Source organism: Chitinophaga varians (assembly GCF_012641275.1).
GTDB lineage: Bacteria > Bacteroidota > Bacteroidia > Chitinophagales > Chitinophagaceae > Chitinophaga > Chitinophaga varians_A.
Genome location: NZ_JABAIA010000001.1, coordinates 2,940,755 through 2,998,425, shown reverse-complemented (window position 1 = coordinate 2,998,425; position 57,671 = coordinate 2,940,755). Strand labels below are relative to the sequence as shown.

The following is a 57,671-nucleotide window of genomic DNA, read 5'->3' as shown; positions in this document are numbered from 1 at the left end:
TTTATCATAGTTATATTGCTGATCATAGAGGAAGTTGGTCATATCGCGGCCGTACCACACGTCAGTATTGATCGGGTTGATTGGTCTGCCTTGTGCGTCATAGGGTTTGTCCCATGGCAGGTTGGTGTAATACTGGTACAATGACCCGCCGGAGTTGTCCTGGTCGCGCTGCTGTACCGCTGCGAAGTTGGCGCTCACACGGAGTTTTTCAGTGATGTTATGATCGAGGTTGAGGCGGGCGCTGAAGCGCTCTACGCCGGTACCTTTGAGGATACCATCTTCTTTATAGTAGTTTCCGCCCAGGTAGAACTTGGTTTTTTCGTTACCGCCGCGGGCAGACAGTTCATAGTTCTGGTTAGAAGCGTTCTGGAAGGCGAGTTTCTGCCAGTTGGTGTTGATGTCTCTGATGGAAGGGTCCAGTTTTCTGCCGGCAGCTGTTTGCAGGTCGTAAAGCTGTGTTCCGTTCATGAGATGGAAACGTCCGGTATTGAGTTGTGCGGAGCCAACGTTGGTGCGGAAGTTCACCTGTGTTTTACCTGCCTTGCCGCGTTTGGTGGTGATGACCATTACACCGTTGGCAGCACGGGCGCCGTACAGGGTGGTGGCGGCAGCATCTTTCAGCACCGTTACCGTTTCTATATCGCTGGGATTGGGCAGACCGCCAATGATACCGTCTACCACCACCAGCGGAGCGTTGCCGGCAGTAAGCGTACCATTGCCCCTGATACGGATGGTAGGGGTGGCAGCGGGGTCGCCGGAGCTGTTGCCTACGAATACACCGCTGACTTTACCCTGCAGCATTTTATCCACGCTGGTGGCCTGTACGTCCTTCAGTTTGGCGCCACCTACGGATTGTGCCGCGCCGGTGAGGTTTTTCACGGTGGTGGTAGTATAGCCCATCACCACTACTTCTTCCAGCTTTTTGGTGTCTGCGTCCAGTTTTACGTTGATTTCTGTGCGGTTATTTACCGGTACTTTCTGTTGTACATACCCTACAAAGGAGAACACCAATGTGGCGCTACCGGAAGGTACCTGTACGGAAAAGTGGCCACTGGCGTCGGTTACGGCGCCACCGGAGGTGCCTTCTACGGCGATGGTGACACCGGGCAGCGGCTCATGTGTGCCGGCGTCGGTTACGCGACCGGTAATTTTCATCTGTTGGTTATTCACCGGGGTGATCACCACCAGATTGTTTTCCAATACGCGATAGGTGACATTGGCGGTGGAGAACAGCTGGCCAAGTACATCGTTGATCTTTTTGTTTTTCACGTCAATGGACACTGCCTTGTCCAGGTCTGCAAAGTTCTCATTGTAAAAAAAGCGGTAGTTACTGCTGTTTTCAATCATTTTGAAAACTTCACGGACGCTCTTGTTTTCTGCGTGTAGTTCGCTAATTCGGTCTTGTGCGGAAATGGTGGCAGATGCTTGTAGAATACTTCCGAAAATTAGCAATCCCGTCATTCTCATCATTAGGAATAATTTTCGCCTGGGGCAAAGAAATGCCGCCAAGTTTAGAGTGGATTTCATAAACTTGTATAGATTTTAGTTAAACGATGAATTACGGCAGAACGCCCGTCGCAAAGGCTACTGCACACTATGTGATTTTCGTTGGATTGGGGTAAGTCGCATTACCCCAATTTTTTTCAGTTGTTCTTACTGTTCATTCATTGGTTTTTACAGGTTCAATAATTGTTGTTCTGTTGGCCTGCCTCCCGGCTATTTACCGTTCCGCAGTGCGTTGGCATATTTTTCCTTCAATACTTTATCCACGCTGATGCTCACTGTTCCCTCCTCTATGCTGTAGTCCAGGGGTGCTGTCAGTTTCAGGATATTTAGCACCTGCTCCAGTGTTTCCTGGCGGAATGTGCCACTGAACCGGTAGTTTTTCAATTCGTCTTCTTTGAAGTCAACATTTACATTAAACCTGCGCTCCATGGTGACAGCCATTTCTTCCAGTGTCTGACCTGTTACGATCCAGTTACCATCTTTCCAGGCCGTGTATATATCAGTGTTGCTCACTTCTTTTGTTTCCACCGGTGCCGGGGCAGCGGCGTGGCTGCTGGTGTTTTTACCGGCAGCTGGTGCCTCTGTTGTCTGTTTATACACCACATGCTGATGTGGCTTTAGCATTATTTTAAACGGATTGGCGGTGCTGCTGCCATCTATCCGAACGGCCCCATCCACCAGGGTGGTCACCACGCCTTTGTCTTCCGGATAGGCCTTTACGTTAAATGAAGTGCCCAGTGCCAGTATCCTGAGATCAGAAGCCTTCACGGTAAATGGTTTCCGGGAATCTGTATGGACCTTAAAAAACGCTTCTCCTTCCAGTTTCACTTCCCTGCCGGCGGTATTGAAGGAAGAGGCGTATTCCAGCTTGCTGCCGGCATTGAGCCATACTTCTGTGCCGTCAGACAGTTCTATTTTGGTCGTCGCTCCTTTCGGGCTGGTCACCGTCACCACTCCCTGGTCTCCTTGTCCTTTTTTCAGCGTAAGCCAGGAAAACACCACTCCACCCCCTAAAACAAATGGCAACGTATAGGAGGCGGCCATTTTCAGCACCTGTTTCCATCTTTTGACGGACACCGGCGCGTTGACCTGTCGCATTTCCTCCCAGGCCGCCTCTGCATTATACGGACCTGTTGCCGCGGCGGCCATCCAGGCATCCCGCAGCTGTATAAAATATTCCCGGTTCCCGGGGCTGGCATCTATCCATTTTTCCAGCTCCTGCTGGTCTTCCGGCGTAATATTACCAGACAAGAATTGCACTATCAGATCATCCATCTGCCCAGGTAAATAGTTAGGCTGCATATTTTTAAACAAGTAGTAAGACAATCTTTTTGTCCCCATAGGGTGACAAACAAGAAAAAAAAATTTTGGTATTTATTTCAGCAGTGGCAACAGCTCGTTCCGCAGACGTTGTAATGCCCGGGTCATTTGTGTTTTCACAGTGTTGACGGAAATGCCCAGTTGGCGGGAAATTTCGGGATAACTCAACTGTTCAAAGCGGCTTAGCCGGAATACATCCTGGCATTGTGGCGGCAGTTTCCGGATCGCCTTTTCCGCCATATGTTCCAGCTCCGCGCTCTCCAGCCTTTCTGCCGGTGTAAGTGCAGCAGGCATATTCATTAAGTTAATACGGGATTCCAGCTGTTGTAGCAGCTCATGGCCATAGCGGGCCCTGATACGGTCCTGCTTAACGTAGTTGATGCAATTGTTTTGAACAGCCCTGTACAGGTACGCTTTTACTGATATCTGTATGTTCAGGTCATCATAACGTTCCCAGACTTTGAGAAATGTGTCCTGTACAATCTCTTCCGCCAGTTCATGACGGTTTACAAAATCAAACGCAAAAGTACAGAGCGCAGCATAGTACGTTTTGAAGAGCCCTTCAAAAGCCGGTAACTGTTGTTTATGTTGATTGATATGTAAACTCGATTCCAAAGTATTCAGATCCTGACACGCTGTTATACTGGCTGTAGTGCTACTTGTACGGTCACTCCATCGTTCACGTCATTGCTCACTTCATTGCTCATCGGTCGCAAACAAATATATGTTATACGTCCATGAAAAGATACGATAAGTCCGGAGGTATTTGACAAATTGTTGGAAATAACGCCGAGATGTGTAAAAAAAATAACAATATCTCCCCTGCCTCTATCTGTAATCGTCATCAAAATTTCACCATGCTGTGAGTTAAATTTATATGAAGATGATTGTCAACAACTTAACGGTTTTGTAACGGTTTATTAATGTCCCCATAACAGTGGTGCTATTGCTTTGCGGTTTAAAAATTTTTTTTAAACCAGTCAAAGCATGAAGAAAAAATTTACAAAGTATCTGAAGCGACCACTGGGCCTTGCTACTGTACTGTTGCTATCGGGCCACCTATATGCCCAACAGCCCGTCCATGTGAAAGGACGCGTAGAGTCTTTCGACAAAGGTGAGCCTATCCCGGGCGCGGCTATCATGGCCAATGGCAAGCTCCTCGCCATCACCGACGTAAACGGCGCCTTCGACATCAAGTCCCTTACTCCCGGCGCACAGCTTTATATCACCATGATGGGTTATGAAAAGCAGCAGCTGGTGTTCAATGACGATGCGTCCAATCTGCATGTACGTCTGAAAACAACTACCGGCAAGCTCAATGAGGTGGTGGTGACCGCTCTTGGTATTAAAAGAGCAGAGAAAGCACTGGGTTATGCACAACAAACCCTTAACGATGAAGCCATGACCGATTCCAGGCCCAACAACTGGTCTGATGCGCTGCGTGGCAAAGTAGCCGGATTAAATATCGCCTCTCTCGGCGGCCCGCTTAACTCGCAGGAGATAAGGCTTCGCGGCACCAACTCCCTTACCTCCAACGGCAACGCTGCACTGGTGGTAGTAGACGGTGTACCCGTAAACGGAGGCCTCACCACTTCCGGAGCCTCCAACGGCTATATGGGCGGCGATGCTTCTATCGACGTTCCGGTCGATTTCGGTAACGGTATATCAGATATCAATCCGGACGACATTGAAAGCGTAAGTATCCTCAAAGGCCCCGGTGCAACGGCATTGTATGGTAGCCGCGCTGCCAACGGCGCCGTATTGATCACCACCAAATCCGGCGCTAAAGCCAAAAGAGGACTGGGCATCTCTTTCAACAACAACACCAGCTTTGATGTGATCACCCGCTGGCCCGACTGGCAATATGAATACGGCCAGGGCGACGGTAAAACCAACTACAACGCCAAAGGTGAACTGTATTACTCCTATGGCGCTACGGAAGACGGTCGCAGCACCGGTGGCAGCAGCAGCGCCTTCGGCCCTAAATTCGACGGACAATACTATTTCCAGTACGACCCCGTTAAAATGGGCACCGGTTCAGAAAGAACACTGTGGCAACCCTATAAGGACAACCGTAAATCCTTCTGGCAGACAGGCCGTACGGTCACCAACACCCTGTCGCTCGAAAACTCCGGCCAGGACGGTTCTATCCGCGCTTCCGTTACGCATTCCTCCAACAAATGGATCATGCCCACCACCGGATTTGAACGTATAACCGCTGCCGTTAACGCCGGATACAAAGTATCTAACGCCATCAGGCTGTCCACTGCGGTAAACTATACCAATAAATCCAGCGACAACCTGCCGGGCCTCGGTTATAACAACCACTCCATCGGTTATTTCATGATTTTCCAGAACCCCAACGTAGACCTCGACTGGTACAGGGCAAAATGGAAACCGGGAGCGGAAGGCATCAGCATGATACGCCCTTACAGCTCCTTTATCGATAACCCGTTCGTTATTGCGGAAGATATCACCAACGGCTTACGTGGCAACGCCATCACCGGCAACCTGAAAGCCGATGTTCAACTGGCGCCCAAACTCACCCTGATGCTGCGCGGTGGTATCAACACCAACCACCAGAACAGGGACCAACGCCGTCCATATGATACTAACCGCTATGGGCAAGGTTTCTACACTAAACAAACCGTATACACGCAGGAAATCAATACCGACTTCCTCCTGTCTTACAAGAATGCATGGATGCAGGACAAATTCACCCTGACCGCATCTGCCGGTGGTAACGCCATGAGCAGCCGCTACGACCGTACCGACAACACCCTGATCGGACTGGTGGTGCCCGGCGTTTACAAGATGACCAACGGTATCAGCAACCCGCTGGTGGCCACCTACGACTCCAGGAAAAAAGTAAACAGCCTGTATGGCCTCGTCAACCTGGGTTACAAGGACATGATCTTCCTGGACCTGACGGGCAGAAACGACTGGTCCAGCACCTTGCCGGAAGCCAACTGGTCTTTCTTCTATCCTTCTGCCAACCTGAGCATGATCATCAGCGAAATGGTACAGCTGCCTAAATCCATCAGTTACCTGAAATACCGCCTGTCACTTGCCCAGGTAGGTAACGACACTGAACCGGGCAGAACGGCCAAATACTATGGCCGCAGCAGCTTCCCCAGCTCCGCTGAAGCACCTTCAGAACTGTATAATTTGGAATTCAAACCGGAGATATCCACCAGCGTGGAAACAGGTATCGAAGTGGCTTTCCTGAAAAACCGCCTGAAGCTCGACGCATCTGTATATCGTACCCGCACTAAAAACCAGATCCTCTCTGTTCCCCTGGAAAGAGCCACCGGCTTTGCTTCCGCGCTGCTGAACTCCGGTGAAGTCCGCAACCAGGGCCTGGAGCTGATCTTAAGTGCCACACCAGTGACGAATAAAAACTTCACCTGGAACACCACTATCACCTGGGCGGCTACACGCAGTAAAGTGCTGAGCCTCGATCCCCGCCTGGGCGGCAAACTGTCTATCATGAGCTCTTCCAGCGCCACACTGACCGCCGTAGAAGGACAAACAGCTTCTGCACTCTACGGTCTTAAGTTCCAGCGCGCCCCGGACGGCCAGATCATCTACGTTAACGGCATTCCCAGTGTAACGCAGGTCACCGAATACGTAGGCGACACCAACCCCGAATGGAGAGCCGGCTGGACCAACAGCTTGACGTACAAAGGTTTCAGGCTGAGCACTACTGTCGACGGACAGCTGGGTGGTACGCTCTATTCTCATTCCCACCACAAAATGACAGAACAGGGTAAGCTGAGACACACACTGAAAGGCAGAGAAGAAGGATGGATCGTTGGCGAAGGCGTAGTACAAAATGCAGATGGCTCTTTCAGCCCTAACACGGTAAAAGTAAGACCAGCCGATTATTATGCGCAGTACTACCGTTTGAACAACACTGAAGCCAATTCCTTTGACGCTTCCTTCATCAAACTGCGTGAAGTGTCACTGGAGTACAACTTCCCGAAAACATGGTTCAACCGCACCAAAATACAGAACCTGAGCCTCGCCATATACGGACGTAACCTGGCAACCATCTCCGATTTCCCGATTTATGATCCGGAAGTGGCCACACAAGCCAGCGGAACAGGTATCCTTACCGGTGTGGAAGTAGGCCAGATGCCGACACCGTCTACTTTTGGCTTCAACCTGAAAGTAAAATTATAACCGATCTCTGTTACTGAAATCAGCATAACCATGATATCTCTGAACTTAAGCAACCGCTTTAAAACCATATATGCCGCTGTACTGGCCACTGCGTTACTGGGCAGTTGTACCAAGGACTTTGTGGAGACCAATAAAGATCCTAACCGCCTGGAAACCATTACTCCGGGCACTTTGCTGAATCCCACCATTTACAACGGTGCGTCCTACGGCATGAGCCGCAGCCGCTCCTTCACTTTTGAGCTGATGCAGATTGCCGGCGGATACCCCAATGAATCTGTAGAAGACCAGACTTACCTGTACGATTTCCGGGAAGATATTGGTAACGGCATCTGGGCCACGTATTACCAGTGCCTTGCCAATGCACGCGAAATGGAGTTGTCTGCCATTAAACTGAACAACAATAACTACCTCGCGATATCCCTGACGCTGAAAGCATGGTTTTATTCCATGCTGACAGACTGTTTCGGCGATGTTCCGATGAGTACCGCCCTGAGCGGCGAACAGGGCACCTTCTTCCCTACATTCGACAAGCAGGAAGATGTTTACAAAACCATCCTGGCAGACCTGGAAAGAGCCAATACATTGTATAATACCGGCACTACCACCATGTATGCTGCCGATATCCTTTTCAACAATGACCTGACCAAATGGAGAAAGTTCACCAACTCGCTCCGTCTCCGCCTGTTACTGCGCACCATGAAAAAACTGCCCGGCAATGCAGACATCATGGCCGCTATGTTGCAGGACGCAACGAAGTACCCGGTATTCCAGAGCAATGCCGAAGCCGCCGTGCTCAGCATCACCGGTACCACGCCTAATATCTCCCCCTGGAGCAGGCCGCAGGATTTCAGCACCGGTCGCGTGTATTTCGATTTCTTTATCAACAACCTGAACAACTTCAAAGATCCGCGCTTAGCCTTGTTTGCCGGTCAGGCAAAGGATAAGAACAACAAAAACATAGGGTATAAAGGCTTGCCGGTGAACTATATGGAATCCCCTACCAGCGTCAACTACAGTCCTTCCGGGCTGCTGCAGCGACTGGTGATCGCACCGATGATCGTGCCGATACTCAGCTACGCAGAAGTGGAACTGATCCAGGCAGAACTGGCGCAGCGGAACATTATCCCTGCCGCCACAGCGGAAGATCACTACAAAAAAGGTGTAAAAGCTGCTATTGAGATGTGGGGAGGCGTGATGCCAGACAATTACTTCACGCTGGAGAGCACTAAATACGACGGTACGCTGGACCGCATTATGCTGCAAAAGTATTTTGCGCTTTTCTTCACAGATTACCAGCAATGGTTTGAGCATCGCCGTACAGGCCTGCCCGTATTGCCTACCACTACTTTTATGTATAATGATCAGAAGATGCCTAACAGGTTATATTATCCGGTCTCTGTTAAGGTAAACAATACAGACAACTACCTGAAGGTAGTAGAGCAGATGGGAGGAGACAAGATCAACACCAAAGTATGGTGGGAAAAATAAGGATAACCACACAACAAAAAACGCGGGTGATACACACCCGCGTTTTTTTTATCTGTAATAGGAGATTACATACATAAGCCGCCGCAGGCGCTGATCGTCTGACCAGTAACATAGCTGCTCATATCAGAAGCCAGGAAGAGGCATACATTGGCAATATCTTCCGGTGTGCCGAAGCGGGCCAGCGGAATTTGCTGAATGTAGCTGGTTGCCTGCTCACCTTCTTTCAGGTAGCTGGTCATATCTGTTTCGATAAAGCCCGGAGCTACGGCGTTGCAACGGATGTTACGGCTGCCCAGTTCCTGTGCGATGGATTTGGAGAATCCGATGATACCGGCTTTGGAAGCGGCGTAGCTGCTTTGGCCCGCGTTGCCCATGATGCCTATCACGGAGCTCATGTTGATGATGCTGCCGGATTTGGCTTTCATCATCGGACGGATCACCTGTTTGGTCATGTTGTACACGCTTTTCAGGTTGATGTTCATCACATCGTCCCATTGGTCGGGGCTCATGCGCAACAGGAGGTTATCTTTGGAGATACCGGCGTTGTTCACGCAGATATCAATTTTTCCGAATTCTTTCAGCACTTCAGTTACCAACACTTCTGTCTCTTCGTAAACACCGGCGTTTGATTTATATGCTTTCGCCTGTACTCCCAGCGCGCGGAGTTTTTCTTCCAGGATTTTCGCCTTTTCATCAGAACTTACATAAGTAAAAGCCACGTTGGCTCCCTGTTCTGCAAATTTCAAAGCTATCGCTTCTCCAATACCACGGCTGGCGCCAGTTACAATCGCTACTTTGTTCTCCAGTAATTTCATGTTATAGTTGATAGGTTTTAAGTGTTCATGGTTGCCGCAAACTTCAGAATTTCTTCGAGGTAGTTACGGTCGTTGTTCAGGCGGGGCACTTTGTGCTGGCCACCCAGTTTGCCTTTGCTTTTCAGGAATTCGCAGAAAGTGCCTTTGGGCAGTACATGTACTACCGGCGGGCGCAGGGCGATGTCCTTATGCCTTTTGGCTTCGTAGTCTGAGTTAATGGATTTCAGGGTATTGTCCAGTACAGATACAAAGGTGTTTATATCTGTTGGCGCCACTTCAAACTCGATGAGCCATTCGTGTCCGCCATTGCCTTCGTCGCTGAAATATACAGGTGCTGCGGTATAGTCATTCACAACGGCGCCGGTAGCTTCGCTGGCTTTGGCGATAGCCATATCGGCGTTTTCCACGATCACTTCTTCACCGAAAGCATTGATGAACGATTTGGTACGTCCGCTCACCTTGATGCGATAAGGCAGCAGGGAGGTAAACTGTATGGTGTCTCCTACCAGGTAACGCCATAGTCCGCCGTTGGTACTGATAACCAGGGCATAATTTTTCCCGGTTTCCACTTCCTGCAGCTGCAGGGTACGCGGATTTTCCTTGCCCAGTTCCTCCATCGGCATAAACTCGTAGAAGATGCCATGGTTAAGGAACAGCAGCAGGCCTTCTTCACCGATTACGTCCTGGGCGGCAAAGAAGCCTTCCGAAGCGTTATAGGTTTCCTGGTAGTGCATCAGCGGGTTACGGATCAGTTTTGCAAACTGGTCGCGGTAAGGTGTAAAGCTTACGCCGCCATGCATATACAGTTCGAGGTTGGGCCATACGTCTGCCAGGTTATCTTTACCGGTAAGCTCAAATATCCTTTTGATCAGTACGATGGTCCAGGTAGGTACGCCGGCAATGGAGGTCACGTTTTCGTGGATCACGGCATTGGCCATGCGCTCTATTTTTTCTTCCCATTCGTCCATCAGGGCTATTTCCAGGTCGGGCGTGCGGATCATGTTACCATAAAAGGGCATGTTCTGCAACATCACGGCGCTAAGATCGCCACAGTAGGAATCGCTGTCCTCCGACAGTTTATTGACCTGGTGGCTGCCGCCGATGATCAACGATTTTCCGGTAAATACGTCGGAGTCAGGGAAGTTATTGTAATAAAGGGAAATAACGTCGCGCCCGGAACGGTAATGACACTCGTCGAGGCTTTCAACGGTTACGGGTATAAACTTGCTTTTATCAGCGGTGGTGCCGCTGGATTTGGCGAACCATTTGATTGGCGTATTCCACAGTACGTTCTGTTGGCCTTCCATGGTGCGCTGAATATAGGGTTTGATGGTATCGTACGTGTGTACCGGTACCCTTTCTTTATATTCCTCTATCTTATAAATCTTTGAAAAGCCGTGTTGTTTGCCGAACTCCGTGTATTGAGCGGCGCTAATAAGGTTTTGGAATACCTGCTGCTGTACTTGCACGGGATATTGCATAAAATAGGCGATGCGCCCCATGCGCAGACGTGCGAGTTGTGATATGGCAGGACTTAAAATCTTCATATATAGGAGTAGCGTGTTTTTATTGTTTAGCTGCTTCGTCCAGGTAATTCTTCCTCCGAAGAACGAAATTCTGGCCAAGATACACTTTTCTCACCTGTTCATCTTCAGCCAGTTCTTCTGCCGACCCGGATTTCAGGATTTTTCCTTCAAACAATAAATAAGCCCTGTCAGTAATGGACAATGTTTCCTGTACGTTGTGGTCTGTGATCAGGATACCGATATTCTTGTATTTCAGTTTGGCTACGATAGACTGGATATCTTCCACGGCAATAGGGTCGATACCGGCAAAAGGTTCGTCCAGCAGGATAAATTTGGGATCTACCGCCAGCGCGCGGGCGATTTCCGTACGGCGGCGTTCTCCCCCGCTCAGTACGTCCCCGGGGCTTTTGCGGACATGCGTCAGGCGGAATTCGCTCAGGAGCGCTTCCAGCTTGTCTTTCTGCTCGGCCTTTTTCAGGTTGGTCATCTCCAGCACAGCGGCGATATTGTCTTCCACACTGAGTTTGCGGAACACAGACGCCTCTTGCGGCAGATAGCCAATACCCATTTTGGCCCTTTTGTACATGGGCAGCTTGGTAATATTCACCTCATCGAGGTAAACATTCCCTTCATCCGGCTTAATAAGCCCGACAACCATGTAAAAGGAGGTAGTTTTACCCGCTCCGTTAGGGCCCAGCAGCCCTACAATCTCCCCCTGGGAAACCTCAACAGACACGTGGTTTACCACCGTCCGGGCGCCATAGCGCTTTACCAGCTGGTCCGTATGTATTCTTAATGCCATATGATCAAACTTAGCAAAATTAAACAATTCATTCACTTGGCCTAGTCATAGTTCGCCCAAGATGAAAAATCATACAAGATTGACGAGGGGATATGTTATTTTTGCCCCCGTAAATTTTCAGTCGGAATAAGGTTTACCCAAACAGCCATTATTCCACAAATTCCATAACACATGAAAGTAACAGAACATATTGCCCAGGCGAAGGATACACTGATATCTTTCGAAATCCTTCCCCCGCTGAAAGGAAAGAGCATTGAATCCATCTACGACCATCTGGACCCGCTGATGGACTTCAAGCCGGCTTATATTAATGTAACCTACCACCGCAGTGAGCATATGTTCAAAAAGAAGGCCGATGGCGCGTTCGAGAAGGTGGAAATCCGTAAACGCCCCGGTACGGTAGGTATCTGCGCCGCTATTATGAACCACTATACGGTGGATGCAGTCCCTCACCTGATCTGCGGCGGCTTTAGCAGGGAGGAAACGGAAAACGCCCTGATCGACCTGGCCTTCCTCGGCATCGATAACGTATTGGTGCTCAGAGGCGATGCTCCGAAAAACGAAACATTTTTTGAACCGGACCCGCACGGCCACAGCTATGCCAGCGAACTGCTGGACCAGGTGGTGCATATGAATAATGGCGTGTACCTGGAAGACGACCTGCAGGGCGGCGTAAAAACCAACTTCTGCATCGGGGTGGCCGGCTATCCGGAAAAACACTTCGAAGCGCCCAATATGCAGACAGACATGGGCTACCTCAAACGGAAAGTGGAAATGGGAGCGGATTACATCGTTACTCAGATGTTCTTCGACAACCAGAAATTCTTCGATTTTGTAGCCAAATGCCGCGAAATGGGCATCACAGTACCGATTATCCCGGGACTGAAACCCCTGACCTCCAAAAAACAAATGAACATCCTTCCCAGGATTTTCCATGTAGACCTTCCCACGGAGCTGTCCAGCGAAATTATGCGCTGCAAAACTGATAAGGAGGTGGAACAGGTAGGCACCGAATGGCTGATCCAGCAGTCCAAAGAATTAAAAGCCTTTGGCGTGCCGGTGCTCCATTACTATACCCTCGGCAAACCGCAGGTGGTACGCAAAGCAGTGGAAGCGATCGTATAACATTTAACCGACTTTATATAAAAAGAAAAGGGAATGACGAAAGTCTTTCCCTTTTTTGCTTTTCTTTCATATTATAATGCCATTACGTAGAGACGTAGTGGCATATCCCTATAACTGTCACACATTTAAATTAACTGTCCAATGATCATCGCAACCCCTTAGGGAAGCAACTTTCTGTAAAAAAGACGCACGTCAACACATACACCCCTACTCCTCCGGCAAAAAAAAAGAGACCGCCTGTAACGGCGGCCTCTCTGGTCCTATTAATGATTAACTGATAAGTATGTACGAAATTATACGCCGGATATCATAGCTGTCACGCTGCCAGCCATTTTCAACCTATATCCGGCATAACAGTGCTCCTTCGCAGCCGGCTTCTTAATACAGCCATTGCCCCGAAATATCCATCGACAAACAAATATAAAACAAAATAATGTATAAATATTTTTAATATTAAATACTACCAGTCTTCTCTGTTGAACAGTATACCGAGGTTAACACCGAAATATCTGTTTTTAAGGCTGCCGCCGGACCGGTCAATGTCCACCAGTCCATAGCTGTATTTAACACCCAGCGTGAGGTAACAATTAAATTCTATAGTAGCCGTGGCATTCAAACCGGCATCCCAGCGGTGAATGTTATAATCTGTAGAGAATACATTGGGATTTTTACCGAAATCCACCCGCTGACTGCTGGACTGTAACAGTTTTCCTTCTTTATAGATCGCCAGGTCATAGTCGCCCCGGATGCAATAGGCCGCATAACCACCGCCGCCCAGTGCCAGTTTTCCAATGCCAACAGGTATCTTATACACCAGGTCCACGGGAAGCTCCAGGTACTGCAGCCGGATTTTTGTTGCGCCCGGCAGCGCCACATTAACACCTTCCTGGCCGTTAAAAGACCGGTTAGCGCCTTTTACAGCATAGCTCAGTCCTGGCTGCAGCGCACCATTGGGAAATACAGGAATATTAAGGTAAAAACCGGCCTGCCAGCTGTGCAGGGCCTTGGAATCCGGCCGCGTAACCTCGGCGTTGCCCGGAGAGGCATCCATAGTGGCATTTAAATAACCACCCTGCAAGCCTAAGCTCACCTGGGCATTAACAATTGTGGCACAGGCCATACAGGCCAACACGCACAGGAATTTTAAACACTTCATTGTAGAACTGTACTACGGGATTAATGATGTTTGCTCAATAAGTTATCGTTATGATAGATTAGGTCTTTCAACTCACTCGATGGTTACAACGGCGAAGCTAATCAAAAGGTTTTGATTTATATAAAAAAGGCTGCCTGGAACCTACCAGGCAGCCTATTAATTAATTGTGATGTGGTGTTTCAGCGATTAACGGCCGCTGAATTTGTAACCTACTGACACACCAAAGGAAGTATTTTTAAACTTCGCGTCGTTGTTGGTGTTGTCCAATGCGTTCACCATGCCCAGGTCCGCATTCAGGCCAAAGTATAAACCTGCAGGAATTTCGTAACCAATCTGGATGTTACCACCAGCATCAAAACGTTTCAGTTTCATCAGGCCGGCTTCGTCATCAAAAGCTTTTCTTTCGCCAACGAGTGGAATATCCTTGTATTTACCGCCAACGCCATATGCGATGTACGGGCCAATTGCCAGTACCAGGTTACCGCTACCTACTTCAGGTTTGAACATGAAGTTGATCGGAAGCTGCAGATAACCCAGTGACACTTTCATATCAGTGTTTTTGAATTTACCGCCTTTGCCGGAATACAATAAACCTGTTCCTACGTAGAAATCATCCCCTAAAGGAATATCAACGGTTACGCCAGCTCTCAGTCCTGTCAGGAGCTTGCTGGTTTCCTTGGAGGTAGTACCAAAAGCAGATGCTTTGGTGGTTACACTGGAAAACTGAGGGCCTGCTACAATGCCCCACTTTGTCTGACCGAATGTAACACCTGCGATTAATAAGGCGATCGCAGCTAAGAATACCTTTTTCATTTTTTGTGTATTTGGATGAGGGTAAAAAAGTGATGCCAACAGGCTGGTAACATCACTTTTTGTGTTTTTTTGATTGCTAATTGATTATGAATCAGCCTGTACTTTTTGCTTACTAGCTGTAATTACAACACGAGTTAAAAATTGTTCAGGAAAAACCGTTATCTGCCGCCAAAGAGATAACCGACAGAAACACTGAATACACGGTTCTTGTCTTTGTTGTCTGTGCTGTTATCCTGTCCGGAGTACACTTTAGCGAAACCGATACCGTATTGGGCACTGATCAGGAAATTGCTGACTTCGGCGCCCACCTGGATATTACCGCCCCAGTCAAACCGTTTCCACTTATCACGGCCACGGTTGGGGTCATCTGTAAATGGGGTGTCATCGTCCCATTTAATGCTGGAAGAACCACTGGTAGTACCTGCTACGGTCGTTACCTCATATTTGTTCTTACCCGCTACCCCAAATGCAAAATACGGGCCTATACCGGCAAACAGGCTGGCGTGCTCACCTACCGGCAGTTTGGCAACAAAGTTCAAAGGCACTTCTATGTAAGATGGATTCTGGGTGTACTTAGCGTAAGGACTGGTAATAGTAACGTTGTTCTTGTCTCCTATTTCGGATTTTGTCCCCTTGGTGGTGTAAAACACACCCGGCTGGAAAGACAAAATACGGGGCACCAGCGGTAAATCCGCTATGACACCGACATTGAAGCCAGACAAACTCTTTGCGTCTTTCGTACTACCGTCATTGCTGGTAGTGATATTAGAAAGGTTCCATCCACCTTTAACGCCTACACGGGCTTGCGACATTGCGGCCAATGATAAAGACATCGCTGCAAAGGACAGGAAAATCATCTTCTTGGTCATAACCTAAAATTTTGATCCGGGCAGCAAAATTCAAAAGGTATGCCAAAAGAATGTTAAAATATCACAAGTCATTGATTATCACAATAAAACGAGGCATATATTCTACGTTCTACACCCTGTTTTCTACAACTTCGCAGCCGTGCCTTTTGGCCCCGAACGCTCCAGAAAATCATTCAGTTGCTCTACAGCGAGACGTTTGGCCACAATTTTTTTGTTTTCGTCCAACAGGTACACTACCGGTGTACTATATACGTCGTATAGCCGGCGGTAATTGGTGGAGTTGTCCGGGTCAAGCGCATGTACCCATCCGGAAAGGCGATGCTCCCTGATAAAAGACAACCATTCCTCACGGGTACCTTCGGTTTTGATACCGATCATGGCCACTCCCTTACTTTTCCAGCTGGCATTGAAGGCAGAGTCCAAGCGGGGAACTTCCGTTTTACAGTGCCCGCAGGTAGGGTCCCAGAATACCAGCACGGTATACTTCGCTTTTGTTTTATAAAGGGAGACGGGTTTCGAAGCGGTATCTTTCAATTCCAGCGGCGCCGCCCGCTGACCGATAAGATTAGGCGCCAGCGTATAAGCACGGTTCACAATTTTATTGAGCTGCTCATCATTCAGCCAGAAAGCTTCTCCTGGTACATAGTATTTCTCCACCAAATGCACAAATACCGCATCCATGCCCATATATGGAGAGCTTTCATAATTATAGGTGAGCCACCACAGCACATATTTGAACGCCTCCTTGCTCTTACGTGTGCGGGCAATGAGCGCGTCACAGTCCGCAATTATAGAATCTGGCATATTCACCACCAGCTGGGAAAAATACTTCTTCAGCTTGGCTTCCAGCACCGGCGTTCTCACCAGCCGGTCTGTTGACAGCTCTACCTCGTCCCAATAATGCCCTTTGAAGTAGCGATAGGCAAAGGTGGAGTCTTCGTTTTCCGGCTTTTGAGGAATTTCCGGCTCTTTCATGGCCTTGAAAATGGCCGACAGTATTGCATCCGGGTGTTGGGTGATGAATTCATGCCGGTATTCCTGCAATTTTTTCCCCAGTTCCTGCTGCAGCGGATACACTTTAGCGGAGTCTGCAGCCGTTTTAGCTGTTTTCAGCTGCTCGGCAATATTACGGGTGAGTGATTCCTGCTGGTACAAAAACCGGTTGTAGGCCAAAAACAGCTCATTGTCCGGAGAGCCTTTATAGACGGTTTTCCCGACCAGGTCGGCCGTATCAATGGCGACGCTGAAAAACTGCTGTTTATCGATGAGCGTTTCCACATATCGTTGTTTGCCGGGCAGCACGATCAGGTAGATACCGGGATACAACGGTGTTTTCCCTTTCAGGACGGCTTCTCCTGCCGGGTTTACCTCTGCCGAGTCAGTCAGGTAGGTGGTCCGTCCCATATAGTTGGCCAGAAACAATTTTCCGCTGGTATAATTCTTCAGCCGGATAGAGAGCTGATAGCCCTGCGCGTGCAGGTGCAGCTGGATAGAGAGTGCTGTCAGAAGCAGGAAAAATATCTTACGCATAGGAATTGGTAACAATATGTAAAAATACAAGTAAAAAAGGTAACTGTGACATCCTTTTACGGCCAACGATTCATGATTTCCTTTTACCTTTGCAGCCGTGAGGAAAAAAAACGTAGTAATAGAAAAAGTACCTGTATCCGGCTATGCCGCAGAAGGTAAAGCCCTGGCAAGGCAAGACGGTAAAGTTATCTTTATTGAAGGCGGCGTAATGCCCGGCGATATTGTGGACGTACGACTGTCCAAAAATAAAAAAGACTGGGCGGAAGGCAAAGCCATTCATATACATAGTTACTCCGACAAGCGCATCACACCGTTCTGCCAGCATTTTGGCACCTGTGGCGGCTGTAAATGGCAGATGATGCCCTACAGCCTGCAACTGGAATACAAACAGCAACAGGTGGCAGACCATCTGCAGCGTATCGGCAAGCTGGTGCTTCCTCCCATGAGCCCGATCCTTGGCTCGGCCCATACGGAGCACTACCGCAACAAGCTGGAGTTTACCTTCAGCAACAAAGCCTACCTCACCAATGAGGAGATACGCGCCCTCAACGGCGAAGAGAAACCGGCCCGCCCTGCGCTGGGCTTTCATGTGCCCAAGCTGTTCGACAAGGTGCTTGATATTAACACCTGCTACCTGATGCAGGAGCCGGTGAACCTTATCCGGAACACCATCCGGGAGTATGCGATACAACATGAACTGTCTTTTTATGATATCCGCCTGCAGGAAGGCTGGCTGCGCAATCTGGTCGTACGTTTGTGTACCACCGGAGAGATCATGGTCAACCTGGTGATTCATCATGAAGACAAGGAAAACAGGGTAGCCCTGCTGGACCATCTGTTGAAAACAGTTCCGGCTATCACTACCTTGTTGTATACCATCAACCCAAAGAAAAATGATTCCATTTTCGACCTGGACCCCAAAGTTTATTTTGGGAAAGGTTATGCGGAAGAAAAGCTGGAGGATTTTGTTTTCAAAATCGGCCCGAAATCTTTCTTCCAGACAAACACCTATCAGGGAGAAGTGTTATATAAAGTTACCCGCGACTTTGCGGGATTGACCGGTTCGGAAATTGTGTATGATCTGTATTGCGGAACTGGCAGTATTGGTATTTTTGTATCCCGGCAGGCCCGGAAAGTGGTAGGCATCGAGCTGATCAAAGAAGCGATCGATGATGCCCGCGAAAATGCCGCCCGGAACCAGGTCAACAATGCCGAATTTTTTGCCGGCGATGTGGTGGATATCTGTGATGACGCGTTTTTTGCGCACCACGGACAACCGGATGTGATTATCACGGACCCTCCACGGGCAGGCATGCACGAAAAGCTGGTCAACAAACTGCTGGAAATTGCTGCCCCAAAAATCGTATATGTAAGCTGTAACCCGGCTACACAAGCCAGAGACCTGGCATTGCTGGATGCGCTGTACACGGTGGAAAAGGTACAACCCGTAGATATGTTTCCGCATACGCACCACATCGAAAATGTGGTGTTACTGAAGAAAAGAGTAAATAATCAGCAATAAATGAACGAGTACAGGCCCGGAAAATTTCAGTTTTTACCCCTTGTGATCAAGAATCTGATGATCATTAACGGGTTGGTTTGGTTGGTTCAGGTTACCCTGCTCAAGCGGTACGGGTATGATATGAACGACCTTTTTGCCCTTCATTACTGGGGGTCACCGGGATTCCGGCCTCATCAGTTCATTACCCACCTGTTCATGCACTCTACCAGTGATCCCTGGCATCTGCTCATGAACATGTTCACCCTCTGGATGTTTGGTTCCACGCTGGAAAACCGGTGGGGCTCCAAACGTTTCCTTATCTTCTACATCATCTGCGGTATTGGCGCATCGTTGTGTTACATGGGCGTGCTCACCTATGAAAACATGACACTGGCCAAATATGCCAACGCTTTCCTGAACGATCCTACCTTCAACAATTTCGTGGCGCTGGACCGCAAGTTCCATCTGGACAATGCCAATGTGAGCATGCAGGACATGAAGGAAGCCATTGCGCAGGGCAACCAGTTTGCCATCGACATGGCCAGGATCTATGTGAAACAATACATGCTCAACTATAGCAACAGCATCGTGGTAGGCGCTTCCGGCGCAGTATACGGTATCCTGTTCGCCTTTGGTTACCTGTTCCCCAATGCTATCATCTTCCTGTATTTCTTCCCGGTAAAAGCCAAATACTTTGTGGCTTTTATGATCCTGACAGAAGTCTGGGCCGGTATACAAAACGCGCCGGACGATAACGTGGCACACTTCGCCCACCTGGGCGGCGCACTTTTTGCGTACCTGCTGCTCAGAGGCTGGAATAAAAGGCACCGATCGGATTTTTATTGACGCAAGACTTTATTAAGCCGTAATTTTGTATTGTAAATACTTGTACCATGCATGCGTTGGAAAAAGAGAAAATGCCTCGTCTATCCCTTGGGGAGGGGCGGAATATGGTCACTCAATTAGTGGTTGTCAACTTAACGATTTTTATATTCCTCCTTTTTGCCAAGGTGATCTATACCATGGAAATAGGAAAGGAAGGGGACGCCCTTTTCTATAAAAATATTCTGAACTGGCTGCGAATGCCTGCTGATCCGGCCCGACTGCTGGCGCGCCCGTGGACATTGCTCTCGTCCCTCTTCACCCATGTAGAAGTGCTTCAGATATTCACCAATATGGTGTGGCTGTGGTGTTTTGGCACCTTCCTGCAGCATATTGCCGGTTATCAGCGGATACTTCCCATGTACCTGTTTGGAGGCCTGACGGGCAATATATTTTACCTTCTTGGCGTTCAGGCCATTCCCGGCCTGCATACCCTGCTGCCCGATGCTGCCGTGATGGGCTCCTCCCCCGGCATTATGGCCATGGCAGCCGGCGCCACGCTGATTTCCCCGCGTTATCGCATCTTCCCGTTACTGGGCGGCGGCCTGCCCCTTTGGATCATTACCCTCGTATATGTAGGCCTGTCTGTTGGCACCAGCATATCCAGCCCGGGCGGCATCGCTTATCTGGTGCAGTTGTCCGGCGGCGCTTTAGCAGGACTGATGTTCATGTACAGCTGGAAAAAAGGGCACGACTGGGGCGCAGGTTTCAACCACCTGTTGTTTAAACTGACCCACGCTTTCCATCCGGCTTCGCAGCAGATAGACCCGAACCATCCGAAAAGTGCTGCTAAAATCATCGCCCGACTGGAAAGCCAGCCATTTCGCAAGATTGGCCAGGTGCCGGAACAACGGCTCAATGAGATTCTTGATAAGATCAATGAAATGGGGCTCGACTCCTTATCCCCCGAAGAGCGGGAAACATTGTTGCGCGCCAGTGACAACTAGATATTTTGTTATTTGGATATTTTGTTATTTAGATATTTAATGGGTTGTTAACGGCAATTGCCGATTAATGTCATACCTTACCATTCCCCGATATCCCAATAACAAAATATCCAAATAAACATGAAGTTTGTTTGCTCGCTGTTAATTATCTCTGTTCTCACCAGCGCTTATTTACCCCAACTCAGCCCCGGTAGCTTCTGGCTCTCCGGCTTTGCCGCCCTGGTATTTCCTGTTATTTTCCTGATTTGCCTGTTGACATGGCCGTTCTGGTTGCTGTGGCGCAAGCATAGGAGATATTTTATTTACATCAGTATAGCGATGTTGCTTTGTATCCGCCCTGCTTTAAACACCTGGGCGCTTCATTTTTCCCCGAAGGAAAATCTCACCAAAGAAACCGGCAGCAAAGATTTTACGCTCATGACCTACAACTGCAGCAGTATGGGCTTACAGGCGTATAAAGTCAACCAGCAACTCCGGTCAGCTATTTTTCGGCAGGTAACGGATGCGTCGCCGGATATTCTCTGCCTGCAGGAGTTTTACACCAATGACAAGCCGGAAATGTCGCATAATATCGATACCCTGAAGCTGATCGGGCGATATCCCTATCACTATTTCACGCATGACCAGTTATTCTGGGAAACCTGGCATTGGGGTATCGTACTTTTCTCCCGTTATCCTATTGCAGCCGCCAGCGCCATTCCATGCGACAGCCTGGCCCGGGGCAGCGGGCGCAGTTTCCTTCAGGCGGACCTGGTGATTCATGGTGATACCGTGAGGGTTTTCAGCGTACAGTTCACTTCGTATATGCTTACCCGTGACGACCTGCGGGGCAGGCGAATATTCAGCCTTGGCCGTAAAATGAAGGCCACTTTCCGGCGTCGTGCATCGCAGGCGAAACAGCTTGCCGTGCTGGTGGCCGCCAGTCCCTACCCTGTCATAGTAGCAGGCGACTTTAACGACACGCCAGCCTCCTACAGCTACCGCCACGCCGCAGCAGGATTACAGGACGCTTTTCTGGCAACAGGACTCGGCTGGGGCAGGACTCTTTCCTATTTGTCGCCTACCCTGCGGATCGACTATCTCCTGCCCGACAGGCATTTCAGCATCAAGGGATGCAGGGTGCTGAAAATACCGCAGTCAGAGCATTTCCCGGTTATATCCTGTCTGTCGTTGAAAAAACATTAACTTTATTCATTCAACAAACGTGGAAACGCGGTGCGATTCTTAAGACTATTTACGAAGGGCTTTTTTGTATTCATCAACGTCGGAGTGGTGTTGCTTTTTCTTGCCGCATGCCTTGCACCGTATATTTCCCCGGCCTGGTTCTGGCCTATCAGTTTCATTACACTGGCCTTCCCGTTTTTACTGGGCGTGCTGGTGATATTTATGATAGGGTGGCTGTTTTTCAACTACCGCTATGCGTTTTTATCGCTCACGGCCCTGTTCCTGGGCTGGAAGTCTATCAGCGCCTTTCTGGCGTTTAACCTGCCTTCCGGCAACAAGCCGGCGCCGGCAGACAAAAGCCTGATGGTGATGAGCTATAATGTGAGCCAGTTTGGCCTGTACCGTGAAAAAGACAGCAAATACAACCGGCAGGCCATGTTCGCCCTGATCAAAAAGCAAGAGCCGGACATCGCGTGCTTCCAGGATTTTTATACCTCTGAACGAAAGAATGATTTTAACAACCGGGAGGATATTTCCCGGGACATGAAAATGCCGTACCGTTTCTTTTCGAGCGATTTTAACCGGAACGGGATGCAACACTGGGGTTCCATCATCTTTTCAAAATACCCTATTATTGCATCAGACAAGGTAAAAATGAGCATGGGGCCTCTGAGTGAAAGCCTGATTTATGCTGATATTGTAAAGGACGACGATACCATCCGCATTGTGAACATGCACCTGGAATCATACCGTTTCAACGAGAAGGACTATACTGATATCCGCAAAATCAAAAACCAGGAGGATACCGGTCTGGTGGCCACCAAAAACATCATTCAGAAAATGCGCGAAGCGTATATACGCCGCAGTCAGCAGGCCGATATTGTAGGTGATTTTATCCGGCAGAGCCCTTATCCGGTAATTGTCTGCGGAGATTTTAACGATACCCCGGCATCGTACACCTATTTCACGATCAAAGGCGACCTGCAGGACGCTTTCCTGAACAAGGGCTGGGGCGTAGGCCGCACATTTAACGGACTGGCGCCCACCCTGCGTATTGACTATGTGTTTGCCAGTACCGATTTTAAGGTCAACAGCTTCCGGAGGATCATCTCCGACCTGTCTGACCACTATCCGGTCATCGCCAATCTCAGCCTGATTGGCAGCGGTGTGCAGGAAGTAGAAGTAAACAAATAAGAATAATTATGAAAATGTTTAATATTTTGAGATCTGACCGATGTTGTTCCCGGACTTTTAACATACATCTGGAACAATATTTATCTTTGCCATCCACCACCGGAAAAAAGGCCTGTTGCCTGTAACAGGTCCCCCGGACATTCTTAATTACAGCATATGTCAGAACTCAAAATATACAATTCAATACACCGCCAGAAAGAAGTATTCACCCCTCTGCATCCCGGCCACGCGGGCATGTACGTGTGCGGACCCACCGTGTCCGGAGAATCACATCTCGGCCATGCCCGTCCGTATATCACTTTCGATGTGGTATACCGTTACCTGCAATTCCTGGGTTATAAAGTACGTTATGTACGTAACATCACCGACGCCGGCCACTTTGAAGAAGAGGGCCGCGCTGCGGAAGATAAAGTCTCCAAATCCGCCGTGCTGGAGAAACTGGAGCCGATGGAACTGGTACAGAAATACACCAACCTGTTCCACTGGGCCATGTTGCAGTTCGGCAACCTGGAACCCAGCATAGAGCCCACTGCTACCGGCCACATCATAGAGCAGATAGAAATGATCAAAACGATCATGGAAAAGGGTTATGCCTATGAAGTAGACGGCAGCGTGTATTTCGACGTAAAAAAATACGCCGCCAGCTATGACTATGGCATCCTCAGCGGCCGTGTGCTGGAAGACATGCTCGAAACCACCCGCGAGCTGGAAGGCCAGGACGAGAAACGCAATAAAGCGGATTTCGCCCTCTGGAAGAAAGCTCCCGCAGAACATATTATGCGCTGGCCAAGCCCATGGGGCGAAGGCTTCCCCGGATGGCATATTGAATGCTCCGCGATGAGCGCCAAATACCTGGGCCATCAGTTCGATATCCACGGCGGCGGCATGGACCTCCAGTTTCCGCACCACGAGTGCGAAATAGCGCAAAGTGAGATCGCCCATGGCGAGATGATGGCGCGCTACTGGATGCACAACAACATGATCACGATCAATGGTCGTAAAATGGGCAAAGCTTATGGCAACACCATCAAGCTCACGGAAATGTTTACCGGCGAAAATGCACAGCTGGACAAAGCCTACAGCCCGATGACCATCCGTTTCTTCGTATTGCAGACACATTACCGCAGCACGCTCGACTTCTCCAACGAAGCGCTGCAGGCCGCGGAAAAAGGGCTGCAACGCCTGTGGGCAGCCTATGAAACACTGCAGAAGCTGAGCTATGCTTCCAATGGCGCTGCCATCAACGAGGAACTGGACAAACAGGTACGCACCTGGTGCGAGGAATGCCCTGAATTCATGAATGACGACTTCAGCACCGCCAAGGTGCTGGCCAACCTGTTTGAGCTGACACCCGTTATCAATTCCCTGAAGGGCGGTCAGATCAAAATGCATGAAATCAGCGAAGGTACCTTTAACCTGCTGCAGCAGACCTGGAAGACTTACCTCGTGGACATCCTCGGCATACAGCAACCGCCCGCCAGCAGCGACGACCAGCTGCTCGACGGCGTATTGCAGATGCTGATATCCATGCGCAAGGAGGCCAAAGGCCGCAAGGACTACGCCACCTCCGACCGTATCCGCAATGAGCTGCTGAGCATCGGCATACAGCTCAAAGACGAAAAAGATGGTAACGTCACTTATAGCGTTCAATAAGCAAATATCTACAGATAATAATGCGTAAAGTTCTTAGCATGTTGACAACGCTGGCCCTCCTGGCCGGCGCTTGTCAGCAGCCCTCCACAAAAACAGACAATACCGCCGACAGCACCGGCGCCGGCAAAGTGGCCAAACTGAGTGTGCCGGTACCGGCCTTCAGCGCAGATTCCGCCTATGCCTATACCGCCAAACAGGTGAGCTTTGGGCCAAGAATACCCAATACCCCTGCACAGCAGCAGTGTGCCGACTGGATGATCAGCTCTCTGAAAAAATGGGCGGATACCGTATATGTGCAACGTACCACCGTAGAAGGGCCGCATAAAGAGAAACTGCCTTGTATCAACATTATCGCCAGCTTCAACCCTGCCGCCAAACAACGCGTGTTGTTACTGGCACACTGGGATACCCGTCCATGGGCCGATGAAGACGCTTTTGACAAAAAGGGCAAGCTGGATGGCGCCGATGATGGCGCCAGCGGAGTAGGCGTGCTGATGGAAGCCGCCCGTCAGTTCAAAACACAAAGACCAGAAGCCGGCGTAGACATCCTGCTCGTGGACGTTGAAGATTACGGGGTAAAAGACAACGAAAACTCTTTCTGCCTCGGTACCCAGTACTGGGCTAAAAACCCGCACGTAAAAGGCTATAAAGCCAATTACGGCATACTGCTGGACATGGTAGGCGGCCGTGGCTCACAATTTTATATGGAAGGCTCTTCCCAGCAATACGCTTACGGCCCGATGAAAATGTTCTGGGACGTGGCCAATCAACTGGGCTACTCCGACTATTTCCGGTACGAGAAAAACGGATCTTACATTACCGACGACCACATTTATGTGAATACGATGGCCAACATCCCGACTTTTGATATCATCGCCTGGCAAGCCACCGGCAACTTTGCGCCGCACTGGCATACCCAGAACGATAACATGAGCGTGATCGATAACAAGACCTTAAAAGCAGTAGGACAAACTATCCTGCAGGTGATCTACAATCAGCCGTTCACCTACTAACGCCCTTACCGGAGTGCAGGATAGCGGATATAACCATCTAATCAAACGTTTATGCCCAGACCATCAGGCACTCCGGTAACGGAGCATGCTTATATCTCCCATCTCAGCAAGGACAAAAAACTGCAAAAGATCATCAAAGGTCCGCTGGATGCTCAGGAGAAACGCCGGAACTTCCCGTTGCGCCTCATTGCCGCTATTATGAGCCAGCAACTCTCCACCAAAGTGGCTGATGTGATTTATGCCCGTTTCCTTGCCCTTTACGACAATAAAGAACCGACCCCTCAACAGGTAGCAGCCACCGATCCGGCAGTGCTGCGCTCCATCGGATTGTCCAACGCCAAAGTGTCCTATGTGCATAATGTGGCCAACTTTGTGATCGCTGAAAAGCTCACCGATGCGCGGCTGCATAAAATGGACAACGAAGCCGTGATCGTATGTCTTACCCAAATCAAAGGCGTAGGCCGGTGGACAGTGGAAATGCTGCTCATGTTCCACCTTCACCGCGAAGATATTTTCTCCATAGACGACCTGGGCATACAACAGGCCATGGCCCGTCTTTACAAGCTGGACAACAGCGACAAAAAAGCTTTCCGCGAGAAGATGAAGACGATCTCCGCTAAGTGGGCCCCCTACCGGACCCATGCCTGCCGCTATCTCTGGCAATGGAAAGATCAATAAGCATGTAAATACATTGCGTACTGCCGTTGTAAATTTGTATCATGAGTTTGCAGGGAAGCCTTTTTGAAGAGCCCGGTCCCGGGAATGCCATCCATCTTAAGAACGGAGAACTGGCTTATTATCCGCGCTTTTTCAAGCCGGCGGAAAGTGATAATTATTATCAGACATTACTGGACACAATCGACTGGAAGCAGGAATCGATGAATATGTATGGCAAACAGGTTTTATTTCCGCGATTAATGGCCTGGTACGGAGATGCTGCCACTTCCTATAGTTTTTCCGGCAATACTTTTGCGCCCAGCCCATGGACACCGGCACTGGAAGAAATAAGGGCCCGCATCACCCCGGCTTCCGGCACTGGTTTCAATAGTGTATTGCTTAACCTTTATCGCAGCGGCAGCGACTCTATGGGCTGGCATGCCGATGACGAACCCGAACTGGGCCCCCATCCGGTGATCGCCTCTGTCAACTTCGGCGCCTCCCGCCGTTTTTTATTACGCTATAAAAATGATCATCACCTGAAACATGAAATATTGCTGGAACATGGCTCCCTCCTGGTCATGAAAGGGACGCTGCAGCAGTACTGGGAACATCAGGTACCCAAAACAAACCGGCAGATTTCCGGAAGGATCAACCTCACCTTCCGCTTTATCCACCCCTAAAACCATATACACCTGCTATGAACAACCTTATTTTATTAATCGGAAATGATATCAACAACATTTCCAGCGGACAAAGCTGGAAAGACCTGCTGCAGGATATCATCACCTTCTGTCATACAGGAGACTGCGTGGAACTGGACGACAAAAAGCCATTCCCGCTGCTGTATGAAGAGGTTTTTTTAACCGCCATCAAAAGAGAAAAACTCCGTGAAAGGGAACTGAAAGCGTTTATCGCCATCAAAGCCGCCGAAATCAAAGCCAATGGCATCCATGCCGCCATCCGTGCATTGAAGCCGGCGCACATCCTGACCACCAACTATGAGTTTACCCTGGAAGGCCGGACTCCTTATGAAAATACCAGCCTTATCAACGAAAAATTTTACAGCATCTTTCGCAGATACACCATGGATGACATCTATTATTGGCATATCCATGGCGACTGCCTCAATCCCATGAGCATCAATCTCGGGTTTGAGCACTACGGCGGCCAGCTTCAGCTGATGCGCAACTACGTGGTGAGCGGCACCTTCTACTCCAGCAAGGAAGTTCCAAAAGAATCTTTACTGCGACGTATACACGCCAAACAGGTGTACTATCATTCGTGGATCGACTTCTTCTTTACGCATGATATCCACATCTTCGGGTTGTCGCTCGATTTTGTGGAAACAGACCTGTGGTGGCTGCTCACTTACAGGGCCCGTCAGAAATTTCACCATAAAAACGTGCCGGTGCCCAACACACTCTATTATTACATTCCGGAAGAACTGGTGCCAGCCTCCAAATTCAAGCTGGACCTGCTTACCGCCAATGATGTAAAGGTGATCAGCCTGCCGGGAAAAGATAAACTGGCTTACTACACCAGCATTATTCAGCGGATTGGAAAACGGAAATCACCATGACAGTTGTAACATTCTGTATGCTGGCAGCGTTTTTGCAAACAGAAGGTATTCTGACAAAAGTAAACCGTCAGGTACCTTTTGTTGTTAAAGATTAAACTCACAAGTATGTTTTTAGAATTAGCATTGACGCTGGCTACGACACTGATGACGCCCGTGAAGCCTGTACAGAAGCAGCAGACCTCAAAAAATCAGACTATTTATGTTAAGGAATCCAAGGAGCCATGCACGGGCGTTGCGCCGATGGAATGCCTGCAGATCAAAGGAGTGAAGGATACAGAATGGTCTAACCTCTACACGAACATTGAAGGATTCAAATATACGCCCGGCTATCGCTACAAGTTGCTGGTGAGGGTTACGCCCGTTAAAAATCCTCCTGCAGACGGTTCTTCTATCAGATACACCCTGCGGAAAGTATTAGAGAAGAAAAAAGTAAACACGACACCTGAAAAGGGCTCCCCATGGGCATTTATCGCCAGCAAAAGATGGAATCTTATCAAACTCGGAGACAGCACGCTGACGCAGTCCGGCATCTGGGTAGAGTTTGATCCTGCCACCAAACGTTTCCATGGTAAAGGCGGTTGTAATAGTATTTCCGGAGGTTACCATGCTAACGGAGAAAACATTACCTTTACAATGGCGATCAGCACAAGAATGGCTTGCATGGATGAAAATGTGATGCGCCGCGAAGCTGAATTTCTGAAGATGATCGGAGAACATACTTACCGCTATGACGTGGCCGACCAGACGCTGAACTTCTACGAAAACGACAAGCTGGTAATGATCTTCGGCATGCAGCCTAAAGACCTTCAATAGACTACTTAGTAACCCATTATAACAGAGGAGGTTGTCTTGTATAAGACAACCTCTTTTTTTCCGGCAAGCGGGATTAATTGTTTATATTTAGATAGCCTATAGCCGCAATACACACCCCCTGTTTTCGTATACCCTACCGTAGCTGAATTTTATTTTTAATCCCTTATTATCCACGCCCATGAAACAGCTGTACTATTTGCTCGCCTTCCTTATTCTGTTATCATTTTTAAACGGCTATTCCCAAACCTGCACCAATCCCCTGAAGATCGTTGTGCTGGGCTCCTCCACCGCCTGGGGTAATGGCGTGCCGGTACGGGACAGCGCCTGGACATTCCACTACCGCCGCTATCTGAAGGCCTCCCATCATCCGTCTGATACGGTGATCATCCTCGCCAAAGGCGGTAATACCACGCATACCCTTCAGGCCAACGGAACGCCGCCATACACAGTGTCCGGCAACACCTTCACGGTAGACACCACCTGTAACATTACCCGCGCCATTGCGCTGTCGCCTGACGCCATTATCATCAACATCCCCAATGAAGATGAAGCACGCAACTTCCCCATGACCGTACAGGTGGCAAACCTGCTCGCCCTGGCCCGGCAAGCAGCGTTGTACAACATTCCGTTGTGGGTAGCCACCACACAACCACGCGGAAACCTCGGACTGGCCGCCGGCGCCCGCCTGACGCAAATGAAAGACAGCATCGTCAGTTACTTCGGCAGCAAAGCGATCGATTTCTGGACCGGACTGGCCGACAACAGAGGGTACATACTGCCGGCCTACAACAGCGGTGACGATGCCCTGCTGAATTCCGCCGGACAACGCATCCTGTTCGACAGAGTAGTAGCCATGCAGCTGCCGCAGGTGTTATGCACCACAGCCCCCGCCCCACCCTTTCGCCTGTCAGCTTTCACGGTGGCCACCGCAGGACAGCGGCTACAACTCTCCTGGAGCACCAGCGAAGAAAACAGTACGGTGAAATTTACCATCGAGCGCAGCATCGATACGATCAGCTGGATAGCTGTTGGCAATGTCAACGCAGCAGGTAACGCCTCCACACCACGCAATTACCAGTTCACCGATACCACTGTTGCGCTCAATCAGCAATACTATTACCGGCTTAATATGGAAGCCACGCTGAACCGCCACTACTACAGCAACGTTGCTGGCGGCAAAGTGATATATGTGCCCGGCAGTTGCAACAAACCACTGCGCATTGTAGTACTGGGTTCTTCGACGGCGTGGGGCAATGGCCTTCCGGACCGCGACAGCGCATGGGTAATGCGGTACAACCGTTATCTCAAACAACAGCATAACAGCGCAGACTCCATCATTCTGATGGCATTCGGCAGTAACACCACGCAGGCAATTATGCCCACCGGAACGCCGCCATACACGGTGTCCGGCATCACTTACAGCGTGGACACAGCGCATAATATCACGAAAGCCATTGCCCTGCAGGCGGATGCGATCATCATCAATATGCCTAGCAATGATGAAGCACGGAACTTTCCCCTGTCCAAACAAACCGCCAATTATCTCGCACTGAAGCAGGAGGCCGCACTGCATCACGTGCCGCTGTGGGTGGCCACCACACAACCCAGAAGCAATCTGGGCTATGCAGCAGCGCTACGGCTGGCGCAGATGAAAGACACCATCAACCTCTATTTCGGCGACAAAGCCATTGATTTCTGGAGCGGACTGGCACAGCCCAACGGGTACATCCTTTCCGAATACAATAGCGGTGATGATGTGCATTTTAACGCCGCAGGCCATCGCGTTTTGTTTCAGCGGGTGGTAGACAAATACATCCCTGCTGCCCTATGTCCTGACACCAGCGGTCCCGCGCCGGTAATGGCCGCGCCTGAAATCACCCATGCAGGAACCGGTCTTGCAACGGCAGGCAGCAGCCCCCTGACGATATTTCCCAACCCTGCCACCAGTTATGTAATAATACCGACGGTAAATAATGCACCTTTTATACTGGAAGTGTATAACGCGGCGGGCAACAGGATACTGAGCGAACGCCGTGCAGGAAGGACAACGCTGTCTGTGGACGGATGGGCGCCTGGCATATACATCATTCAGTTGACCTGTGGCCGCGAACGGTACCGTCACCGGTTGATAAAAATCTGACAGGAAATCTCCCTGAAAAAAATAAAAAAGGGCGCCTCGGTAAGAGACGCCCTTTTTTTCACTTCTACTTTACAAATAAAGCTATGGTATAACAACTAAAACGCTGTGTTATTAATATGCCACGCCGGCAATGTTCTGCACGGATGCTACCAGCTTCCGTGTAGTGTTGTACTCAAACAACATCGCGTTGGAGGTTTTGTCTCCTACTGCTACTACCACTTGTACAGTGTCTGCTTTCTGCTCTGGTACCTGTACCAGCAGATAGTCGGCATTTGCACGCAATACCTGCGCTGCCACATCGCCAAAGATCACTTTGTTAGCTGCTTTTTCTTTACTAAATCCATGACCTCTGATGATCAGAAAATTACCGGCATTACCGGCCACTGTAGCTGTTTCTTTTTTCGTCTGGTTTGGGGAACAGGCCGTCATAGCTACTACCAGCAGCATAAGGGCCACCACAAACATGTTGTAATGTTTCATCTTTTTAATTCTTCATTTTGGGGTAGGGTAACAAACCCTGTTACAAATAAAATCCGGGGTAACACTATTGCATGTAGCAACTCTTATTCGCAACAGTATTTCTTCGGTGATTAAAGCGGATGCAAATCTACGAATATTTCAGCAAATAACATTCTTTTTAAACAGGAAAATTTTCAAATTACGTATAACTACGTATGCGCTGAAACGTAATACTGCGCTATTTTTTCAGCAGTTGCGCCTTGTTGTATTCCCAGTTCATTCTGGCGATATGCAACACCGAAATCTGTTGCGGGCACTCTGCTTCACAAGCTTCTGTATTACTGCAATGACCGAACCCTTCGGCATCCATCTGACCTACCATGCGGCGCACCCTTTCCTGCGCTTCCACAGCCCCCTGGGGCAACAATGCCAGATGTGTGATCTTCGCACTGGTAAACAACGCCGCACTGGAATTTTTACACACTGCCACACAAGCGCCACACCCGATACAGGCAGCCGCATCAAACGCCGCCTCCGCTACCGGATGCCCTATCGGGATACTGTTGGCCTCCGGCGCCTGGCCGGTATTGACAGCAATGTACCCTCCTGCCTGTATCACCCTGTCAAATGCAGTACGGTCTATTTTCAGGTCACATTTTACCGGAAAAGCCGTTGCCCGGAACGGCTCTATGTAAATAGTCTCTCCATCCCGGAAACTGCGCATATGCAGCTGACAGGTGGTCGTGTTTTTTAAAGGCCCGTGCGCACGGCCGTTGATCATCACCCCACACTGCCCGCAGATCCCCTCGCGGCAATCATGGTCAAACTCAATGGCCCGCTGCCCCTGCTCCAGCAGCTGCTCATTCAGCATGTCCAGCATCTCCAGAAAAGACATGTCGGAATTTACGTCCGCCAGTTCATAATCCTGCATTTTGCCAGTGTCCTGGCTGTTTTCCTGCCTCCATATTTTTAATCGTATATGCATACACGTTATTTATAGCTTCTTACCGTAGGTGTAACAAATTCAAATGTCAACGGCTCTTTATTCCATATCGGCGCCTGGTTTTCTCCAGCCCATCCCCACGCGGAGATAAAAGCAAAATCCTGATCATTACGCATGGCCTCCCCTTCGGGTGTCTGATATTCCACCCGGAAATGCGCTCCGCACGACTCTTCCCGCGTCAGTGCATCATGGCACATCAACTCCCCCAGCTCAAGATAATCGGCCACCCTGCCCGCTTTTTCCAACTCGCTGTTGATAGTCAGTCCACCCGGAATAAACAAGTCGGCATAAAACTGCTGCCGCAGCGCCTTTATCTCCCCGATTGCCTGCTTCAGTCCTTCTGCGGAGCGTGACAACCCACATTTATCATACAATATTTTGCCCAGCGTTTTATGAAAATAATCAGCAGATAATTTACCACCGATACCCTTCAGCAAATGCAGCTGGTCCTGCACCTGTTTGGCCGCAGCATCAAAAGCCGGATGCTGAACATCCGTTGCCGGTGTTTTGATTTCATCTGCCAGATAATTGGCCAGCGTGTATGGCGCTATAAAGTACCCATCCACGCAGGCCTGCAGCAGGGAATTAGCTCCCAGCCTGTTGGCTCCGTGATCAGCGAAATTTGCTTCTCCCAGTGCAAACAAACCAGGGATGGTGGTCATCAGTTCATAATCCACCCACAAACCTCCCATGGAAAAATGCGCTGCCGGCGAAATTTTCATCGGCTCCTGATAGGCGTCCACGCCGGTGATTTTTTCGTACATGCGGAACAGGTTGCCATACTTCTCCCGGATCTTGCCAACACCCTGGTCTTTAATCGCCTTTGAGAAATCGAGATATACCGCATTCTTCAACGGCCCTACGCCATAGCCCGCATCAATACGTTCTTTCGCCGCACGGGAAGCGATGTCCCGCGGCGACAGGTTGCCAAAAGCAGGATAACGGCGCTCCAGGTAATAATCCCTGTCTTCCTCCGGCACCTGGTTAGGCAAGCGGTCCTCCTGTTCTTTTTTAGGTACCCATATACGGCCATCGTTGCGCAGGGATTCCGACATCAGCGTAAGCTTGGACTGGTATTCGCCGGATTGCGGCAAACTGGTAGGATGGATCTGTGTCCAGCTGGGATTGGCCATCAGCGCGCCTTTCTTGTGGGCCCGCCAGATAGCGGAGCCATTACAGCCCATTGCCAGCGTAGACAGGTAATAAATCTTTCCAAAGCCGCCGGTGGCCAGTATCACCGCATGTGCCCCGTGACGTTGTATTTCACCGGTATCAAGATTGCGGACGATTATTCCTTTTGCCTTGCCATCGATCGTTACAAGGTCCAGCATTTCATGCCGCGCAAACAACTGCACCGAGCCAAGATGCACCTGCCGCATCAGCGCCTGGTAAGCGCCCAGCAGCAACTGTTGACCGGTCTGCCCACGGGCGTAAAAAGTACGCGATACCTGCACCCCGCCGAAGGAGCGGTTATTGAGATATCCGCCGTATTCCCGGCCGAAGGGCACCCCCTGCGCTACTGCCTGGTCTATCAGGCTGGCACTGCATTCTGCCAGCCGGTACACATTGGCTTCCCGCGCGCGGAAATCGCCCCCCTTAATAGTATCATAAAACATGCGGAACACATTGTCTCCGTCGTTTTTGTAGTTCTTACAGGCATTCACACCGCCTTGTGCCGCCACGGAATGCGCCCGCCGCGGCGTATCCTGGAAACAGAATGTTTTCACCCGGTATCCCATCTCCCCCAGTGAAGCGGCAATGGAACTGCCTGCCAGTCCTGTGCCCACCACAATCACTTCCAGCTTCTTCCGGTTGGCAGGGTTGACCAGCTTAGCATGTTCTTTATAATGACGCCACTTATCTTCCAGTGGCCCTTCCGGTATTTTTGCATTCAGCATGACCCATTATTTTAAGAAGTGAACATAAACCGGTATCAGCGCAAAACCAGCACAGATACCCACACTGTATATCCAGCCCATTACCCTGACCCATTTTACATAACGCGGATGATAAATACCCAGCGTCCGCGCGGCACTGAAGAAACCATGCAACAGGTGGTAACAAAGCGCCACCATACAAAGCACGTATACCAGCACATACCATGTTTCGCTGTACACCGCCACCACCAATTTGTATAAATCCTTGTTTCCCTGTGCGTCCAGCGGCAGCGAGCCAAACTTGTACACATACCAGAAATCACGGAAATGGATCACCAGAAAAACAAAAATGACCGTCCCCAACAGGCCCATATTACGGGTATACCATTTGCTTACTTCACCGCGCCTGTCATAATGATATTTAATATCTGATGATCGTTTATTCGTCAACGTTATAATCATTGCATATATCACATGCGCGACAATACTTGCATATAGCACCCAGGAAATTATTTTGATGATGATATTACCTGACAAGAGGTGCGAATAGGCGTTAAACTGCAGGTGCGCCTGCTCATCTGGCAACAGCAGTTGCAGGTTTCCCAACAAATGAATAATGAGAAAAAAGCACAGGAACAATCCTGTAAATGCCATCCAGTTTTTCCTGGTTAATGTTTTTTGCGTCCACTGACCCATAGCTTGATATTTTGATATTACCAGATGCCTAATACTTTCCACCATCCTGCACCAAGGCCCATCCAGAGAAGGATATACACGATGCTTAATATAAATCCGCATTTCCACCAGTCTTTCAGCTCCACATAAGTGCTGCCGAAGAATACCGGGGCTGGTCCGTGGCCATAGTGTGTCAGCGTACCGAAAATACCACCGCAGAAACCCAATACCAGCGCCAGCAGCGTGCCTGGCACACCTACCGAAATACCCACCGCCAGGAAAGCGGAATACATGGCCGCCACATGCGCGGTAGCACTGGCGAAAATGTAATGGCTATAGAAATAAACCAGCACAATGATGGGAAACGCCACCAGCCACTGCATACCACCTACCTGCTTCTTAATGAGCTCACTGAACCAGGGGATAAAGCCCAGCGAGTTCAGGAAACTGGCCATCATCACCAGCGCAGAAAACCATACAATTGTGTCCCAGGCGCCTTTTTCGGACCTTACATCTTCCCAGTCCAATACCTGCGACAATAACAGAAACACCAGTCCTATCAGGGCGGTGGTGGTAGCGTCAATTCCAAACAGATCACCCGTGATCCACAATATCAGCAGTATCACAAATGCCAGTAGCATCAGCCACTCGTTTTTATGTACCGGTCCCATCTCCTTCAGCTTTTCGGCCGCCATCGCCGGCGCATCGCCAGTGGCTTTCAGTTCCGGTGGATAAATTTTATACAGCACATAAGGCACCACAAGGATGGACAATGCCGCCGGCACCAATGCAGCGGCAAACCACGACATCCAGGTAATATCGATGCCCAGGTTTTTGGCGAACTTCTGACACATGGGATTACTCGCCGTCCCCGTAAGGAACAACGAAGACGTGATAAGGTTCATATTGTAGCTGCTCAGCGTGAGATAGCCGCCGAGCTTACGGTGGGTAGCAGGATCTTCCGGCATCGATCCAAAATTCATGGCCATGGACTTCATAATGGGATAGATAATCCCTCCTCCCCTGGCGGTGTTGCTGGGCACCGCCGGCGCCAGCACCAGGTCGGCCAGGCCCAGGCCATAAGCCAGTCCCAGCGAACTCTTACCGAATATGCGGATAAAAATATAGGCGATACGTTTACCCAGACCGGTTTTAATAAACCCGCGGGCAATGAAAAAGGAAATACCAATCAGCCAAATCACTTTGTCCCCGAAACTACTGAGTGCCAGCGTAATGGATTTGCCGGGATTCCCGGGTGCCAGCACACCGCTCAGCGCTACCAGCGTAATGGCCAGCATGGACATGGTGCCCATGGAAGCCGCTTTCAGGATAATACCGAGGATAGTGGACAGAAAAATGGCCAGCAGATGCCAGGCTTCAGGGGTAACGCCTGCCGGCGGGGGTATCAGCCAGATAACAACGCCGAAAATGACCGTGATCAACAACTGTAGATACTTGATTTCTTTCATAACAATTGGCATTTTATATTCTGCACTGCACCTGTACGATCATCAGGTTGCTGTTGTGCGTTTTCGTTCCGGGAATATCCCGGTCGTAATTGTCGATTTGCATCCCCAGCTGTATGCGTCCGCCATAATCTTTCAGGAAAGCCAGACTCACCATCGGGATGTAGGTACGCCGCGCATTACCGCTGTGCCGAAAATCCTCGTTAAAATATTCATAACGCATAGACACCTCGATAGAGGTGAGCTTATGATAGTTGATTTTGTACCGGAAATTAGGCAGCAGGTAGACGCCATGCATGAGGTAGTCGCTCAACGGCCCTTTACGGAGACTGTCTGCCAGCCCGTAAAACAAACGATGGTTGGTACCCTGCTTAAACTCCGACTGCAGCTGCAGGTCAAACTTTTCTGCCAGCGGTATCACACCACTGAAGTCTACCCCCAACGCATATACGCTGTATCGTTTCACTGCGCCAATACCACCGTTGAGGCCCAGGGAGAGTTTGTTCATATCGCCCAATTCCAGCCGGGCGGAGCCCAGCTTGCCGTTATCATCGTCAGATACCTGGTTACGGTTATTCCCGTTGACAACAGAGACGGCATATTTCACAGGAAGCTGGGTGTTTTTCCGGAAGGAGCCGAACATGGACACGCCCACCTGAAAACTCTGCCAGCCGTTGTTCCCGAAGGCATAATATTGATTGGAGAAATCCATGGACTGGATGATGTCTACCGGGTAGAGGTCTTCCAGGCCAAAGGATGGCCGGAACTGGCCTACTGTAAAATTGATGGCGTCATTCCAGCGATAGGTAATAAACGCGTTCTCCAGCACTTTTCCTTTGGGGTCGCTGGCAAAATCCGCGAAGTTGACTAACACGCCTGCCTGAAAACGATCGCTCACCTGCGCTTTTACCTGAAGCCTGGCGCGCTTGATACTAAAGCTGTTACGCACCACTTCCTTCTCTGCATCGGCCTGATGGGTGCCGTTGACGTCCACATCTTTATTGAGGGAAACGGTGTACCGCGCCTGAAACACGCCACTCAGGGTTATTTTTTTCAGAAAGCCGGGTTTAATGGAAGACGTGTCTTTGGCAGTGGTGTCGCTGACAGGCCTATCCACTGCATAAGTCAGGGAAATGCCCGCAAAAAAGCACAGAAAAGTGGCAAACAGTTGGAAACTTCGTTTATGCATGCACGGTTGTTGAGTTTTCGGAATAGGCGGTTATTTATTGGGGATAACAACGTGCATCGGGGAAATGTTTGATAGCGGAGAACAAAAAAAATCCCGTTCCGGCAGTACCGGAACGGGATGTATAATTTAAGCGGGCAATGTTTATTTTACCAGCTTCAGTTCATTGATGATATTTTTAGCACCGCCCAGTTTTTCGATGCACCACAGCACATAGCGTACATCTACGCAGATAGTGCGGTTGTAATCAGCGTCGAACTGGATTTTGTGGCTCAGCGCTTCGTAGTTGCCGTCGAACGCGAGACCGATCAGTTCACCGTTGGCGTTGATCACAGGAGAGCCGGAGTTACCACCGGTGATGTCGTTGGTGGTAATGAAGCCTACTACGATATCGTTGCGTTTGGCATCTTTATACTGACCGAAATCTTTTTTATTGTACAGGTCTACATAGTTGGCCGGGAGATCAAATTCATAGTCGCCCGGAACATATTTCTCGATCACACCTTTCATGGTGGTCACGTAGTCGTAGTGTACCGCATCGCGTGGAGAGTACGGTTTCACCTGGCCATAAGAGAGGCGCATGGTGAAGTTGGCGTCCGGATATCTGTTACCGTTAGGCTGCATTTGCATGATGCCTTTCAGGTATTCGCGGCCCAGGTCATTGTTTTTCATCATGAACTGGGTGTACAGTGGCTGGTATTTACCGCCATAGTTTTTAATGAAAGTGCTGGCATAGTTAAATACCGGGTCATTTTGCAGGGTTACCGCGTCCGGGTTGGCGATGAAAGCTTTCCATTTAGCGTCATCGAAGATGATGGTATTGTTCATCAGGGAAGCTGCCCAGAGCTTCCAGGTATTATCTTCCTCGAGGCTGCCGAATTTGCTTTTTACGCTTTCAAAGTAGCCGGCAGGCTGTTGGTCTTTGGGCACGTCGTTGTAGAACATGTGGGCAGTAGCTGCCAGGATTTTCTGGTCACTGGGCTTATTTTCGCTTTCCAGGAAAGCCGTACGTGCTTTATCAGCAGCAGCAGCGGCCTGTTGTACGGCGTCTTTCGGCGCGCCAGGCGTTACCAATGCTTTCTCGAGTGCCATCAGGGAGGCTGCGTAAGCGGCTACCGGAGAACCCAGTACGCCTTCCATGAGGTATACGCGATGTTTGGCGTAGGGAGACCATGCTTTATAGGCAGCTGCGTAGTCGTTCATGATATTGGCAAATTCAGGTTTGTCCTGTGCCCATTTCGCGAAAGCAGCTTCATTTTTTTCTTTTTCTTCCATGACGTGGTGCTGTTTCAGCTGTTTGGTCTCGCCGTCAAAGAATTTCCAGTAGTTGGCGATACCGGCGTAGGAAGAAGCCAGTTGCAGTTTTACCGCCGGGTCTTTCACCATCTGCTCCATCATGGCTTTGAGCCTAACATCGCGCAGGTTCACCAGTGACGGGTTTTCCACTTCATTTTTCAGTTTGATGCCATAGGAAGTCTCGTAACGGTTGGTGCCGCCGGGGTAACCGAAGATCATGGCGTAATCATTTTCTTTCACGCCTTTGATAGATACCGGCAGGAAGTGTTTAGGCTTCAGGGGCACGTTATCTTTGGAGTAAGGTGCCGGTTTACCGTCTTTAGAGGCATATACACGGAAAATGGAGAAGTCGCCGGTGTGGCGGGGCCATTCCCAGTTATCCGTATCGCCGCCGAATTTACCCACGCTTTCAGGCGGAGTACCTACCAGGCGGATGTCTTTAAAGCGCTCGTATACAAAGAGGAGGTATTGGTTGCCTTTGAACATAGGTACTACTTTCGCTTCGTAGTCGGTACCGGTGGTCGCTTTGGTGATAATACCGGCATATGCGTCCTGTTCTTTTTTGGTCCTGTCGGCACCGCTGAGTCCTTTCAGCTGAGCTTCCACATCTTTGGTAACGTCTTCCACTTTCACGAGGAACTGGACAGACAGCATGGGGGAAGTGATTTCCTCCTGTTTATTTTTTGCGTAGAAACCGTTTTTGAGATAGTTGTGTTCTACTGAGCTGGCAGCAGCGATAGCGCCGTAGCCGCAGTGGTGGTTAGTGAAGATAAGGCCTTCATTGCTTACGATTTCACCGGTGCAGCCTCCCCCAAAGATCACGATCGCATCTTTCAGGGATGCTTTGTTGATGCTGTACAGCTGTTCCTTGGTTAGTTTAAGGCCTTTTTTGACCATGTCATTGTAGGTCTGCTGGCCCAGTAAATAAGGAAGCCACATGCCCTCGTCTGCTTTCGCCCATTTTATACTAACGCTAAGCAGCAAGAGCAAAACCAGTAGTTTTTTTCTCATATCAGTTTGGTTTTGTTATAATTGGTTTTGTTATAAAAGGACCTCAAACCTAGCTATTTTTTTGTTAACGGGCGCATGGATGGGGCATAATGAGTAGGATCTTCCCCGATAAACCGGTCTTTTTAAATTATATTAATGATTTATACATATTTTTTCCCTGTAAATAATATCTCCCGCAGGGTGAACAAAAAAACTGGAATATGTTTTGATAAAAGGGAGCAGCGCAATAGTGCGTGCCAAAAATTTCAGGGACCTGTATTTTCTAATTGTTTAAACTGTTTGATCATGAAAAAAATAATGTTAATAATGGGGATAGCGGCATTTTTGGCGTGCAATGAAAATAAGAAACAGCAGGAGAAGCGGGAGGAAATGCAGGAAGGTGCTGCTAAAGTAAAAGAAGACGTAAAAAATACCGCCAACAGCGCCGGAGATTATCTTAATGAACAGAAAAAACAGGCAGAAGATGCTATCCGGGAGCGGATCAGGCAGATAGACCAGACCAGTGAGGAATTGAAAAAAGAAGGCACGGAAAAAAGCAAAGAAGCGCGGAAGAAGCTGGAGAGCCTGAAAACAGAAATGAACAAAAAGATGAAAGACATCCAGGGCAGCAGCGCCAATGCGTGGGACAGCACCCGTAAGGCCGCTGATGAGCTGATGAAAAAGTCTGACAAAGAATGGACTGATTTCAAACAGGATTTCAAAGACCTGTTTAAACGCGATTCCGAGTAAGCCGTGTAAAATTCCTTATTCCTTGTTCCTTGAACATTAATCTTGTAATTTTACCCGTCTTAAACAGAACCGGATTTGCTACTATCTCATTATCAGGACGAATTATTGGAGGCTGGCTGCGATGAAGCTGGCAGAGGGTGCCTTGCGGGCCCTGTGTTTGCTGCGGCCGTGATATTACCACCGAAGTTCCGCCATCCGCTGCTCAATGATTCCAAACAGCTGACAGCAGCAGACCGGGACAAATTGCGTAAAGTAATTGAGAAAAAAGCGTTGTACTACGCTGTAGCCAGTGTAGACAATATTGAAATAGACAAGATAAACATACTGAAGGCCTCTTTCCGGGCGATGCACCTGGCATTGGAACAATTGAGCCGGCAACCGGAATTCATCATCATTGATGGTAACCGGTTTTATGCCTACGGCCAAACACCCTTTGCCTGTATTGTACAGGGAGACGGTAAATACGCATCCATTGCCGCGGCCTCTATTCTTGCCAAAACGTACCGTGATGAGTACATGCAGCGATTGCACCTGGAATATCCGCATTTTGGCTGGAATGAGAACAAAGGCTATCCGACCAGGCACCACCGCGAAGCGTTGCGGGCACACGGTGAATCACCGTATCACCGCAAGTCTTTCCGCCTGCTGCCTGATGAGCAATTGGAACTGGACCTATAGCCCCCGGCTGTTAGCTGCCTCCGTTAGCTGGTAATTACTGCTGACTGTGTGACTGCTAAAGGCGGTAAGGCCATCGTTAACCTTATACTTATTAATTTTGCCCTGTAGGGAACGATTATTATGCTAAAGCAGACACAACAGCAAAAGTTATTACAGAAGCTTTCACCACAGCAGATTCAGCTAATGAAGTTGCTGCAGGTGCCTACTGTCAACCTCGAAGAAAGGATTAAAGAAGAACTGGAAGAAAACCCTGCCCTCGAATACGGTGAAGACACGCACGAAGATGAATTCAAAGAGCAGGAAGATTTTGATGCCAAAACTGACAGTGAGGGTGATGAGGAAGACGATTTTGAGCCGGATGGCAGTGAAAGCGAATATGACAATATTGATATTTCTGAATATGTAAGTGACGGAGATGATGACGTGGCGGATTATAAACTGCGGGACGACAACTATCCCGATCCGGACGAGAGCAACAAAACCATTCCTATCCGGGTGGAAACATCCTTCCACGAACATCTTTTGAGCCAGCTGGGGATGCTCGAACTCGACGATCACCAGAACGCCATTGCCGAACACATTATCGGCAGCATTGACGATGATGGTTATCTGCGCCGGGAAGTGAGCGCGATGGTGGACGACCTCTCCTTCTCCCAGAACATAGACACTACCGAAGAAGAAATCCGGGAGCTGATCAAAAAGATCCAGGACTTTGATCCTGCCGGCGTATGCGCCACCGATCTGAAAGAGTGCCTGCTGCTGCAACTGAAACGGAAGCCGCAGGACGATGAAGGCGTACATACCGCCTACCTGATCCTCGAAAATTACTTCGACGAGTTTACCAAGAAACACTACGAAAAGATACAGAAAGCGTTGAGCCTGAGCGATGAAGGCCTGAAAGCCTCCATCAATCAGATTATCAAGCTGAATCCCAAGCCCGGCGGCAATTATGCCACGCTCAACAAGGCGGAGAGTTATGTATTGCCGGACTTTTTCATCATGAACAATGCCGGTAAACTGGAGCTGACGCTGAATTCCCGCAATGCGCCTGACCTGCGGATTTCCGGCGGCTATAGGGACATGCTGCGGGAATATGACCGCGGGGATAAAAAAGACAAGCGCCAGAAAGAGGCCGTGTTGTTTATCAAGCAGAAAATTGATGCCGCCAAATGGTTCATCGATGCCATCAAACAGCGGCAACACACGCTGCTATCCACCATGGAGTCTATCATGGACTATCAGCGGGAGTTTTTCCTGACCGGTGATGAAACCACGATGAAGCCGATGATCCTGAAGGACATTGCTGACCGTACCCAACTGGACATCTCCACGGTGAGCCGTGTGGCGAACAGTAAATATGTACAGACGGAATTCGGCACTTTCAAGCTGAAATTCTTTTTCTCCGAGTCCCTGTCTACCGACAGCGGAGAGGAAGTATCCACCCGCGAAGTGAAAAAGATTTTATCAGACCTGATAGAAGCGGAAAACAAGCGGAAGCCACTGAGTGACGAGAATCTTACCAAGATGCTGCAGGACAAGGGTTATAATATTGCCCGCCGTACGGTAGCCAAATACAGGGAACAGTTGAATATACCGGTTGCCCGTTTACGTAAAGAATTATAAGAACAAAATGATGCACGAACAAGCGTTACCGGAAAGTAACATGCGTACCGGTGAAGGTCCGGTATTTTCGCCCGCAGCCAGGTCGCTGGCGCAGGTTATCTCCTATATCACCCATCCGCTGTTTATCCCCACGCTGGTAACCTTTTTAATATTACAGTCCATTCCGGAATACATGGTGGCTTTTAAGCCGCTGAGCAAAAAATTTGCTTTTGACGTATTGTATTTCCGGGTGGTGGCGATCACCATATTTTTCCCTCTGCTGACCGTGCTGCTGGCCAAACAGCTGGGATTTGTAGGGTCTGTTTATATGAAAACGCAGCGGGAGCGGATCATTCCCTACGTGGCTATTATCATTTATTATTTCTGGGCTTTTTATACTTTTTTACAGGAAGGCCGTGCACCGCGGTTCTACACCGCTTTTTTCCTCGGCTCTTTTCTGGCAGTATCTATCTCCTTCATTACCAATAGTTTTATGAAGACCAGCCTGCACAGTATTGGCTGGGGCGGCGTAGTGGGTTTCCTGCTGGCGCTCATGTGGGGCATGCATATGAACGTGTCATTACCGCTGGTGATCACCTTTTTTGTGACGGGCCTGGTGGCTACCGCCAGGATGGTACTGAACGCCCATAATCCGGTGGAGATTTATACCGGCTTGTTTATTGGTATCATTACCCAACTGGCCGCGTGCTGGTTTCTGGTGATTTAATTCTTCCAACGGTAGCATACTCCCTGCCGGCTTTCTCTTTTCAGGAGAAAAACCCAACAAGGAATATGCTATGTTTTGGATGGGGAAAAAACTTTTTGGGGTTTACCTTAACAGCCGGACTGCTTATTCCGGTAACATGGATGCAAGGCCGCAAGGCAGGTTAACAAACAATCTAACAAACATCTGGGGTACAATCATCAACAACTAAACTTGACAATGCAAAAGTCCGATATTCTGCATTTAACCTCAAGAGTATAACTACGCTTTTTCAAAATGCAGTATTTCCCCCTGACCCTGTTATAAAAATTTTTTTCGCCGGGAGATGATTACGCACATTCAATGCGTAATGGCTTCGGATCTTTGTTATGTCGTTAGGGACAAGCGAAAAAGTGAGACCGAATACGATATAAATACTACTTTTTTTAGCATTGAAAATAAAATGCTAAAAAATTTAGGAAAATCAAAAAAAGGTTATAATTTAGCATTCCAGTTGGAGATATGCTTTTCGATTAAATTTGTAAAAAACAACTACAGATATGTCTACAGCCAATACAGAAAAACTGAAGGCGTTACGCCTTACAATGGATAAGATTGAGAAAGATTTCGGTAAGGGATCTGTGATGATGATGGGCGAAAAAGCAGAAGCTCCAATGGAAGTAATTTCTTCCGGTTCACTGGGGCTTGATATCGCACTGGGCATTGGCGGTTTTCCGAAAGGAAGGATTATTGAGATCTATGGTCCTGAATCTTCCGGTAAAACTACCGTAGCGATCCATACGATTGCTGAAGCACAGAAAAAAGGTGGTATTTGTGCCATTGTGGACGCGGAGCACGCCTTTGACAGCAGCTATGCCCGCAGACTGGGCGTGGATGTGGACTCTCTCCTGATTTCACAGCCAGACCATGGTGAGCAGGCGCTGGAAATTGCAGACCGTCTGATTTTATCCGGAGCAGTAGACGTAGTAGTAGTGGACTCTGTAGCCGCGCTGGTACCGAAAAGCGAACTGGAAGGTGAAATGGGAGAAAGTAAAATGGGCCTGCAGGCACGTTTGATGTCCCAGGCGCTGCGTAAGCTGACAGCCACCATCTCCAAAACCAACTGCTGCTGCATATTCATTAACCAGTTGCGTGAAAAAATCGGTGTTATGTTCGGTAACCCTGAAACCACTACCGGTGGTAACGCCCTGAAGTTTTATGCATCCGTAAGGCTGGACATCCGTCGTATGAGCCAGATTAAAGACGGTGACGAAGCGGTAGGTAACCGTGTAAAAGTGAAAGTGGTGAAAAACAAGGTGGCACCACCATTCCGCCAGGCTGAATTTGATATCATCTATGGTCAGGGTATCTCCAAAATGGGCGAGATCATCGACATGGGCGTAGAATACGGTATCATCCAGAAAAGCGGTAGCTGGTTCAGCTACGACTCCAATAAACTGGGCCAGGGCCGTGACGCAGTAAAACAATTACTGAGCGACAATCCGGAACTGTCCGCAGAAATCGAAGCAAAGATCAAACTGAAAATTGCGGAGAAACAAGAAGAGGCTTAATTATTATGTAAGCTGTACAAAATTAAATTTACTCTTTACTATACATACATAGAAGTTAGTTTTAGTTTTAGTAAGCATTGGGTTAGTATGCACTCCCCGCCTTATCCTGGGCGGGGATTTTTTTTGCCGGGAATCCCAGGGATGAAGGGCTGGAGCCCCTGGGCTACGATCTTGTTCAGTTTCTACTGGTGAGCAATGACTATTGAAGCCGGGAGCCATCATCTATCTCCCTTTACGAAAAGTGGCCGCAGTATATCATCAGAGACTCTCATTGAGCAACGGATGGTGAGCTACAGCTGCGATTTTCCCGCTAAGCGGCAACAGGGTGACTTTCCCGGCTACCACCCGGTTTATCCGGTTCTATAATTGCGCTGATTACTGATGTTCTTTCTATGTTTCAGGAAGGCAGCCCAGGAAAAACAAAAGCGGCCAACCAATTGGTCAGCCGCTTTATCTCAAACATTTTTTAAAACTTAGTGCTATCACTATATGAACCTGCCTTGCCGGCGGGCCTTCTAATCAGACTAGGCTTCAGCTTTCATGCTTTTTGCACTTCTCTTGCGCTCTTCTTCGTCCAGGATGGTTTTACGCATACGGATGAAGTTAGGCGTTACTTCGATGCACTCATCATGCTGGATGTATTCCATACATTCTTCCAGTGTCATCAGAATTTTAGGTGCGATATTAGCAGCGCCATCGCTACCGCTGGCGCGCATGTTGGTCAGTTTCTTGCCTTCGTTCGGGTTTACCACCAGATCGCCGGGTTTGTTGTTTTCACCGATGATCATGCCTTTGTACACTTCTTCTCCCGGATCTACGAAGAAAGAACCTCTGTCCTGTAATTTATCGAGGGAATAAGCAGTAGTGGAACCAGCTTCTTTAGCGATCAGCACACCGTTGTTACGGCCAGGGATGGCACCTTTCCAGGCTTTGTAATCATTGAAGCGGTGAGCCATTACAGCTTCGCCGGCAGTAGCGGTCAGCATTTGCGTACGCAGACCGATCAGACCACGGGAAGGAATTTCGAATTCCAGGTGTTGCATTTCACCTTTGGTTTCCATGATCAGCATTTCACCTTTACGGCGGGTTACCAGATCAATTACCTTGCTGGCGAATTCCTGCGGAACGTCTACCACCAGGGTTTCGTATGGTTCACATTTTTTACCGTCAATGTTTTTCACGATAACCTGCGGTTGACCTACAGTCAGCTCATACCCTTCACGACGCATGGTTTCGATCAATACGCCCAGGTGGAGGATACCACGGCCATATACCAGGAAGCTATCCGCACTGTCTGTATCTACTACACGCAGCGCCAGGTTCTTTTCGGTTTCTTTCACCAGACGGTCACGCAGGTGGCGGGAAGTAACGAACTTACCATCTTTACCAAAGAAAGGTGAGTTGTTGATGCCGAACAGCATGTTCATGGTAGGCTCGTCTACGCTGATCACCGCCAGTGCTTCCGGAGCTTCACCATCAGCGATGGTGTCACCAATATTAAAATCTTCGATACCAACAACGGCGCAGATGTCGCCGGCCAGTACCTTACTTACTTTTCTTTTACCTAAAGCTTCAAAGATGTACAGCTCACGTACCTTCTGTCTTTTAGCGGTACCGTCAGCCTGCATCAGGGTGATCCACTGATTTTCTTCGATAGAACCACGGGTAACTTTACCTACTGCGATACGACCGAGGAAAGAAGAATAATCCAGGGAAGTGATCTGCAGCTGCAGGTTACCTTCCGGGATTTTAGGAGCAGGAACGTGCTCGATGATACCATCCATCAGCGGCGTGATATCAGCGCATTGCTCCAGGGAAGAGTTGAACCAGCCATTTTTACCTGAACCGTAGAAGGTTGGGAAGTTCAGCTGCTCTTCAGTGGCGTCGAGGTTGAAGAACAATTCGAATACAGCATCGTGTACTTCATCAGGACGGCAGTTAGCTTTGTCCACTTTGTTGATCACCACGATCGGTTTCAGGTTCAGCTGTAAAGCTTTCTGCAACACAAAGCGGGTCTGTGGCATCGGGCCTTCAAAAGCGTCCACCAGCAGGATCACACCATCTGCCATTTTCAATACGCGCTCTACCTCACCTCCAAAGTCGGCGTGGCCCGGGGTATCGATCACATTAATTTTGGTGCCCTTGTATTCAACAGAAGCGTTCTTACTGAAAATGGTAATACCACGTTCTCTTTCAAGATCGTTGCTGTCCATGATCAGTTCGCCGGATTCCTGATTGGCCCGGAAAACGTTCGTCTGATGAAGAATTTTGTCAACCAGGGTAGTTTTACCATGGTCTACGTGTGCGATAATTGCAATATTACGAATGTTCATATACTTAATTCTTTAGCTATAAGCAGCTTGTAAGATTATAGCTCATAGCTGCAAAAATGAGGCGCAAAGGTACGAAAACCTGACGAGAATGAAGGATTCGTGCTTTAAATAAATGTAACCATTTAGTCACTTGTACAAATACCCCTGCAACAAATTCATTATCAACAAATTACAACATGTCATATTTCATCATGACGGAAACTGTCCTTAGCAGGCACATCCCGCCATCTTTGTGGCGGGAGATTTGATTTCCATCCTGATATAAATCTATCTGCATGAAACGTACCTTTTTCTTTCTGTTGCTGGCCTTCTACAGCTTTCATCTGTCACCACTACACGCACAAACAATTGCTACACAAGACATTATGCTTTCTTCCTATAAATACCCCTACCCCGTTCAGTATTTTAAATTCCAGGCACAGGGCCAACCCCTGACCATGGCTTACATGGACATACAGCCAACCCGGCCCAACGGCCAGACGGTAGTGCTGCTACATGGCAAAAATTTCTGTGGCGCCTACTGGGACAGCACCGCCGCCAGCCTCACCAACAACGGCTTCCGTGTTATCATCCCAGATCAGATAGGCTTCGGTAAATCCTCCAAACCGGCACACCTCCAATACAGTTTTCAGTTTTTAGCACAAAACACCAAAGCCCTCCTGGACACGCTCGATATCCACAAAGCCGCCATTCTCGGGCATTCCATGGGAGGAATGCTGGCTGTCCGCTTCGCCCTGATGTACCCCGATATCACCACTAAACTGATCCTGGAAAACCCCATCGGCCTGGAAGACTGGAAAGTGGTGGTTCCGTACCAATCTGTGGACAAATGGTACCACTCTGAGCTGAAACAGACCTACGACAAAATCAAACAATATCAACTGGATAATTATTACGCAGGACAATGGAAACCGGAATATGATAAATGGGCATCCCTCCAGGCCAGTTGGATTCACAGCCCCGACTACGCACAGGTAGCCTGGAACGCAGCGCTCACCTACGATATGATTTTCACGCAACCAGTGTATTATGAGCTTCCCAATATCCAGGCGCCTACCCTGCTGATTATTGGCCAGCGTGACCGTACTGCGTTGGGCAAAGCCAACGTAGCACCAGATATCCGTAAAACACTGGGCAATTACCCGGAGCTGGGAAAAGATGCGGCCAAACGCATTCCTCATGCAACGCTGATACCCATTGAAGACGTCGGGCACCTGCCTCACATAGAAGCCTATACGAAATTTATCACGCCATTACTGGACTTCCTGCTGCATTAGGGCAACCCGGCCAGGACGAAAAGAGGAGGACAATAAGGCTATTCTCCCATCAGTTTAACAACAAAATCCAGCGCGCTCTGATTCGCCGGATTATCAAGCGCATGGGCAATATCCAGCTTTTCCCGGGAAGTGAGATGCCAGGACAGTGCCGCGCCTTTGTCCTGTTTCTGTGGTACGTACTGGAAAATAATGCGATGGAATTTTTCAGGGAAATATCCCTCCATGAAATTGACCAGGTCATCCTGATCAAAATCCTGCATGGCGCTCCAATGCTGCTGCATCGTAAACAACGGCTCAAACAGCAGGTCACTGAGGTCTTTGGTCTTTTTGATCGGGGTAATATCGTTCTTGCGGGTGTCCCTGATCTGTATATACACCACCCCGCTGGTGTTTTCGTTGATCCACTTACTGAAAGTATAGAGATAACGCAGCGTTGTCTGTTGGCCGAAATTATCCCTGATACCGGCATCCATTACGTCTACAATGGGATTGCTGGGCAAAAAGGTATTGGGCAACACATAAGGGAAAGTGGCACACATCCGGATGGCACTGGTAACCCGCAGGTCCATGGCGTCCTGGTTGGCATAGTATTGCGCAAAATCAACGCCGTCGATATCGCGCACCTGCCTCGTGGGATACAGGTACTGCGGGCTGCACAGGTAGCTGACCGGCTGTGGCGAAATCATCAGCCGGCGCCCGTCTGCATTGATGGTGGCATTCCAGATCAGCATCGGGATCTCTGCATTTTGCTCCGGCGCTTTGTAGTCTCTCAGTACCTTATTCAGGGCATTGTCAGTGTTCTGGTTCAATTGCATTTCAAAGGCATAACCACGGTCTTTTGCATACCGTTTGTTGTCCATCGTGAAAGTGCGCCAGGGCGTGATAAAATCATTCACGGCCATGGCGCTGAATACAGAATTCAACAAGTCCCGCGAAACACGCTCGGTATAGATGCTGTCTGTTAACCGGATAGGTTTTCCCATCTGCTGCTGATAATACAGCTCTCTGAAATAACTGGCGCCCAACATGCCTCCAGACGCACCGCTCATCAGTACGGTATGTTTCATCAGTTGCCCCTTCAGGAGGCTGTCCAGCCGCTGCAGCACGTGGAGCGACCAGGTAGCGGAACGGCTGCCGCCGCCGCTGAAATTCAGCACGATCAGGCGTGGCTTTTTATTCCCCGGAAATTTGCTCCGCCATTTCTTCAGAATTCCGAGGGTCTGTAGCCTGTCTGCTTCATACCGCTCACGGGTAAAGAACCGCTGCAAAGCCTCCACACTATACTCCGGTCGCGCTTTTTTCTGCTGATAATCAAGTCCGTATGCCTTATTCCGGTTGTCTACCCAATTGTGCTCCACCATCCAGTTAAGCCCAAACAATAACACCAGCACTACCGGGATAGACCATGTCTGCAACAAATAAGAATAAGCGCCTGCCACGCCGATCAGAAAGGCGAAAAAGATCAGCACACTCGCGCCGGCAGGAATCCTGAATACTTCATAGTCCATCATATAGGCCAGTATCATCAAAAAAATCAAGGCACACCCCACCGTGATCATCGCGGCAAAGTGGTGCTGTTTGAGGATACTGTCGAGATAGTGTTTGTTGTAGTGGTCCACATTCCGTGCCCGGCGGATTTTAAAGGGCGTCGAGAAGTAGTTGTGCACGGGCAGCGCATTCTCGTCAGGCTCCTGTGTGGGCTTAAGGATTACCCGCAGGAAATTGCGCGGGTTGCCAAAACGTTTCTCCAGCCTTCGCCCAATGTTTTTATCGGCATTAAAAAAGTAAAAGAACCCGAAAAACACGATAAACAGGGCGCCACAGACAAATCCCTCTCCCAGCAACAGGATATCGGGAATGGTGCTGAGTTGTTCATATCGCTGGTACTGCCATCCGCGATAAATAAGACAGATAAAAAATGCCAGCGGGATCAGCGAGTTATTAAGGCAGTACCGGAAGAAAGGCTGAGAGGTGGTGGCCAGGAATTTAAACCGGCCGGTATGCAGGATGAAGGTAGTGATCTGCCAACTCATGATAAACATGCCGGTGGCCAGTCCGAGAATCGCCGTACTGTAGAAATTCACCTTTCCCAGGTATTCCGGCGCTAAAAAGAGCGCATCCCCCCCGAATACCTTGGCAAACCCGCCATTGATCGTGCTAAAAAGAATTACCCAGAAGATGAGCAACACCTGATATTTCCTGAAGTGCAGCAGGAGCAACTGAACAGGGAAAGAATAGTACGTTTTTATTAGGAATAGCTTCACCTTCATCAGACCGATAATTACTAATAAACCTACGTAAAAAATCAGTAATAATAAATAAGGGGCTCACGCAATGCATGAACCCCTTGTTTGTTATTGGTGGTCGTAATTAATCCTGTGGCGCTCTGCTGAGGTATAGTGTCCATACCAGCGAAAGCAATAGCAGCATACCTACGCACTGGTGAAGGATGCCGTAGGTGATCGGTATTTTCACCTGGCTGTTGAGCAGCGTAAGTACACCCAGCAGTACCTGCAGCAATACCAGCAGCAACGGCAGGTAACGGATAGCATGCAGCAGACTGTTAGCCGGTGTTTGCGCTGATTTCCACCACCATACGGCGATAAGAATGGTAATCAGGTAGGCAAGCCCGCGGTGTATAAACTGAATAGTGATGGTATTGTGTACGATATCTGTCAGAAAACCACCCTGGGAAAACATGCCCGCAGGCACCCAGGCACCATTAATGTCCGGCCAGGTATTGGCTACCAGTGCGGCATGCAGGCCCGCCATAAAAGCACCGTATATCAACTGTACTGTCACAAGGGCCAGTAGCCAGACGTTTAACCGTTTCAGGGAAGGAACCTGGAGGATTTCTTTACCAGGAACGCTGATTTTCAACGCGAACCAGAAGAGATAACACAGCAGCACCAACGCCGACATAAAGTGTATGGCCAGCCGGATATGGCTTACATAGAGGTTTTCATCGTTCAGACCGCTCCTTACCATGATCCAGCCGATAAGGCCCTGCAGGCCTCCGAGCACAAACAGCACAATCATCGGGTTGATCATCTCTTTGCTGATCTTCTTCTTAACAATGAAATAAATAAACGGTATAATAAATACCACTCCGATTAAACGCGCCCAGTCACGATGCAGCCACTCCCAGAAATAGATGAATTTAAAATCTGATAAAGTAAAGTGATTGTTGACGTATTTATATTGCGCAATCTGCTTATATCCGTCAAAGGCTTTCTGCCAGGCAGCTTCATTCATTGGCGGAAAAGCGCCCAACAAGGGTTGCCACTCTGTAATCGACAGGCCGGAGCCGGTTAACCGGGTCAGCCCTCCCAATAACACCTGGATCACCAGCATGCCCACTCCTATATACAGCCAGATGGCCACCGGGCGATTGTTCTTGATATCTACTGTTTCCATAAACGCTGCAAAAATAGTGAATTACGGCTCCCGAAATACTCACATTCTTTTAACAATCGCGTAATGTTCTGTTAACGCTGGCGTCGGAGCTTTGCATTGAAAATTAAACGGCATTAATTGTATTAGCTAATACTGCCCAAACAAGTAAAAAAGACAACACATTAAAAAAATAATGTCATGAAACAGTTTTGTTTTGTTTTAGTACCCAAAGTAACAATGATCGTATTAGCCACTATCCTCATCCCCTTTGTAACCATGCATGCACAGGAAAGATCTTTCGCCTACAACAACCGGTTTGTTGCAGAGCAGCCATCATCCGGCATTAAAAAGGATTTGGAAGTGGAAATCAGCCAGCCTGAAAAAGAAACGCTGAACTTCACCCTGGCAGTGATCAATCCGGAAAACGAAAAGTTGACTCTTTATATCAAAGATAGCTACAACAACACCCTTCACCGGGAAGTATTACCTGCAACTGTTAAATTTGAAGCACGCTACAATCTGCAATCTCTCGAAGATGGCCAGTACATCTTCGAAATCAGAAGCGGAAAAAACAAAGTAGCAGAAAAGGCCATCGGTATTAAAACACAGACCATGGTAAGCAGGCTCGTTTCCGTAGAAAAATAATATCGCAATATTACTTCTGATTTGGTTAATTGGTTATTTAAAATGCGAAGGAGATTATCGTCTGATAATCTCCTTCGCATTTTAGTCAATATCAAAATAACTACATTCCAGATGATTATGGCTTCATTGCTTCATATACCACATCCATCATCTTACCCCTTGTGTTGAGCGCTGACAGCTTGCTGTTGGAACCTCCGTTGGGATATACCCTGTTGCTCAGGAAGATGAACACCATTTTGCTGGCGGGATCTGCCCATACACAGGTACCGGTAAAGCCGGTATGGCCAAAGGTGGCGCCGGAAGTCAGTTTGGAAGGATAGCTTTCCCGGCGGGTATTATTATCTTTTTCCGGTTTGTCGAAGCCCAGCCCGCGGCGGCTGATGCTGCTGTTATAGGCAGTAAACAGCCTTACTGTTTCCGGTTTGATATACTGTACGCCTCCAAATGAGCCGTTATTCAGCAGCATCTGCATAATCACGCCCAGATCATGTGCATTGGAATACAGTCCTGCATGGCCGGCAACGCCACCCAGCATGGCTGCTCCGGGGTCGTGCACAAAACCACGCAGCAACTGCATCCGGAAGAAGTTTTCCCGCTCGGTAGGCACCAGCAAAGACAGCGGAAACCTGTCTCTGGGCAGAAAGCCGGTAGTGGCCAGCCCCAGTGGTTTATAAAACGTTTCCCGAACGTATTGGTCCAGCCTTTTCCCTGACACCTGCTCTACTACTTTGCCAAGGAATAAAAAATCCAGGTCGCTGTAAACATAGCCCTGATGAGGGGTTACCTTACTGTCGAGGATCTTTTTCCAGATGGAATCTACGTAACGATGGTCCATGAACATATTATCGGCGACCTGTACGGAATATAATTCGTCCGCTGTGCTATGATACAGGACCGTATCAGGCCGCCCATCGGGATATAAAGTTTCCTTGTAGAACGGAATAAAAGAAACAAGCCCTGCCTGATGCAGCAGTACGTCCCGTATTTTCAGTCCCGCTTTATCTGTGCCCTGTACAAAGGGCAGGTACTCCCCCAGCGTGCCGTCCAGGCTCACTTTTCCTTCATCATGCAACCGCATGATGGAAATGGTGGTGGCGCATACTTTGGTGACAGAAGCGAGATCGTAAACAGAACCGGGAGTAACCGGCTCCTGGCTGTTGTATTCATAATGACCGAAGGTACGGTTGTAAACTATCTTTCCGTCTTTCAGGGCCAGCACTTCGCAGCCGGGCGCAGCGCCACGGGCGATCATATCATTGGCAAGGGCGTCGATGCCGGCCAGACGGGCTTCATTCATCCCTGCTTCTGCTGGTGTGGCGGTAGGCAGATCGGTAAACAGGTTGACATCGTAAGAGATGCCTGTTCCTTCCGGCAGGCCCGGGCATACCGTTACCGGCAGTTTGCCTTTAGGGCCTAATTTACCAAACAGCAGGTCAGCCGCCACTTTCTGTGTGATGCTGTCATCTTCATAGGCCGCTACGATAGTGGGCGCATCGCACCAGTGCTGAATAGCGTATGGATTGCCAAACACCACGGTCGCGGAAGGCATTTCTGATTGCAGTTGTTTTACGATCAGGCGTTCAGCCAGCGACAGGCCAAAATTATTGGCCGGACGGCGGCTGAAGTTATGTACGCTGATGATCACCGCCTTATAATCACGCTGAATGCGGGAGATAATAGGTGCGATCTGTTGTACGGACTGCCGGGAAGTAAAGATAAAGGCATCGGTGCCGGGTTTATATGCTCTGACCGCGTCCAGGAAAGCATTGTTCCCGTCGGCGCCTACCGCGATCACGGCCAGTTTCTGCTGTGTCATGGCCGGAGAGAAAGGAATCAGTTTCTGGTCGTTTCTCACGAGCGTGATCGCTTTTTCCGCAATGCGGCGGGTCAGCGTATCAGTCATCGCGTTGAGGTCATTGGTCAGATTATTTGTTTCAATGCGTTGTGGTTTCCATAGACCTAAGTCATATTTGGCATGTAGAACCTTTTTAACGCGGGCGTCCACTTCCTGTTGGCTGATCTGCCCTTTTTTGATCGCTTTCATGATAGCGGATACGCTGCCGGAAGCGGTGGAAGGCAGGATCATGAGGTCGTTGCCTGCCAGCAGGGACTGTAAGGATTCCTGTCCCTTGGAGTAGAACTTGGCGATGCCTTTCATTTCAAGAGCATCGGTTACAATGAGGCCTTTGTAGCCCAGTTCATTTTTCAGCAGTTTGGTTACTGCTTTATAGGAAATGGAAGTGGGTGTATTGGGTTTGTTATCGATGGCGGGAATAAAGAGGTGCCCTACCATGACCGAGCCTACGCCTGCGGCGATGGCTTCCCGGAAGGGATACAGCTCAAGAGAGTCGAGCGCCTGCCGGCTTTTGTTGATAGAGGGCAGGTCGAAGTGGGAGTCCACATTGGTATCACCATGGCCGGGAAAGTGTTTGGCGCAGGCCATTACGCCGGTGGATTGCATGCCTCTGATGGCAGCAACGCCCAGACTGGCGACCTGGTATTTGTTCTCGCCGAAGGAGCGGTCGTTGATGACCGGGTTGTTCGGGTTATTGTTGATGTCCATATCGGGTGCGAAATCGAGATGGATGCCAATACGTTTACATTGTTCACCCATCACACGGCCGGCTTCATAAGCCAGGGCGGTATCGCGGGTGGCGCCGATCATCATGTTGCGGGGCAGGGAGGTTACGCTGTCCAGGCGCATGCCCAGGCCCCATTCGCCGTCTACAGATATCAGCAGCGGTACTTTGGAGATGGACTGGTAGTAGTTGGTCAGGTTAGCTTCCCGCAGGGGGCCGCCCTGGAAGAAGATCAGACCGCCGACTTTATTGTCGCGGATATCCTGGGCCACCGCATTGATGTGGTCCTGTCCCAGATTGGAATGAGCTCTGATGACGATGAGCTGCGCAATACGTTCTTCCGGTGTAAGAGATTGAAATACGCTGTCAACCCATTGAGAAGCCTTATCTTGTGGCTGGTGGGAGGTGGTGTTGATCTTCCTGTTCTTCTTTTTATTCATAACGCCGGGGGGCATAGGTATAGCGCTCCCAGTCATAAGCAAGCCCGTAAGTCCTGCAACCAGTATTTGTTTCCTCATGTCATAAACTTACAAATAATCAGGCAAGATTTCATTACCAGTGCCTGACTATCAAATAATTATTAAAAAATAGCATATGTTTTTGTCAAATCACCAGATATTCGTTAAATTAGAATATTCTATTGAAGATATTTTAGAGTTCCGCTATAAATATTAAAATATCTTTACTATTTTGTTCAAATCTTTTATATTTTTTAACCAATCGCAATTTTAATTACCAATACATTCAATTGTTTGTTATATTTGCATCCTTGCGAGTAAAGTAGATTTTAATAAAACATGGTCAATCTCATTTTATTTGGCCCTCCCGGCAGTGGTAAGGGTACACAAAGTACTAAGATAATAGATAAGTATGGGCTTATACATCTGTCCACCGGCGATTTGCTGCGTTCAGAGATAGCCAATAAAACTCCTCTGGGTATGGAAGCCACCAAGTTTATGGACCAGGGTCTGCTGGTACCGGACGAAGTGGTAATTGGGATGATCAGCTCCAAGCTGGACGCCAATCCGGAAGCCCGGGGTTTCATTTTTGACGGTTTCCCCCGGACTACTGCCCAGGCAGAAGCACTGGACAAACTGCTGGCGTTGAAGAAAACCGCCATCTCGGTGGTATTGTCCCTCGAAGTACCGGAAGATGAATTGATCAAACGTCTGCTGAACCGTGGCAAAACCTCCGGCCGCAGTGACGATTCCTCTGAAGACGTGGTAAAAGCCCGCATCGTGGAATATCACAATAAAACCGCGCCTGTAGCTGACCACTACGCCAAATTCGGTAAGTTTAAGAAAGTAAAGGGAGACGGCTCCGAAGCAGAAGTATTTGACCTGCTTTGCAAAGAGTTGAACGAGCTGGTAGCAGAAAAGGTATAACGGCCTTGTTCCGCCATTAGAAAGACACACATCACCTGATTATACGCGCAAAGATTGTAAGTTAGGAGCTTATGGTACCGGAAGTGTATCAAATTCGCTCAAACTTAACGATCTTTGCGTTTTATTTTCTGGCAGTAGCCATATTTGGTTTAAAATATCGATCCGTGGAAAAAGCGAACTTCGTAGATTATATCCGTGTATTTTGTAAGTCTGGTAAAGGCGGCGCAGGCAGTATGCATTTTATGCGTACTAAGTTTAATGCGATGGCCGGCCCCGACGGTGGTGATGGTGGCAGAGGCGGACACGTGATACTGAGAGGGAACGCTCAGTTATGGACCCTGTTGCACCTGCGCTGGCATAAAAACCTGTTGGCGGAAGATGGTGAAAACGGCAGCGGCGACAACTGTACCGGCCGCTTCGGAAAAGATATTATCATAGAAGTACCACTGGGCACTACAGCCAAAGACGAAGAAACAGGCCGCGTAGAAGCCGAAATTCTCTACGATGGCCAGGAAGTGATATGGATTCCCGGCGGCCAGGGCGGCCGCGGTAATGCCTACTTTAAATCGGCGACCAACCAAACGCCGGAATATGCCCAACCCGGTATGCCCGGGCAGGAAGGCTGGAAAGTTGTGGAACTGAAAGTACTGGCCGACGTAGGCCTGGTAGGTTTCCCCAACGCAGGCAAGTCCACCCTCCTTTCTACCATCACGGCCGCCAAACCCAAAGTGGCGGATTATGCTTTTACCACCCTCACCCCTCAACTGGGCATGGTAGCTTACCGTGACAATAAATCCTTTTGCATGGCAGACCTTCCGGGTATCATCGAAGGCGCCCATGAAGGTAAAGGACTGGGGCACCGATTTTTACGACACATTGAAAGAAACGCCGTATTATTATTCCTGATTCCGGCCGACAGCGCTGACCACCGCAAAGAGTTTGACGTGCTTGTCAATGAACTGGAACAGTATAATCCCGAGCTCCTGGATAAACAGTTTTTGCTGGCCATCAGTAAAAGCGATATGCTCGATGACGAACTGAAAGCCGCCATCGCAGCAGAATTGCCGGAAGATGTGCCGCATGTATTTATCTCCTCTGTCACCCAGCAGGGAATCTCTG

General features: G+C 49.1%; 45 protein-coding genes (2 of these 45 running past the window's edge). 24 read left to right on the top strand and 21 right to left on the bottom strand.

Annotation, left to right across the window (positions count from 1 at the left end; all coding sequences use genetic code 11):
• The 3 genes from HGH92_RS12240 to HGH92_RS12230 all read right to left on the bottom strand — a co-directional run.
• Positions 1-1,347: the beginning of a TonB-dependent receptor gene (locus tag HGH92_RS12240; protein ID WP_168870996.1), read on the bottom strand. Its footprint begins 1,698 nt before the window's first position; the window shows 1,347 of its 3,045 coding nt (coding positions 1-1,347); the start codon lies at positions 1,345-1,347; its stop codon lies off the left edge, out of view.
• A 369-nt stretch (positions 1,348-1,716) separates the two neighbouring features.
• Complete coding sequence (locus HGH92_RS12235; protein ID WP_168870995.1) at positions 1,717-2,781, bottom strand: FecR family protein; 1,065 nt, start codon at positions 2,779-2,781, stop codon at positions 1,717-1,719.
• Between the two features lie 99 nt (positions 2,782-2,880).
• Positions 2,881-3,441: an RNA polymerase sigma-70 factor gene (locus HGH92_RS12230; protein ID WP_168870994.1), complete on the bottom strand. Its 561-nt coding sequence runs from the start codon at positions 3,439-3,441 to the stop codon at positions 2,881-2,883.
• 372 nt (positions 3,442-3,813) lie between these two features.
• Here HGH92_RS12230 and HGH92_RS12225 point away from each other — a divergent pair, with 372 nt between their 5' ends.
• Together HGH92_RS12225 and HGH92_RS12220 are read left to right on the top strand one after the other, a co-directional pair.
• Positions 3,814-7,011 (top strand): SusC/RagA family TonB-linked outer membrane protein, encoded by a 3,198-nt coding sequence (locus HGH92_RS12225; protein WP_168870993.1) that lies wholly within the window; start codon positions 3,814-3,816, stop codon positions 7,009-7,011.
• A gap of 30 nt (positions 7,012-7,041) precedes the next feature.
• Entirely contained in the window at positions 7,042-8,499 is a 1,458-nt protein-coding gene (locus HGH92_RS12220; RefSeq protein WP_168870992.1) for a SusD/RagB family nutrient-binding outer membrane lipoprotein, read from the top strand.
• Between the two features lie 65 nt (positions 8,500-8,564).
• Here the strand turns inward: HGH92_RS12220 and fabG are convergent, their stop codons facing one another.
• The 3 genes from fabG to lptB are packed head-to-tail and all read right to left on the bottom strand — an operon-like array spanning position 8,565 to position 11,642.
• The gene (gene fabG, locus HGH92_RS12215; RefSeq protein WP_168870991.1) at positions 8,565-9,314 is read right to left on the bottom strand and encodes a 3-oxoacyl-[acyl-carrier-protein] reductase; all 750 of its coding nucleotides are present in this window, start codon (positions 9,312-9,314) and stop codon (positions 8,565-8,567) included.
• Positions 9,315-9,331: 17 nt separating this feature from the next.
• The gene (locus tag HGH92_RS12210) at positions 9,332-10,861 is read right to left on the bottom strand and encodes a GH3 auxin-responsive promoter family protein (protein WP_168870990.1); all 1,530 of its coding nucleotides are present in this window, start codon (positions 10,859-10,861) and stop codon (positions 9,332-9,334) included.
• A 19-nt stretch (positions 10,862-10,880) separates the two neighbouring features.
• The gene (gene lptB / locus HGH92_RS12205) at positions 10,881-11,642 is read right to left on the bottom strand and encodes an LPS export ABC transporter ATP-binding protein (RefSeq protein WP_168870989.1); all 762 of its coding nucleotides are present in this window, start codon (positions 11,640-11,642) and stop codon (positions 10,881-10,883) included.
• Between the two features lie 171 nt (positions 11,643-11,813).
• On the opposite strand from lptB, the gene HGH92_RS12200 reads away from it, so the two are divergent.
• Positions 11,814-12,767 (top strand): methylenetetrahydrofolate reductase, encoded by a 954-nt coding sequence (locus HGH92_RS12200; RefSeq protein ID WP_168870988.1) that lies wholly within the window; start codon positions 11,814-11,816, stop codon positions 12,765-12,767.
• Between the two features lie 460 nt (positions 12,768-13,227).
• On the opposite strand, the gene HGH92_RS12195 is transcribed toward HGH92_RS12200, so the two are convergent.
• From HGH92_RS12195 to HGH92_RS12180, 4 genes are all read right to left on the bottom strand, one after another.
• On the bottom strand, positions 13,228-13,923 hold the full coding sequence (locus tag HGH92_RS12195) for a porin family protein (protein WP_168870987.1): 696 nt from the start codon (positions 13,921-13,923) through the stop codon (positions 13,228-13,230).
• Between the two features lie 186 nt (positions 13,924-14,109).
• Positions 14,110-14,736: a porin family protein gene (locus HGH92_RS12190; protein WP_168870986.1), complete on the bottom strand. Its 627-nt coding sequence runs from the start codon at positions 14,734-14,736 to the stop codon at positions 14,110-14,112.
• A gap of 158 nt (positions 14,737-14,894) precedes the next feature.
• Positions 14,895-15,605: a porin family protein gene (locus HGH92_RS12185; RefSeq protein ID WP_168870985.1), complete on the bottom strand. Its 711-nt coding sequence runs from the start codon at positions 15,603-15,605 to the stop codon at positions 14,895-14,897.
• Positions 15,606-15,728: 123 nt separating this feature from the next.
• Entirely contained in the window at positions 15,729-17,135 is a 1,407-nt protein-coding gene (locus tag HGH92_RS12180) for a TlpA family protein disulfide reductase (protein WP_168870984.1), read from the bottom strand.
• Between the two features lie 97 nt (positions 17,136-17,232).
• On the opposite strand from HGH92_RS12180, the gene rlmD reads away from it, so the two are divergent.
• The 12 genes from rlmD (at position 17,233) to HGH92_RS12120 (ending at position 30,681) form a co-directional block, all read left to right on the top strand.
• Complete coding sequence (rlmD, locus tag HGH92_RS12175) at positions 17,233-18,657, top strand: 23S rRNA (uracil(1939)-C(5))-methyltransferase RlmD (protein WP_168870983.1); 1,425 nt, start codon at positions 17,233-17,235, stop codon at positions 18,655-18,657.
• A gap of 120 nt (positions 18,658-18,777) precedes the next feature.
• Positions 18,778-19,482, top strand: coding sequence for a rhomboid family intramembrane serine protease (locus HGH92_RS12170; protein WP_168870982.1), 705 nt, complete (start codon positions 18,778-18,780; stop codon positions 19,480-19,482).
• Between the two features lie 47 nt (positions 19,483-19,529).
• Positions 19,530-20,465: a rhomboid family intramembrane serine protease gene (locus tag HGH92_RS12165; RefSeq protein WP_168870981.1), complete on the top strand. Its 936-nt coding sequence runs from the start codon at positions 19,530-19,532 to the stop codon at positions 20,463-20,465.
• 120 nt (positions 20,466-20,585) lie between these two features.
• Positions 20,586-21,650 carry an endonuclease/exonuclease/phosphatase family protein gene (locus HGH92_RS12160; protein ID WP_168870980.1) on the top strand — a complete coding sequence of 355 codons (1,065 nt, stop codon included), beginning with the start codon at positions 20,586-20,588 and terminating at the stop codon, positions 21,648-21,650.
• Positions 21,651-21,680: 30 nt separating this feature from the next.
• Positions 21,681-22,823 carry an endonuclease/exonuclease/phosphatase family protein gene (locus tag HGH92_RS12155; protein WP_168870979.1) on the top strand — a complete coding sequence of 381 codons (1,143 nt, stop codon included), beginning with the start codon at positions 21,681-21,683 and terminating at the stop codon, positions 22,821-22,823.
• A 156-nt stretch (positions 22,824-22,979) separates the two neighbouring features.
• Complete coding sequence (gene cysS / locus HGH92_RS12150; protein ID WP_168870978.1) at positions 22,980-24,476, top strand: cysteine--tRNA ligase; 1,497 nt, start codon at positions 22,980-22,982, stop codon at positions 24,474-24,476.
• Between the two features lie 20 nt (positions 24,477-24,496).
• Entirely contained in the window at positions 24,497-25,489 is a 993-nt protein-coding gene (locus HGH92_RS12145) for a M28 family peptidase (protein ID WP_211092582.1), read from the top strand.
• A gap of 51 nt (positions 25,490-25,540) precedes the next feature.
• On the top strand, positions 25,541-26,167 hold the full coding sequence (locus tag HGH92_RS12140) for a DNA-3-methyladenine glycosylase family protein (RefSeq protein WP_168870977.1): 627 nt from the start codon (positions 25,541-25,543) through the stop codon (positions 26,165-26,167).
• Positions 26,168-26,208: 41 nt separating this feature from the next.
• Entirely contained in the window at positions 26,209-26,829 is a 621-nt protein-coding gene (locus HGH92_RS12135; RefSeq protein ID WP_168870976.1) for an alpha-ketoglutarate-dependent dioxygenase AlkB family protein, read from the top strand.
• A 17-nt stretch (positions 26,830-26,846) separates the two neighbouring features.
• A complete protein-coding gene (locus tag HGH92_RS12130) occupies positions 26,847-27,728 on the top strand; it encodes a hypothetical protein (protein WP_168870975.1) in 882 nt (293 codons plus the stop codon).
• Positions 27,729-27,833: 105 nt separating this feature from the next.
• A complete protein-coding gene (locus HGH92_RS12125; protein ID WP_168870974.1) occupies positions 27,834-28,541 on the top strand; it encodes a DUF4377 domain-containing protein in 708 nt (235 codons plus the stop codon).
• Positions 28,542-28,719: 178 nt separating this feature from the next.
• On the top strand, positions 28,720-30,681 hold the full coding sequence (locus tag HGH92_RS12120; RefSeq protein ID WP_168870973.1) for an SGNH/GDSL hydrolase family protein: 1,962 nt from the start codon (positions 28,720-28,722) through the stop codon (positions 30,679-30,681).
• Between the two features lie 111 nt (positions 30,682-30,792).
• Here the strand turns inward: HGH92_RS12120 and HGH92_RS12115 are convergent, their stop codons facing one another.
• The 7 genes from HGH92_RS12115 to HGH92_RS12085 all read right to left on the bottom strand — a co-directional run bounded on the left by HGH92_RS12115 (position 30,793) and on the right by HGH92_RS12085 (position 39,654).
• On the bottom strand, positions 30,793-31,161 hold the full coding sequence (locus HGH92_RS12115) for an IPT/TIG domain-containing protein (RefSeq protein ID WP_168870972.1): 369 nt from the start codon (positions 31,159-31,161) through the stop codon (positions 30,793-30,795).
• A gap of 217 nt (positions 31,162-31,378) precedes the next feature.
• On the bottom strand, positions 31,379-32,125 hold the full coding sequence (locus HGH92_RS12110) for a succinate dehydrogenase/fumarate reductase iron-sulfur subunit (protein ID WP_168870971.1): 747 nt from the start codon (positions 32,123-32,125) through the stop codon (positions 31,379-31,381).
• Positions 32,126-32,130: 5 nt separating this feature from the next.
• Positions 32,131-34,041, bottom strand: coding sequence for a fumarate reductase/succinate dehydrogenase flavoprotein subunit (locus HGH92_RS12105; RefSeq protein WP_168870970.1), 1,911 nt, complete (start codon positions 34,039-34,041; stop codon positions 32,131-32,133).
• A 6-nt stretch (positions 34,042-34,047) separates the two neighbouring features.
• A complete protein-coding gene (locus HGH92_RS12100; RefSeq protein WP_168870969.1) occupies positions 34,048-34,716 on the bottom strand; it encodes a succinate dehydrogenase cytochrome b subunit in 669 nt (222 codons plus the stop codon).
• A 17-nt stretch (positions 34,717-34,733) separates the two neighbouring features.
• Positions 34,734-36,164, bottom strand: a complete 1,431-nt coding sequence (locus HGH92_RS12095) for an anion permease (protein WP_168870968.1) — start codon at positions 36,162-36,164, stop codon at positions 34,734-34,736.
• 13 nt (positions 36,165-36,177) lie between these two features.
• Positions 36,178-37,350, bottom strand: a complete 1,173-nt coding sequence (locus tag HGH92_RS12090; protein WP_168870967.1) for a porin — start codon at positions 37,348-37,350, stop codon at positions 36,178-36,180.
• Positions 37,351-37,491: 141 nt separating this feature from the next.
• Positions 37,492-39,654 carry a S46 family peptidase gene (locus tag HGH92_RS12085; protein WP_168870966.1) on the bottom strand — a complete coding sequence of 721 codons (2,163 nt, stop codon included), beginning with the start codon at positions 39,652-39,654 and terminating at the stop codon, positions 37,492-37,494.
• 285 nt (positions 39,655-39,939) lie between these two features.
• Between HGH92_RS12085 and HGH92_RS12080 the strand changes: the two genes are divergently transcribed.
• The 5 genes from HGH92_RS12080 to recA all read left to right on the top strand — a co-directional run bounded on the left by HGH92_RS12080 (position 39,940) and on the right by recA (position 44,937).
• Complete coding sequence (locus HGH92_RS12080) at positions 39,940-40,383, top strand: hypothetical protein (RefSeq protein ID WP_168870965.1); 444 nt, start codon at positions 39,940-39,942, stop codon at positions 40,381-40,383.
• Between the two features lie 75 nt (positions 40,384-40,458).
• Positions 40,459-41,061 (top strand): ribonuclease HII, encoded by a 603-nt coding sequence (locus HGH92_RS12075; protein WP_168870964.1) that lies wholly within the window; start codon positions 40,459-40,461, stop codon positions 41,059-41,061.
• Positions 41,062-41,181: 120 nt separating this feature from the next.
• Positions 41,182-42,684 carry an RNA polymerase factor sigma-54 gene (rpoN, locus tag HGH92_RS12070; protein ID WP_168870963.1) on the top strand — a complete coding sequence of 501 codons (1,503 nt, stop codon included), beginning with the start codon at positions 41,182-41,184 and terminating at the stop codon, positions 42,682-42,684.
• 7 nt (positions 42,685-42,691) lie between these two features.
• Positions 42,692-43,390 (top strand): hypothetical protein, encoded by a 699-nt coding sequence (locus HGH92_RS12065; RefSeq protein WP_168870962.1) that lies wholly within the window; start codon positions 42,692-42,694, stop codon positions 43,388-43,390.
• Between the two features lie 536 nt (positions 43,391-43,926).
• Positions 43,927-44,937: a recombinase RecA gene (gene recA, locus HGH92_RS12060; protein ID WP_168870961.1), complete on the top strand. Its 1,011-nt coding sequence runs from the start codon at positions 43,927-43,929 to the stop codon at positions 44,935-44,937.
• A 524-nt stretch (positions 44,938-45,461) separates the two neighbouring features.
• Here the strand turns inward: recA and typA are convergent.
• The gene (gene typA / locus HGH92_RS12055; RefSeq protein WP_168870960.1) at positions 45,462-47,270 is read right to left on the bottom strand and encodes a translational GTPase TypA; all 1,809 of its coding nucleotides are present in this window, start codon (positions 47,268-47,270) and stop codon (positions 45,462-45,464) included.
• Positions 47,271-47,545: 275 nt separating this feature from the next.
• On the opposite strand from typA, the gene HGH92_RS12050 reads away from it, so the two are divergent.
• Positions 47,546-48,547, top strand: coding sequence for an alpha/beta fold hydrolase (locus HGH92_RS12050; RefSeq protein WP_168870959.1), 1,002 nt, complete (start codon positions 47,546-47,548; stop codon positions 48,545-48,547).
• 38 nt (positions 48,548-48,585) lie between these two features.
• On the opposite strand, the gene HGH92_RS12045 is transcribed toward HGH92_RS12050, so the two are convergent.
• Both HGH92_RS12045 and HGH92_RS12040 read right to left on the bottom strand, forming a co-directional pair.
• Positions 48,586-50,817: a patatin-like phospholipase family protein gene (locus HGH92_RS12045; protein WP_168870958.1), complete on the bottom strand. Its 2,232-nt coding sequence runs from the start codon at positions 50,815-50,817 to the stop codon at positions 48,586-48,588.
• Between the two features lie 100 nt (positions 50,818-50,917).
• Positions 50,918-51,964: a COX15/CtaA family protein gene (locus tag HGH92_RS12040; RefSeq protein WP_168870957.1), complete on the bottom strand. Its 1,047-nt coding sequence runs from the start codon at positions 51,962-51,964 to the stop codon at positions 50,918-50,920.
• A gap of 177 nt (positions 51,965-52,141) precedes the next feature.
• On the opposite strand from HGH92_RS12040, the gene HGH92_RS12035 reads away from it, so the two are divergent.
• Positions 52,142-52,588 (top strand): hypothetical protein, encoded by a 447-nt coding sequence (locus tag HGH92_RS12035; RefSeq protein ID WP_168870956.1) that lies wholly within the window; start codon positions 52,142-52,144, stop codon positions 52,586-52,588.
• 115 nt (positions 52,589-52,703) lie between these two features.
• Here the strand turns inward: HGH92_RS12035 and HGH92_RS12030 are convergent, their stop codons facing one another.
• A complete protein-coding gene (locus HGH92_RS12030) occupies positions 52,704-55,607 on the bottom strand; it encodes a glycoside hydrolase family 3 N-terminal domain-containing protein (RefSeq protein WP_247654872.1) in 2,904 nt (967 codons plus the stop codon).
• A 357-nt stretch (positions 55,608-55,964) separates the two neighbouring features.
• Here HGH92_RS12030 and HGH92_RS12025 point away from each other — a divergent pair, with 357 nt between their 5' ends.
• Both HGH92_RS12025 and obgE read left to right on the top strand, forming a co-directional pair.
• A complete protein-coding gene (locus tag HGH92_RS12025) occupies positions 55,965-56,552 on the top strand; it encodes an adenylate kinase (protein ID WP_168870954.1) in 588 nt (195 codons plus the stop codon).
• 164 nt (positions 56,553-56,716) lie between these two features.
• A protein-coding gene (obgE, locus tag HGH92_RS12020) for a GTPase ObgE (RefSeq protein WP_317166392.1) crosses the window boundary here: on the top strand, positions 56,717-57,671 show its 5' portion. 80 nt of this gene lie beyond the right edge of the window; only the first 955 of its 1,035 coding nucleotides appear in the window; it begins with the start codon at positions 56,717-56,719; the stop codon falls past the right edge of the window.

Coding starts and splice junctions, on each gene's coding strand:
- HGH92_RS12130 (WP_168870975.1), top strand. CDS start 26,847: ATGAACAACCTTATTTTATTAATCGGAAATGATATCAACAACATTTCC.
- rpoN (WP_168870963.1), top strand. CDS start 41,182: ATGCTAAAGCAGACACAACAGCAAAAGTTATTACAGAAGCTTTCACCA.
- HGH92_RS12045 (WP_168870958.1), bottom strand. CDS start 50,817: ATGAAGGTGAAGCTATTCCTAATAAAAACGTACTATTCTTTCCCTGTT.
- HGH92_RS12105 (WP_168870970.1), bottom strand. CDS start 34,041: ATGCTGAATGCAAAAATACCGGAAGGGCCACTGGAAGATAAGTGGCGT.
- HGH92_RS12200 (WP_168870988.1), top strand. CDS start 11,814: ATGAAAGTAACAGAACATATTGCCCAGGCGAAGGATACACTGATATCT.
- HGH92_RS12110 (WP_168870971.1), bottom strand. CDS start 32,125: ATGCATATACGATTAAAAATATGGAGGCAGGAAAACAGCCAGGACACT.
- HGH92_RS12090 (WP_168870967.1), bottom strand. CDS start 37,350: ATGCATAAACGAAGTTTCCAACTGTTTGCCACTTTTCTGTGCTTTTTT.
- HGH92_RS12180 (WP_168870984.1), bottom strand. CDS start 17,135: ATGCGTAAGATATTTTTCCTGCTTCTGACAGCACTCTCTATCCAGCTG.
- HGH92_RS12140 (WP_168870977.1), top strand. CDS start 25,541: ATGCCCAGACCATCAGGCACTCCGGTAACGGAGCATGCTTATATCTCC.
- HGH92_RS12035 (WP_168870956.1), top strand. CDS start 52,142: ATGAAACAGTTTTGTTTTGTTTTAGTACCCAAAGTAACAATGATCGTA.
- HGH92_RS12145 (WP_211092582.1), top strand. CDS start 24,497: ATGCGTAAAGTTCTTAGCATGTTGACAACGCTGGCCCTCCTGGCCGGC.
- HGH92_RS12025 (WP_168870954.1), top strand. CDS start 55,965: ATGGTCAATCTCATTTTATTTGGCCCTCCCGGCAGTGGTAAGGGTACA.
- HGH92_RS12095 (WP_168870968.1), bottom strand. CDS start 36,164: ATGAAAGAAATCAAGTATCTACAGTTGTTGATCACGGTCATTTTCGGC.
- HGH92_RS12160 (WP_168870980.1), top strand. CDS start 20,586: ATGAAGTTTGTTTGCTCGCTGTTAATTATCTCTGTTCTCACCAGCGCT.
- HGH92_RS12040 (WP_168870957.1), bottom strand. CDS start 51,964: ATGGAAACAGTAGATATCAAGAACAATCGCCCGGTGGCCATCTGGCTG.
- HGH92_RS12190 (WP_168870986.1), bottom strand. CDS start 14,736: ATGAAAAAGGTATTCTTAGCTGCGATCGCCTTATTAATCGCAGGTGTT.
- HGH92_RS12220 (WP_168870992.1), top strand. CDS start 7,042: ATGATATCTCTGAACTTAAGCAACCGCTTTAAAACCATATATGCCGCT.
- HGH92_RS12065 (WP_168870962.1), top strand. CDS start 42,692: ATGATGCACGAACAAGCGTTACCGGAAAGTAACATGCGTACCGGTGAA.
- HGH92_RS12085 (WP_168870966.1), bottom strand. CDS start 39,654: ATGAGAAAAAAACTACTGGTTTTGCTCTTGCTGCTTAGCGTTAGTATA.
- recA (WP_168870961.1), top strand. CDS start 43,927: ATGTCTACAGCCAATACAGAAAAACTGAAGGCGTTACGCCTTACAATG.
- HGH92_RS12100 (WP_168870969.1), bottom strand. CDS start 34,716: ATGGGTCAGTGGACGCAAAAAACATTAACCAGGAAAAACTGGATGGCA.
- HGH92_RS12125 (WP_168870974.1), top strand. CDS start 27,834: ATGTTTTTAGAATTAGCATTGACGCTGGCTACGACACTGATGACGCCC.
- HGH92_RS12170 (WP_168870982.1), top strand. CDS start 18,778: ATGAACGACCTTTTTGCCCTTCATTACTGGGGGTCACCGGGATTCCGG.
- typA (WP_168870960.1), bottom strand. CDS start 47,270: ATGAACATTCGTAATATTGCAATTATCGCACACGTAGACCATGGTAAA.
- HGH92_RS12235 (WP_168870995.1), bottom strand. CDS start 2,781: ATGGATGATCTGATAGTGCAATTCTTGTCTGGTAATATTACGCCGGAA.
- HGH92_RS12195 (WP_168870987.1), bottom strand. CDS start 13,923: ATGAAGTGTTTAAAATTCCTGTGCGTGTTGGCCTGTATGGCCTGTGCC.
- HGH92_RS12115 (WP_168870972.1), bottom strand. CDS start 31,161: ATGAAACATTACAACATGTTTGTGGTGGCCCTTATGCTGCTGGTAGTA.
- HGH92_RS12185 (WP_168870985.1), bottom strand. CDS start 15,605: ATGACCAAGAAGATGATTTTCCTGTCCTTTGCAGCGATGTCTTTATCA.
- HGH92_RS12050 (WP_168870959.1), top strand. CDS start 47,546: ATGAAACGTACCTTTTTCTTTCTGTTGCTGGCCTTCTACAGCTTTCAT.
- HGH92_RS12165 (WP_168870981.1), top strand. CDS start 19,530: ATGCATGCGTTGGAAAAAGAGAAAATGCCTCGTCTATCCCTTGGGGAG.
- HGH92_RS12210 (WP_168870990.1), bottom strand. CDS start 10,861: ATGAAGATTTTAAGTCCTGCCATATCACAACTCGCACGTCTGCGCATG.
- lptB (WP_168870989.1), bottom strand. CDS start 11,642: ATGGCATTAAGAATACATACGGACCAGCTGGTAAAGCGCTATGGCGCC.
- cysS (WP_168870978.1), top strand. CDS start 22,980: ATGTCAGAACTCAAAATATACAATTCAATACACCGCCAGAAAGAAGTA.
- fabG (WP_168870991.1), bottom strand. CDS start 9,314: ATGAAATTACTGGAGAACAAAGTAGCGATTGTAACTGGCGCCAGCCGT.
- HGH92_RS12135 (WP_168870976.1), top strand. CDS start 26,209: ATGAGTTTGCAGGGAAGCCTTTTTGAAGAGCCCGGTCCCGGGAATGCC.
- HGH92_RS12120 (WP_168870973.1), top strand. CDS start 28,720: ATGAAACAGCTGTACTATTTGCTCGCCTTCCTTATTCTGTTATCATTT.
- HGH92_RS12030 (WP_247654872.1), bottom strand. CDS start 55,607: ATGAATAAAAAGAAGAACAGGAAGATCAACACCACCTCCCACCAGCCA.
- HGH92_RS12080 (WP_168870965.1), top strand. CDS start 39,940: ATGAAAAAAATAATGTTAATAATGGGGATAGCGGCATTTTTGGCGTGC.
- HGH92_RS12225 (WP_168870993.1), top strand. CDS start 3,814: ATGAAGAAAAAATTTACAAAGTATCTGAAGCGACCACTGGGCCTTGCT.